The 57177-nt window shown below is 57.8% G+C and carries 55 protein-coding genes and 4 pseudogenes (1 of these 59 running past the window's edge); 17 read left to right on the plus strand and 42 right to left on the minus strand.

What is annotated here, in order from left to right; translation table 11 throughout:
• Nucleotides 1-633: 633 nt before the first annotated feature.
• Together BPRO_RS27365 and BPRO_RS27370 are read right to left on the minus strand one after the other, a co-directional pair.
• Nucleotides 634-939: a hypothetical protein gene (locus tag BPRO_RS27365; RefSeq protein WP_011486307.1), complete on the minus strand. Its 306-nt coding sequence runs from the start codon at nucleotides 937-939 to the stop codon at nucleotides 634-636.
• Between the two features lie 40 nt (nucleotides 940-979).
• Nucleotides 980-1237 (minus strand): hypothetical protein, encoded by a 258-nt coding sequence (locus tag BPRO_RS27370; protein ID WP_041390707.1) that lies wholly within the window; start codon nucleotides 1235-1237, stop codon nucleotides 980-982.
• A 506-nt stretch (nucleotides 1238-1743) separates the two neighbouring features.
• Here BPRO_RS27370 and BPRO_RS30030 point away from each other — a divergent pair.
• A complete protein-coding gene (locus BPRO_RS30030) occupies nucleotides 1744-1914 on the plus strand; it encodes a hypothetical protein (RefSeq protein ID WP_157046077.1) in 171 nt (56 codons plus the stop codon).
• A gap of 30 nt (nucleotides 1915-1944) precedes the next feature.
• Nucleotides 1945-3006 carry a tRNA 2-selenouridine(34) synthase MnmH gene (mnmH, locus tag BPRO_RS27375; RefSeq protein WP_011486309.1) on the plus strand — a complete coding sequence of 354 codons (1062 nt, stop codon included), beginning with the start codon at nucleotides 1945-1947 and terminating at the stop codon, nucleotides 3004-3006.
• Here mnmH and BPRO_RS27380 read toward each other — a convergent pair.
• The 9 genes from BPRO_RS27380 to BPRO_RS27420 all read right to left on the minus strand — a co-directional run bounded on the left by BPRO_RS27380 (nucleotide 2975) and on the right by BPRO_RS27420 (nucleotide 10258).
• Complete coding sequence (locus BPRO_RS27380) at nucleotides 2975-4093, minus strand: fatty acid desaturase (RefSeq protein WP_198141070.1); 1119 nt, start codon at nucleotides 4091-4093, stop codon at nucleotides 2975-2977. The two genes, mnmH and BPRO_RS27380, sit on opposite strands and share 32 nt — an antisense overlap.
• Nucleotides 4094-4161: 68 nt before the next feature.
• Nucleotides 4162-4878, minus strand: a complete 717-nt coding sequence (locus BPRO_RS27385; RefSeq protein WP_041390710.1) for a helix-turn-helix transcriptional regulator — start codon at nucleotides 4876-4878, stop codon at nucleotides 4162-4164.
• 277 nt (nucleotides 4879-5155) lie between these two features.
• Nucleotides 5156-5860 (minus strand): OmpW/AlkL family protein, encoded by a 705-nt coding sequence (locus tag BPRO_RS27390; RefSeq protein WP_011486313.1) that lies wholly within the window; start codon nucleotides 5858-5860, stop codon nucleotides 5156-5158.
• Nucleotides 5860-7296 (minus strand): RNA-guided endonuclease IscB, encoded by a 1437-nt coding sequence (iscB, locus tag BPRO_RS27395; protein ID WP_157046079.1) that lies wholly within the window; start codon nucleotides 7294-7296, stop codon nucleotides 5860-5862. Before iscB ends, BPRO_RS27390 begins: the two co-directional genes overlap by 1 nt.
• Before the next feature lie 417 nt (nucleotides 7297-7713).
• Nucleotides 7714-8007, minus strand: a complete 294-nt coding sequence (locus BPRO_RS27400; protein ID WP_041390712.1) for a hypothetical protein — start codon at nucleotides 8005-8007, stop codon at nucleotides 7714-7716.
• A 407-nt stretch (nucleotides 8008-8414) separates the two neighbouring features.
• Complete coding sequence (locus tag BPRO_RS27405) at nucleotides 8415-9047, minus strand: hypothetical protein (RefSeq protein ID WP_011486316.1); 633 nt, start codon at nucleotides 9045-9047, stop codon at nucleotides 8415-8417.
• A complete protein-coding gene (locus BPRO_RS27410) occupies nucleotides 9048-9572 on the minus strand; it encodes a hypothetical protein (RefSeq protein ID WP_011486317.1) in 525 nt (174 codons plus the stop codon). It abuts the gene before it with no gap.
• A gap of 12 nt (nucleotides 9573-9584) precedes the next feature.
• Nucleotides 9585-9944, minus strand: a complete 360-nt coding sequence (locus BPRO_RS27415) for a helix-turn-helix domain-containing protein (protein WP_011486318.1) — start codon at nucleotides 9942-9944, stop codon at nucleotides 9585-9587.
• 11 nt (nucleotides 9945-9955) lie between these two features.
• Nucleotides 9956-10258 (minus strand): type II toxin-antitoxin system HigB family toxin, encoded by a 303-nt coding sequence (locus BPRO_RS27420; RefSeq protein WP_011486319.1) that lies wholly within the window; start codon nucleotides 10256-10258, stop codon nucleotides 9956-9958.
• A gap of 645 nt (nucleotides 10259-10903) precedes the next feature.
• Here BPRO_RS27420 and BPRO_RS27430 point away from each other — a divergent pair.
• The 3 genes from BPRO_RS27430 (at nucleotide 10904) to BPRO_RS27440 (ending at nucleotide 14444) form a co-directional block, all read left to right on the plus strand.
• Complete coding sequence (locus BPRO_RS27430) at nucleotides 10904-11530, plus strand: helix-turn-helix domain-containing protein (RefSeq protein ID WP_011486321.1); 627 nt, start codon at nucleotides 10904-10906, stop codon at nucleotides 11528-11530.
• Nucleotides 11531-11637: 107 nt separating this feature from the next.
• On the plus strand, nucleotides 11638-12465 hold the full coding sequence (locus tag BPRO_RS27435) for an AcaB family transcriptional regulator (RefSeq protein ID WP_011486322.1): 828 nt from the start codon (nucleotides 11638-11640) through the stop codon (nucleotides 12463-12465).
• A gap of 2 nt (nucleotides 12466-12467) precedes the next feature.
• A complete protein-coding gene (locus BPRO_RS27440) occupies nucleotides 12468-14444 on the plus strand; it encodes a UvrD-helicase domain-containing protein (protein WP_041390719.1) in 1977 nt (658 codons plus the stop codon).
• Between the two features lie 58 nt (nucleotides 14445-14502).
• Here the strand turns inward: BPRO_RS27440 and BPRO_RS27445 are convergent, their stop codons facing one another.
• From BPRO_RS27445 to BPRO_RS27530, 19 genes are all read right to left on the minus strand, one after another.
• A complete protein-coding gene (locus BPRO_RS27445; protein ID WP_011486324.1) occupies nucleotides 14503-15057 on the minus strand; it encodes a bactofilin family protein in 555 nt (184 codons plus the stop codon).
• A gap of 21 nt (nucleotides 15058-15078) precedes the next feature.
• Nucleotides 15079-16329 carry a hypothetical protein gene (locus BPRO_RS27450; RefSeq protein ID WP_011486325.1) on the minus strand — a complete coding sequence of 417 codons (1251 nt, stop codon included), beginning with the start codon at nucleotides 16327-16329 and terminating at the stop codon, nucleotides 15079-15081.
• Nucleotides 16326-17441 carry a DUF7146 domain-containing protein gene (locus BPRO_RS27455; RefSeq protein WP_011486326.1) on the minus strand — a complete coding sequence of 372 codons (1116 nt, stop codon included), beginning with the start codon at nucleotides 17439-17441 and terminating at the stop codon, nucleotides 16326-16328. The genes BPRO_RS27450 and BPRO_RS27455 overlap by 4 nt, the downstream gene beginning before the upstream one ends.
• Before the next feature lie 2 nt (nucleotides 17442-17443).
• On the minus strand, nucleotides 17444-17920 hold the full coding sequence (locus BPRO_RS27460) for a hypothetical protein (RefSeq protein WP_011486327.1): 477 nt from the start codon (nucleotides 17918-17920) through the stop codon (nucleotides 17444-17446).
• 219 nt (nucleotides 17921-18139) lie between these two features.
• Nucleotides 18140-20026, minus strand: coding sequence for a VWA domain-containing protein (locus tag BPRO_RS27465; protein WP_011486328.1), 1887 nt, complete (start codon nucleotides 20024-20026; stop codon nucleotides 18140-18142).
• A 45-nt stretch (nucleotides 20027-20071) separates the two neighbouring features.
• The gene (locus BPRO_RS27470; RefSeq protein WP_011486329.1) at nucleotides 20072-21127 is read right to left on the minus strand and encodes a DUF3150 domain-containing protein; all 1056 of its coding nucleotides are present in this window, start codon (nucleotides 21125-21127) and stop codon (nucleotides 20072-20074) included.
• 368 nt (nucleotides 21128-21495) lie between these two features.
• Nucleotides 21496-24054 carry an adenosylcobalamin-dependent ribonucleoside-diphosphate reductase gene (locus BPRO_RS27475; protein WP_041390814.1) on the minus strand — a complete coding sequence of 853 codons (2559 nt, stop codon included), beginning with the start codon at nucleotides 24052-24054 and terminating at the stop codon, nucleotides 21496-21498.
• A 389-nt stretch (nucleotides 24055-24443) separates the two neighbouring features.
• Entirely contained in the window at nucleotides 24444-24773 is a 330-nt protein-coding gene (locus BPRO_RS27480; RefSeq protein WP_011486331.1) for a KTSC domain-containing protein, read from the minus strand.
• Nucleotide 24774: 1 nt separating this feature from the next.
• Complete coding sequence (locus BPRO_RS27485; protein WP_011486332.1) at nucleotides 24775-25086, minus strand: hypothetical protein; 312 nt, start codon at nucleotides 25084-25086, stop codon at nucleotides 24775-24777.
• Nucleotides 25083-26027, minus strand: coding sequence for a hypothetical protein (locus tag BPRO_RS27490; protein ID WP_011486333.1), 945 nt, complete (start codon nucleotides 26025-26027; stop codon nucleotides 25083-25085). The genes BPRO_RS27485 and BPRO_RS27490 overlap by 4 nt, the downstream gene beginning before the upstream one ends.
• Nucleotides 26024-27064 carry an AAA family ATPase gene (locus BPRO_RS27495; RefSeq protein ID WP_011486334.1) on the minus strand — a complete coding sequence of 347 codons (1041 nt, stop codon included), beginning with the start codon at nucleotides 27062-27064 and terminating at the stop codon, nucleotides 26024-26026. Before BPRO_RS27495 ends, BPRO_RS27490 begins: the two co-directional genes overlap by 4 nt.
• A complete protein-coding gene (locus tag BPRO_RS27500) occupies nucleotides 27054-27728 on the minus strand; it encodes a hypothetical protein (RefSeq protein WP_011486335.1) in 675 nt (224 codons plus the stop codon). The genes BPRO_RS27495 and BPRO_RS27500 overlap by 11 nt, the downstream gene beginning before the upstream one ends.
• A 181-nt stretch (nucleotides 27729-27909) precedes the next feature.
• Entirely contained in the window at nucleotides 27910-28215 is a 306-nt protein-coding gene (locus BPRO_RS30035) for a hypothetical protein (protein WP_041390722.1), read from the minus strand.
• A 115-nt stretch (nucleotides 28216-28330) separates the two neighbouring features.
• Nucleotides 28331-28465 (minus strand): hypothetical protein, encoded by a 135-nt coding sequence (locus BPRO_RS30765; RefSeq protein ID WP_255349060.1) that lies wholly within the window; start codon nucleotides 28463-28465, stop codon nucleotides 28331-28333.
• A 352-nt stretch (nucleotides 28466-28817) separates the two neighbouring features.
• A complete protein-coding gene (locus BPRO_RS27510; RefSeq protein WP_011486338.1) occupies nucleotides 28818-29660 on the minus strand; it encodes a PRTRC system ThiF family protein in 843 nt (280 codons plus the stop codon).
• A complete protein-coding gene (locus BPRO_RS27515; RefSeq protein ID WP_011486339.1) occupies nucleotides 29660-30253 on the minus strand; it encodes a PRTRC system protein A in 594 nt (197 codons plus the stop codon). Before BPRO_RS27515 ends, BPRO_RS27510 begins: the two co-directional genes overlap by 1 nt.
• Nucleotides 30253-31020 carry a PRTRC system protein B gene (locus tag BPRO_RS27520; RefSeq protein WP_011486340.1) on the minus strand — a complete coding sequence of 256 codons (768 nt, stop codon included), beginning with the start codon at nucleotides 31018-31020 and terminating at the stop codon, nucleotides 30253-30255. Before BPRO_RS27520 ends, BPRO_RS27515 begins: the two co-directional genes overlap by 1 nt.
• Before the next feature lie 165 nt (nucleotides 31021-31185).
• The gene (locus tag BPRO_RS27525) at nucleotides 31186-32136 is read right to left on the minus strand and encodes a hypothetical protein (protein WP_011486341.1); all 951 of its coding nucleotides are present in this window, start codon (nucleotides 32134-32136) and stop codon (nucleotides 31186-31188) included.
• 59 nt (nucleotides 32137-32195) lie between these two features.
• The gene (locus BPRO_RS27530) at nucleotides 32196-32636 is read right to left on the minus strand and encodes a PRTRC system protein C (RefSeq protein WP_011486342.1); all 441 of its coding nucleotides are present in this window, start codon (nucleotides 32634-32636) and stop codon (nucleotides 32196-32198) included.
• A 299-nt stretch (nucleotides 32637-32935) separates the two neighbouring features.
• On the opposite strand from BPRO_RS27530, the gene BPRO_RS27535 reads away from it, so the two are divergent.
• The 3 genes from BPRO_RS27535 (at nucleotide 32936) to BPRO_RS27545 (ending at nucleotide 34948) form a co-directional block, all read left to right on the plus strand.
• Nucleotides 32936-33637: a hypothetical protein gene (locus BPRO_RS27535; protein WP_011486343.1), complete on the plus strand. Its 702-nt coding sequence runs from the start codon at nucleotides 32936-32938 to the stop codon at nucleotides 33635-33637.
• Nucleotides 33638-33774: 137 nt separating this feature from the next.
• Nucleotides 33775-34077: a helix-turn-helix domain-containing protein gene (locus tag BPRO_RS30680; protein WP_232291613.1), complete on the plus strand. Its 303-nt coding sequence runs from the start codon at nucleotides 33775-33777 to the stop codon at nucleotides 34075-34077.
• A gap of 34 nt (nucleotides 34078-34111) precedes the next feature.
• Complete coding sequence (locus BPRO_RS27545) at nucleotides 34112-34948, plus strand: IS630 family transposase (RefSeq protein ID WP_232291614.1); 837 nt, start codon at nucleotides 34112-34114, stop codon at nucleotides 34946-34948.
• A 48-nt stretch (nucleotides 34949-34996) separates the two neighbouring features.
• Here BPRO_RS27545 and BPRO_RS27550 read toward each other — a convergent pair whose 3' ends face one another.
• The 6 genes from BPRO_RS27550 to BPRO_RS28290 form a co-directional block, all read right to left on the minus strand.
• Nucleotides 34997-36292 carry a replication initiation protein gene (locus BPRO_RS27550; protein ID WP_011486345.1) on the minus strand — a complete coding sequence of 432 codons (1296 nt, stop codon included), beginning with the start codon at nucleotides 36290-36292 and terminating at the stop codon, nucleotides 34997-34999.
• Nucleotides 36293-37353: 1061 nt separating this feature from the next.
• On the minus strand, nucleotides 37354-38484 hold the full coding sequence (locus tag BPRO_RS29210; RefSeq protein ID WP_011486346.1) for a ParB/RepB/Spo0J family partition protein: 1131 nt from the start codon (nucleotides 38482-38484) through the stop codon (nucleotides 37354-37356).
• 2 nt (nucleotides 38485-38486) lie between these two features.
• Nucleotides 38487-39215, minus strand: coding sequence for a ParA family protein (locus tag BPRO_RS27560; RefSeq protein ID WP_011486347.1), 729 nt, complete (start codon nucleotides 39213-39215; stop codon nucleotides 38487-38489).
• Nucleotides 39216-40446: 1231 nt separating this feature from the next.
• Nucleotides 40447-42651, minus strand: coding sequence for a site-specific integrase (locus tag BPRO_RS27565; RefSeq protein WP_011486348.1), 2205 nt, complete (start codon nucleotides 42649-42651; stop codon nucleotides 40447-40449).
• A complete protein-coding gene (locus tag BPRO_RS27570) occupies nucleotides 42648-42950 on the minus strand; it encodes a hypothetical protein (protein WP_011486349.1) in 303 nt (100 codons plus the stop codon). The genes BPRO_RS27565 and BPRO_RS27570 overlap by 4 nt, the downstream gene beginning before the upstream one ends.
• 6 nt (nucleotides 42951-42956) lie before the next feature.
• Nucleotides 42957-43343 carry a YkgJ family cysteine cluster protein gene (locus BPRO_RS28290; protein ID WP_049764309.1) on the minus strand — a complete coding sequence of 129 codons (387 nt, stop codon included), beginning with the start codon at nucleotides 43341-43343 and terminating at the stop codon, nucleotides 42957-42959.
• Between the two features lie 107 nt (nucleotides 43344-43450).
• Here BPRO_RS28290 and BPRO_RS30040 point away from each other — a divergent pair, with 107 nt between their 5' ends.
• From BPRO_RS30040 to BPRO_RS27590, 3 genes are all read left to right on the plus strand, one after another.
• On the plus strand, nucleotides 43451-43765 hold the full coding sequence (locus BPRO_RS30040; protein WP_198141064.1) for a hypothetical protein: 315 nt from the start codon (nucleotides 43451-43453) through the stop codon (nucleotides 43763-43765).
• A gap of 343 nt (nucleotides 43766-44108) precedes the next feature.
• Nucleotides 44109-44930, plus strand: coding sequence for a hypothetical protein (locus tag BPRO_RS27585; RefSeq protein ID WP_011486350.1), 822 nt, complete (start codon nucleotides 44109-44111; stop codon nucleotides 44928-44930).
• A complete protein-coding gene (locus BPRO_RS27590) occupies nucleotides 44927-45592 on the plus strand; it encodes a hypothetical protein (RefSeq protein WP_011486351.1) in 666 nt (221 codons plus the stop codon). The genes BPRO_RS27585 and BPRO_RS27590 overlap by 4 nt, the downstream gene beginning before the upstream one ends.
• A 111-nt stretch (nucleotides 45593-45703) precedes the next feature.
• Here BPRO_RS27590 and BPRO_RS27595 read toward each other — a convergent pair whose 3' ends face one another.
• The 4 genes and pseudogenes from BPRO_RS27595 to BPRO_RS27615 all read right to left on the minus strand — a co-directional run.
• A complete protein-coding gene (locus tag BPRO_RS27595) occupies nucleotides 45704-45997 on the minus strand; it encodes a hypothetical protein (RefSeq protein WP_011486352.1) in 294 nt (97 codons plus the stop codon).
• 146 nt (nucleotides 45998-46143) lie between these two features.
• Complete coding sequence (locus tag BPRO_RS27600) at nucleotides 46144-46623, minus strand: hypothetical protein (protein ID WP_081430612.1); 480 nt, start codon at nucleotides 46621-46623, stop codon at nucleotides 46144-46146.
• Nucleotides 46624-47380: 757 nt separating this feature from the next.
• A complete protein-coding gene (locus tag BPRO_RS30685) occupies nucleotides 47381-48229 on the minus strand; it encodes a hypothetical protein (RefSeq protein WP_232291615.1) in 849 nt (282 codons plus the stop codon).
• Nucleotides 48230-48494: 265 nt separating this feature from the next.
• Nucleotides 48495-49577, minus strand: a pseudogene (locus BPRO_RS27615) (Tn3 family transposase); the annotation flags it as partial.
• A 209-nt stretch (nucleotides 49578-49786) separates the two neighbouring features.
• Here BPRO_RS27615 and BPRO_RS30690 point away from each other — a divergent pair.
• The 5 genes and pseudogenes from BPRO_RS30690 to BPRO_RS27635 form a co-directional block, all read left to right on the plus strand.
• Nucleotides 49787-50138, plus strand: a pseudogene (locus tag BPRO_RS30690) (recombinase family protein); the annotation flags it as partial.
• Nucleotides 50139-50150: 12 nt separating this feature from the next.
• Nucleotides 50151-51381 (plus strand): annotated as a pseudogene (locus BPRO_RS30695) (DUF4158 domain-containing protein).
• Nucleotides 51365-53173: a Tn3 family transposase gene (locus BPRO_RS30700; RefSeq protein WP_232291616.1), complete on the plus strand. Its 1809-nt coding sequence runs from the start codon at nucleotides 51365-51367 to the stop codon at nucleotides 53171-53173. The pseudogene BPRO_RS30695 and the gene BPRO_RS30700 overlap by 17 nt, the downstream one beginning before the upstream one ends.
• Nucleotides 53174-53407: 234 nt before the next feature.
• Nucleotides 53408-53830 (plus strand): hypothetical protein, encoded by a 423-nt coding sequence (locus BPRO_RS27630; RefSeq protein WP_011486356.1) that lies wholly within the window; start codon nucleotides 53408-53410, stop codon nucleotides 53828-53830.
• 20 nt (nucleotides 53831-53850) lie between these two features.
• Nucleotides 53851-54354, plus strand: coding sequence for an RES family NAD+ phosphorylase (locus tag BPRO_RS27635; protein WP_369794729.1), 504 nt, complete (start codon nucleotides 53851-53853; stop codon nucleotides 54352-54354).
• A gap of 413 nt (nucleotides 54355-54767) precedes the next feature.
• Here BPRO_RS27635 and BPRO_RS27640 read toward each other — a convergent pair whose 3' ends face one another.
• Complete coding sequence (locus BPRO_RS27640) at nucleotides 54768-54989, minus strand: hypothetical protein (RefSeq protein WP_041390733.1); 222 nt, start codon at nucleotides 54987-54989, stop codon at nucleotides 54768-54770.
• 62 nt (nucleotides 54990-55051) lie between these two features.
• Nucleotides 55052-56737 carry a phage integrase family protein gene (locus BPRO_RS27645; protein WP_041390735.1) on the minus strand — a complete coding sequence of 562 codons (1686 nt, stop codon included), beginning with the start codon at nucleotides 56735-56737 and terminating at the stop codon, nucleotides 55052-55054.
• A 139-nt stretch (nucleotides 56738-56876) separates the two neighbouring features.
• Here BPRO_RS27645 and BPRO_RS27650 point away from each other — a divergent pair.
• A pseudogene (locus tag BPRO_RS27650) lies at nucleotides 56877-57177 on the plus strand (Tn3 family transposase); it runs 2724 nt beyond the window's last position.

Raw genomic sequence — 57177 nt, forward strand, 5'->3', positions numbered from 1 at the left:
CCCGAATTGAGCTATTTCCCTGCCGCGGGGGATTATCTAAGCCACTTTTGCGTGCCGCGGAACCATAGGATCGGCTTTTGACGTAGCTTTGCGGTTGGCGGTAGCCAGCAAATCGCAGAAAACACAATCGATGGAGGTGACCGAGATGTGTTTCGTCAGGAGATTTCGCGATCCACATGCGCCGCACCTGTGCAGCCGGCTCTCGCGAGTTTCTATTTCAAGGGCGACAACATACCAGTGGTCAAACGAAATGAGTTGTTTCTCGTCGATTCCGAAGCCGGCCTTGCGCCGGTATAGGCGGTACACGACCACGAGAGCGGACTCAAATGCCACGCCTGCACACCGCAAGTCGCTAAATTGCGTGTACAGCGCGTTAAGGTTCGACCGGTAGGTGAGACTGCGGTACATCAGGACAACCTGCTTGCAGGAAGGTTGCGTTCCTCCTGGTGGCCTGAGGTCGCTTGTCTCGTAGATTCGCCTGGCGGCCATCTCGGCATACTGATGTGGCACGAGCTGAGCAATAGTCGCCGGCCGGGCCCTAAAACTAACCAGCTCTCGAATACTTGTGATCTGTTCTGGTGGCACCACGGCCACCAAGGTCTCGCGCTTGAGTCTACTTCCCGCTTGCATGATTTACCGCCCTGATCCGTACTTCAACCGCGCGGCAGATCTAACGTGAGCCTGACCTTGCTCAGCCGGAAGGATTGATGCGTTGCGCAATGTGTCAGCGTCGATCAATGGTTGCAGGAGAAATGTTCCCAGCCCCGCCACCTTCTCCAGATCCGCTGAAGGGATCGACAGCGTCTGCGTCAGAAATTCGCTGGGGATGTTTAATCTCAGGCACAAGGCATCGCCTTGAGAGCTGTGGCGGGTAACGATGTTCAGAAACTGGCGGTTGAGAGCTGCAATATCGGCGTCGAGAACTTCAATCGATGACATGAATAAATCCTGAAAGGTAGAGAGCCGCGTTGGCCAGTAATCAACGTCCGGTACCGCTACGGCCCAGCACCCAAATGCTGTTGCCAACCGCTCGAGCTTTCTCGAGATTGGTCAGATCGACTTGGGCAGCCTTCTCCTTTGCTTGCCCTTCGGCATCCACGAGTTGTTGTGACAGCTGGAGTGAACGCTCATTGACATTCAAAGGTTGAGTGACATCGTAGGAAGGCGCGCTTTGTGACGAGGAGGAGGTGGCCGCAGCGACACTGCCGTCATAGCCACCCGAATCCGGAATGATCAAGTTGCGATACTTTCCACATTTCATCCACGGAGGGCACCCCTGCGCGGCCGAAATGGCTGGCATTACACCGAAAAAAATCACAACTAGCAGAACGCGCTTGAGACATGAAATCACTAACAATCGAAGCTCCCTTTTTTTATCCTAAGTGAATGTGTTTAGAAACGCAACGTAATTTCTGATTTGTTAGAGTGACAAGACGAGAAATTTGCAAAGCTTACTAATGAAATCAAACGGCACAGTTTGTCACTCTGGAAGTGACAGCGGAGAGAAATGAATTCGAAAGGATTAATTACGGGGAAGTGCCGCGAATATGTGAACATTTACTAGTACCTCTATTTGTCCGGCGGTTGCAACACTTAGTCAATTAGGGGTGTGTCACTTTTCACCACATACAGTCCAATCGGTTTTCGGCACATAGAAGCCGCCGCCGAAGATCGCCCCCTTCATTCCAAGGCCAAGAGGATCTCCCTGATCTCGCTGTCGATCTCGTCAGCCATGCTCAGCCAATGGCCGGTCACACGCTTGATGCTCGCGCCCTGGTGATTGCCTTGCCAATGGGCGAACAGCTCCCGGTAGCCAGCAAGCTCGACGCGCCATTTAGCAATGTTATTTATCCGCTACGCGACGCACAAGGGCTCAAATTATTTGGTGAATCAGCTTTTTTCATGGATACTTGAGGGTTTTTGAAATTTTTCGGTGCAATGTACATGCGCGAATTCACGGCTTACGACTTGATAATTGATGCGCGCTCGCCGCGTGAATTTGCGCAGGACCACATTCCAGGCGCAGTAAACATGCCTGTCGCAAATGATGATGAATATGCCGAGGTCGGCACCTTGCACAGGACTGACAAGATGGGGGCATACCGCTTAGGAGTGCGCTATTCGTTAAGGAATATTGAGCGACACCTTGCTGAAGATTTCCCCAAGTACGGTGATCGCCTCCACATACTGGTGTACTGCTTCCGAGGCGGCAAGCGGAGCAAACTATGGACTGATGCATTGGAGACCATCGGTTATAAAGTAGAGAAGCTTCATGGCGGCTGGAAGGCTTATCGCCGATGGGTAAATGACCAACTCACGGAAGTCCCCACACGTTACCGATACAACGTATTGAGCGGCCCCACCGGTTGTGGGAAAACGCGTCTGTTATACGCGCTACGTTGCGCCGGCGCCCAGGTACTCGACCTGGAAGAGATTGCCTCTCATCGCGGTTCGGTCTTGGGCTATGTGCCCGGGAAATCCCAGCCATCGCAAAAGTATTTCGATTCGATCTTGCTGCGTCAACTTTCGAGCTTCGACCCCGCCCGACCTATTTGGGTGGAAGCGGAAAGCAAAAAAATTGGCAATGTCCAGCTTCCGAATGCGTTGCTGGAAACCATGCGAGCCGGATCCACGATTCAGGTTGAAACCGAAATGCAGCAGCGCGTATCGCTCTGGCGTCAGGACTATCACCACTTTGAAGAAAATCCATTAGGCATGCTGGATCTTTTGAAATTTCTGCGTCCGTTAGTCGGTGGTGAAGAGTTTGCAGCGTGGGAAGCGCTAGCAAAGCAGAGTCAAATGCCTGAGCTTTTCGAGCGGCTAATGTTGAATCATTACGACCCAGCTTATCGCAGGTCTATTCTGCGAAACTATCCTGCGATTGACGCTTCCCCTTCAGTTGCGCTTCACGATTTGTCGACGGCCGGGTTGCTTTCGGTGGCTGAATCAATGCGCAAGTCCTTCGAGTCGACCCTTACCTCAATGCCTTTGAATCTCGCCCATTAAGCAGGGTCTGAAATATCTTAGCGCCGCCAATGCAGTCCGCTTCATGCATAAGCATTTCGCGCTTCTCATAGTTCTCGATCCAATTGACCAGCCTTGATTTCATGACGGTCGAAAACAGACTGGGAAACAATGCCACTACGAACATCACCGGATACGACGCCGGTAGATGCAGCCCGTCTTTTGTGAGGCCAAGTTCATAGTACGGCCGTGCTCTGGATAAATGGTGCTGTCCATGGAAAGTGTGGTTCAGGGTGACGCAGGCCTGCATCCAGCACCCATCCTCCCAAGAAAAGCCATAGTCTGCGAGGGCTGGAGTTTCCCTCTCGGACAAACCCCAATGCTGCAAATAGGTGATGACCTGCACTGTGAACGCGGCGCCAATGATTTGAAAAAGGTAAATCGCCAGCCCGAGCTGGCCGGCATATCCGTAGAATGCCGACGCGATTGCAACTGGAATGATCGCTCTGTAGAGCATTCGGCTCGCAAGCCACCCCTTGCTCATGCCCTTCAAGTGCTTAGCCTCATAGGCCCAAGCCAGACGAAAGGTCCTGAGGAACCGCATCGCTGCGTACACATAGACCGATGTTCCCGGCATTGCGGCATCACCGTCGTAATAGTGTCCGGTGCGGGCATGATGGCTCATATGCTCTTCCGGAAAATGGAAGTACCCAATCGATGCATAGAGAAACTGCCCAAGGACACGATCGAAGCGGCTGCGAACATGAATCAGTTCGTGCGCAATCGCCGCATTGAGCGAACACACAATCCACAGCGCCAACGTAAAACCTACGCATTCAGGGGTGGACATCGGCCTTGTGGCAACAACCCAGATGACCCAAGGCAATGTAAGTGCCCAGGCCACGAAATAAAGACGTGGTATCGCCTGCAAATAGATTCTGAGCAAGCTGGAAGGATTTCCGTTTGAAGGAGACAGGTCGTTTCCGACGAATTTCCTCATGATCGGCAACACCCCAAAAAACAAGGCGACCGACAACCATGGAAAGCCCAGCGACGTACCAACCACGAGCAAAAGCTGTGGCAAAAGAACGAGCATGTACCCGGCGTTTTTAATCGCTATGCTTTTCATTTTCGTCATGCATTCAACGGACCAACCTTGGTGGAATAAGCCTCCTATTTACACCCGGATATGCAGGTCTATCCCAGAAGGCCAACAGACTCCGCCAGCTTCACTGCCTGTTCTAACTTGTCAACATCCAGCTTTTCTTTGATCGTGTTCAGCTTTCGGTAGACCGCTGTCGTCTTGAGATCAAGCAATGCAGCAATCTCAGTAGCAACCATCCCCTTTTTTGAGAGCTGAAGCATATCCACCTCATCATCAATCAAGCTGTATTTGCGCATCGCTTGCTGTCTCATTCGATTGCTCCACCACAACAGCAACTCCATGCCGAGTGCGCCAAACTTGACCCGTTGCCCCCACAAAATCGGTTCACCAATTTCTTCGGGCAAATCCAAGCCGATGTAGAGCAACCCCATGCGCATGCTTGCATTCATGCTGGTATGTGTCGGCACGACCAAGCCGCTACGAAATCCATGTTCTGCGCTGACTCGCATCATCTCTACCTGGCCAGATGTTTGCAGCCTGATCTTCGATCCAATAATGGGGTTGCTATTCGTGCGTGCATAGTCAAAAAACGGATCATTCATGATCCACATACGCTTGTGATAAATGGAACACAGATCAGGTTTACAACCTATGAAGAAACGGAGATCCCCATCTTCGCCATGAAAGTCTGGTGGCAGCAAAGTCGTATAAACAAATGACTGCGCTCCCAAGAGTTCCACAATCTCCCTTGTTAAATTGTTCGTGTCAGCTTCAGTGGCACATTGCGATAGTTCGTCAATGAGATCCATTGCATCTCGAGCCGGGCTGTTCGCCATATCCACCTCAGCTGAATGCTTCCCCACAGCCGGAGCAATGAGACTGGGCAAAGGGAACGGCAGGCGACAGTTCCATCTGAACAATCGGTGTATCTGCAGCGCAAGCGGAGCACTCCTTTATCACAACTGAAAATGTCTTCGAGCAGTTCTCGCAACGAAATACATGCGCTTCATCGGCGTTCAGAAGCTCCAGTTCGTCCTGGTACGGATGCTGACAATGGGGACAGCGAAAAGAGAGATCTTCTGTCATTTAGAACCTATAGCCCAAAAACACCCCAAATACTTCAGGGGTTGTTTTGATGTCCACCTTTCGCTCGATGTTCCCCACATTGGGTGTTGCGGTGACGATGGTGGCCGTGGTCTTGATCCAGTACCGCGAATATGCGATGTCAACCACCCACGTGTTGGAGAGGGGAATCTCCATTCCGAGCTTGGCAACGGCCCCCAAGGAGCTTTTCAATCCGACTGTGCTGCTCGTTCCGCCGAATGCTCCGTTATAGGCCGGGCCGGCCTGTGGCTGAGTGAAAAATGCGTAGTTGGCCCCGGCTCCAACATAAGGCCTCAGCGTCTGCGGTCCGGCAAATGAGTAGGTGACGAGAGCCGAAGGAAACCAAGCCTTAGCGCTGCCGACTTGGCCGAGGGCGGCGGCAGTACCCGCACCTTTGAACTGGATGGTTAGGGGGTAACCGATCTGCCCCACGAAAGACCAGGGGCCAGAAACTTTGCGTTCATAAATTAGCCCAGCCGTTTGAGCATTATTGATCCCTGTCGTCGCGCCTGCAGGTGTCGTGCCTGGCGGGCCGGTTAGTTCTCCGGAACTCGCATTGAAGTTGAGGGCAGCGTACCCAATTTTGACCGTGTTTTTGGTATCGTCAGATTGCGCGATCGCGGTTACACAACAGGTGGCGATGTATAGCCCAAACAACCAAATGCCGCGTGACGCAGTTTCGTTCATCAAATCGCGCGTGAAACCCTGCCATTCATGGCTGGGAGGTAGAGCGCCGGATGCGCAGCATCCGAAGCCTTGGGCCTTACCTGCTCACGTCCTGTGTGATCGGTCCGGTTGAAGAAATAGCCATAGCCGTCGTTGCGCTGGATCACTCGGCAATGCTTGTGACTGATGCCCTGGATAACACCGGAGATACCGTTCCGGCGAGTCTGGATGTTGAAACTGCCACTGGCGCGCACCGCGACCCGGCCGGCGTGATGACCGGCCTTGACGCCCTTGGTCACATCGGCGCGCACCATATCGCCGGTGCCAAACCCATGCACCCGCTTGCTGCGCATCAGGTACCCGCGCGGAAAGCCGAACTTGTCCAGGCGCGTGCGCTGGTAGCTGCCCCGACCCATGGCCTTGAGCGTAAGGGTTGGCTTGCTCCAGTCCTGGATGAATCTCACCTGGCCCACGCAGGCCGCATCGAGCGCATGGGTCTTGGGAACGCCAAGCCGGCAACGGTTGAACTTGGTTTGGCCGCCTGAAGCCAGCTCCACCGGCAGGCCGGTGGCTTTCAGCGCGTTGGCCAGCGTCCATCGTGTGGCGTTCACCGCCGCAGCATCTCTCAGCGGTTTTGTGGCTTGCGCCAGGATGCGATCCAGTCGCTTTTTGTCCCTGGCCAAGAAATCTTCGATGCTGCGCGCAGCTTTCTTCTGGTTGCAGCACTGGCACGCCAGGGTCAGGTTGGAGGCGCGGTTGCTTCCGCCCAAAGCCTTGGGCCGGATGTGCTCGATCTGCAAGGGGGTGTCTTTGGCGTCGCAGTAGGCGCACTGACGGCCCCATTTTTCCAGCAAATACTCGCGCAGCTCGTAGCCGTACAAGGTGCCTTGCTGGTACTCCACGCCTGAAATCTCTGGGTTCTGAAGGGCCTGCATGTCAAAGCGCACCCGCTCGGAGCTGATGGCCCTCACCGGTGCCCAGTGCTGGATGCGCTTGACCCAGGCTATGCTTGTGTCCACCCGGTGCTGCAAGGAGGGCGCGATCCAGCCGGACTTCTTGTTGCCGCGGTTCAGGAACCTGGGTGCGCGATAGCGCAAATTGCTCCTGCGGCGCCTACGCATTTGACGGCGCGCCGTCAAAGCTTCGGAGATATGCCGGCCCCGATGGACCAGCTCCATCAAATTCAACACGGCAACGCCGCAGTGAATTTCCCCGGTGGCAACCTCGATCGATTCCACATCCCTCACCAGCGCCACGCCGGTGGTCTTGCTGCCAGGATCGAGCTTGAGGCGAAGCGGCTGAAAGTCGCAGGCGGCGGCCTGACGGTCAACGAGCCGGATCACCATGGGAGTCAGCCTATGCACGCGCGCCCGGCCGCGCGCCAGCAACAGCCGAGCCCGCTTCTCGGTACACGGCATCAATGCCTTGCCCTGGTTGTCCAACACGAAAACTGCCACGCCAACTCCTGAAATCAAAAATTCACACTGCATACTGTGCAGCCAGGCTGTCTTTCCAGCGGTCAGCCCTTACGGGCCTTGTGACGGTTCAGGTGCGCCTCAGGACGCGCCAGAACGCTCCCCTCGGGAATGTCAGCAAGCGGCTCCAGCCCTTGCGAGCTGCGATCAAGACCTTCGGACCTTTACCTTTGTCCAGCGTGATCAAGACCTTACAGAGCAGCGAACTGAGGAAGCATTCGCTGGTGTGTCTGAACGACCTGTTGCTAACGTAGCGGATTGATTACCGCTTTCCCTGGTCAACCTGGCTTGGCTCCTTTCAGTTCCATGCTCCATCCTTTAGGGTGGGGTGATTGACTTTCTTACTGTGCTTTCTCTTGTTATTCCGGAATGCACGGAGTAGGTGGTCATGGGCAGCCATCACTGACTTGACGGAAGCACATAACCTTCCAGCAATAAGCTGAAGCAGTTCAAGGCATGGGTGAGATCCTTAAAACTGCGAAGGCGTGTTTCAAAAAAATAATAGCCCAGGGCCGTCAACTCCATGGGCTCCTCAATCGATAGCTCCCTTGCCCTGCCGATGGCGTCCATCAGCGCCTGGTACTCGCATAGCTCGGCCACATCTTTGGAATGACCACGATGCGTTTCCAACTCCTGCTTCAGGACTACCGCCCATTGCTTGAGTTGCTGCTTATCCAGGGAAGATCTGATCAAAGTGTGGTCACGCCTTAAAAACGCGTTTTCAGGGCCGAGCGAAGTGAAGTAACACGGCAACTGCAGGCTTATGCCGAAAGCTCACAGCCACATTGTTTCCCCCGGAGCACGCTAGACCATATCTGATTACGCCAAACGATTTTTCAAAGATTGTCCGCAGGCGGTAAATTCAAGTCGCAAAAAGTCAGTTGGATAGCACGGACGTTGTCCGGATGGAACGAAGTCAGGGCGAATTGGCATAACTTTGATAGTGCGCTCGACGAAGCACCACCGGTGCCCCCTACACTGCCAGCCAGCCCGGTCGCCTATCCCCCTCCATCACGTCGACCGGTGCTTCTCGGGTGTGCTGGCAGTGCGCCAGCACACCCATTTTTTTCACGAAGACAAGACCGCCACCGGCTCGCCACTTAGCGCCGTACCGAATAGGTCTTGGGGGTCAGCTCGTCCTGCAAGACGGCAGGATTGGCGGCGACCAGCGTGGGACGAACAAAGATAAGCTTTCTCAGGGAGTTGGCGAGTCCATGCGCCTGCTGGCGGAAATGGCCGCGGCGCCAATGTGGCGAGACGCCATGCGCGGCTGGGCCCTGGCGTAGCTCCTGCGGCAATGCGTCCGGGCCCACGATAATACGGTCGTACAGGCGCTGCAGGCGCTTTTCAAGCTTGCCTTGTTTCTTGCGCTCCACCCGTGCAAGCCGGGCCTTCAATTCGGTGTGGTCATTCAAATTCCTCGCGCGGGCCTCCTTCATGCCAAGATACAGAAAAGTCTTGGCCAGATGGCTGACCAACCTGATCGCATCCGGCAGGACAGCTGGGCCGTCCGGATGATTGGCGGCGATCGCCGCAACCCATTCTTTGAGTGGTGCTGAAGGATCAGCAAGGGGACTGCGCAAAACGGCGATGGTTTTGTTGCGGCTGTTGGGCGTGGCCATTACGACATAGAAGGCGAGTGTTTTGCCGACATCGCTGTTGAGCGGTGACAGCACGCAAAAGCAACCATGAGGCTGGTAGCCGGCTCGCTCCTCTTCGGCGCCTAACTTCAACTAGGCTCGGGCCGCCGGGCCGAAGCAAACATACTGCGTAGGATAAGGCAAAGCCATCAAGCTCATCGGCAGCTGGTCGTCCAGGCCCGAAGCGAGCAACATGGCTTCCAAGGCGTCGGCGACCTCAATGAGGGCTCCATGCCGGTCCCGATAGTCCTTGAGGAGCGCCAGGAAATGGCTGGAGGCGGCGACATCCGTGCCGGCGGAACCAGTCATCTCGCGAAATCCGGCAGCCAGGGCGTTGCCTACCTCAATCGGCCCGCCATGCGCGGCGCGGCGCTGCAGGTGGGCTTCCATATCCGGCACCTGTTCACAGATTTTGTCCAGCATCTGCAACCATCCCCGATTGCGCACATAGACGGGGTAAGAGTCCCCGACAGTGGAAACTATCTTTGCATCTTCAAGCCCACCAAACGACCGAATGAGATTCACCAGGCCCTTGTGGTTTTCCGTTGGCGTGCAGCTGGCGACCTTCTCGGCAAGTCCAGCAGGAGCAACCCGATAAGTCACATTGGGAGTTTGCATAGTTCTCTCCGGTTAGGCGCGGATCAGGCATTCAGCTGAAATACCCATGCCTTCGTTGAGGCGCCGAATCATTCCAATGCTCAAAGGCCGCCGGCGAGCGAGAACTTCATAGACCCGATTGAGTTCTCCGATCATTGGTTTGAGGTCCTTGGGCTCTAGTCCCTGTTGCTCCATCCGGAATTTGATGGCCTCAATAGCATCAGGAAGCTCCAATGGAAAGTGTTGGGCCTCATAGGCCTCGACCAGCGTACCTAGCACTTCCAATTCATCGCCCTCGGCGCTGCCACGAGCTGGGTCAGCATCGACCAGCGTAGAGACTCTTTTAAGTGCTGCCTTGTAATCAGCCTTCGTGTGAATAGGACGGATGTTCATAGATTTCTCCTTCAAAACTGCTCGACCGTGTTGGCATCAATGGCGTCGTACTCTTTGTGCGTTCCGATGAACTTCACGAATACAAAACCGGTCTTGTAGGCCACTGCGGCCACCAGCCGATAGTCGTTGCCCTTGATGTTGAAGACCACTCTGCGATTTTTCAAAATACTCACTGTGGTGTAGCGCGCCTGAATATCGGCCGGCTGCGCCCACGTCGCTGTTTTCACCTCGGCCGCCCAGGCCAACAGAGCTTGCTTTGAATCCGGATGCTTGACAGTGAAGCTGATGAGCGGTGGCAAGGAAACTAGATGCATGATGTATTTTAGTCCCACTTTGGGACTATGACAAGCTTTTCACTAGAGCGCTCAACTTTCTGACTCACAAAATTACCGGACATCCCGGTTTTCGCGCAGCGAAAATGCCCCGGGATTGCGCTCCCAGACGGCGACGCAGGCGATGCAGTTGCAGCGTGCGACGCAGGATCACGAAACCGCGGCCACACAGACTAAACGGGCGCAGGCTGAGCGCGATGAGTTCAAGGTGCAGTTGGCCAACACGGCGGGACGACTCGAAGGCGCACAACAGCAGGTGCGTGAGTTGGTGGCACGGGCCGCTGCATCGGCAAGTGCCCCAGCCCGAACCGGGAGGGTCCGCCGAGGATTGGGTGATGCTGCGGCCAAGCCACCGGAGGAGTAATGTTGCTCGCACTCGCGTGTTTTGCGCTGAGTCCAAGCGTGGGTCTTTATGTATTTTGTGAGCTATTTTTATCCGTCTTTAGATTTTAATCGCCTAACGCACAGAATTTCCCGTTTCTTGTGGGCACCCCAATTAGGCTGTGCGTCGGCTCCCCTAATTTTTTCTCGAAATACAACAAACTCCGCGCACAATGCACGCCTTGAATTTTTTGTTTCGAAAAAGTCTGCCACATCGAGATGTCGTGACATAAACTTACAAGGTGAGTGACAAACAACTATATGTGGCAAACAAACCTACTTGCTCTTCTGAGCCGACACGGCTACGACCCGAAGGCACCTGAGACAATCCAGGAATTGCAGGCAAGAACAGGAGCATCGGCAGATGGCCTCTCCCGGCTCTTGAATGGCAGCGCTGACGCGACCATTCAGGATTTGTGCTTAGTCTCCGAGGAACTCAATGTTCCGCCTGGCGAGCTCTTAAGTGTTGATCCAAAACTGCTCCGGTTCTATTCCATTGACGGATCCATGCCCGTCACGGTGGCGCTCCCCCCGACTCTGCTGTCATACATCACAGCCGCCAGCGATTCTGCCCTGATATACGCCGAGACGAACGACGGTAGCTACTCCGGAATCAGCTCGGATACCGTGGCGATCTGTAGCCGCGGGTGTAAGGAGCTGGTCCAGGGCTCGCTCTATTTGATGGAGACCGAGTCTGAGCGTTTCATCCGGCGGTGCGTGGAGGTAAGGCCAGGCAAAAAGGAAGCCGTGTTCGCCAACGGCCCAGATTCTGACGCCGCGACGCTGGTGGTCAACTGTGAGCCTGTCCAAGTCGTATCAGTATCCTCCCCGTTCATCATGGGGCAACTCCTCTGGACCATTAGCAGCGTCTAACAAGCCCCCGAGGGTCGAATCGGGGGAAATAGGCTAATTCGGGGCCATTTCTCAAATTTTTTCGGGGCCTTCGCCTTCTAAAGTTACCTCAACTTTAGGAGCGCTCAATGGCATCGTCAAGAAAACAGGAAGTCAAACTCGTCCCGGCGCAACGCAACGAGGAATCCCTCAATGAACTGAAGTTCGGCGACGGCTCAGTGATGTCCCTGAAGGACTTGTTCGGCAAAAAATTCGATGGCGCCGTCATCACCCGCGAATTTGAGTTGATCAACAAGCCGGTTCAAAACTTTGTCCGGCGCGATTTCATTTTCCTGTCGCGCTGTTTCTACCTGGGTACTGTGCTCGGTGAGAGCAAGTCGGTCGACACCGGCCGCATGGCCACGCTGGATACCGAGTTGCTGAATATCTTCAACAGCGTGCAGGGGCTGGTACGAAAGCGCCTGACCGAAATCACAGCCCTGCTCAAGCAGAACGGCGCCGACAAGGACGAGGTCCACACTGCCCGGCCAATGCTCTACAGAGTGCCAATCATTCACCCACGCGCCTTCGAGTTTTTGAATCTCCTCCGGGAAGTAGATTCCCTGCACTCCCAGCGCGAGCATGCTTGGCTGCTCGGGCACATCAACCCACAGCAGCGCGCCGAAAATTTCCGCGAAGTGATGAAGGCGGTTCGTCGCATCGGATTCGTGACCCGCATGAACCGGATTGCCATGTGGAAAATGCTTCAGCGCGCCGCCGCGGAAGCTGAAGGAGCCGAAGGCGAAGCACTCCGTCAACTCGCTTCGGAACAGGCACAAACGCTCGTGGCCGAACGCGAAGTGGATCCCGAGCTGGCTGGGAGCGTCAGCAGCGAATCGGCCTTGCCTGACGTTGCCGGCGAAGCCGCCTTGCCAGGCGAAGCCCGCAAGCCCGAGGCAGTCGCTGCGGCTGAGTAGCCTTGAGCTTTTCCGACCAGCAAACGCAGCTGATCTGCGTCCAGGGGCACGCCGTCGCCCTAGCTGGGCCAGGCTCCGGAAAGACCTCAACCATCATTGAAAAAATTGCCCGGCTGCTCCAGCACCCGGGCAATTCAATTGTGGCCTGCTCATTCACACGAGAGGGTGCTGAGGAAATCCGGCGGCGGCTTACAAAGCGGATCGGAGAGGCGGCGATGGCCACGGCTGACATTCGAATCGGCACCTTTCACAGTGTCGTGGCAGAACACCGTAAAGCGTTCGGCCGCAGTCCAACGATGATCTCACCGGCCCACCAGATGAAAACGCTGGCCACCGCGGCCCGCGAACACGGCAAGTCACTATCGGACGTTATGCCGGAGTTTGAAGAAATCAAACACCAGCTTTCTCCGCCCGACGCCAACTCCCTCCCCTCCTGGTTCACCGACTACGAGAATCACCTGAAGACGCTGGGCGCAATCGATCTCCAGGACCTCATCAGAACTACCGTTCAGCAGATGGCGCTTTCCGTAAAGCTGCCGGCTGCCCCGGAGGAACCGCCTGACGAGGACGCGCCAATGCCAGTTCGCCTGGCGTTTGCTGCCGCGGCTTACCGCGACGCGTTCCACAAGCGTCGCGAGGACCTGCGACATCGAATCGAGGCTTGCCGGCGCAAGGAAGATGCTAAGGGTGCTGATGCGCTGCAGGCAGAGCTGAATAGGACGTCCAATGAGGATGGCGCCCTGCCGCTGCTGCCAGCGACTCACCTGGTGATCGATGAATCCCAAGATAACGACGAACTGCAGTTCGCGCTGGCCACACTTCACGCGCTGACTGGGGTCACAACGACACTGATCGGCGATGACGATCAGACCATCTACGAATGGCGTCGCGCGATGGGCTACCCAGGGCTGCTATCGTTTGCAACCACTTTCAATGCTACGGTCATCACTCTGGGCGACAACTACCGGTCGCTACGTTCCATCGTTGAGTCAGCCGACCAGCTGATACGGCACAACAACGGACACCGGATCGAAAAGGTGTTCGTCGCCAAACGGGGGCCCGGCGGCTCCGTTATGGCCGAAAAGACGGCAACCGAATGGGGAATGGTGGAGCTCTCCACGCAGATCGTTCTCGAGCACGTGGAGGAATGCCAGGATCCGAACGGCCGATTCAAGCGACAGGTCCAAACCGGCCAGTTCGGCCTACTAAGTCGAAACAACTTCATTCTGGACGACGTCGAAGCCGAGCTTCTGCGGGAGGGCGTCCGGTACGTGCGCCAAGGGACCTCCATCCTCCAGAAAGAGGCAGCAAAGTACATCTATGAGCTTCTAGGAGCGGTGTACGGTTACGACATCAAGGGGATAAGCTTTCTGCTCCAAATCCACGGCGTGAGTGCCTCGATGACGAACAATGTATGCCGAGAAATTTCCGGTCACGAGAGGGATTTCGTCAACGGCAAGTTGGGCAATTTCGAGAGATTTGGGGCAGGCTCAGACGCAATCGACAAAACCGTCGCATGGCTGGTGGCACAGCGGGCCGAGGTCGACAAACAAAAACCTCGCGAGGTGATCGGCAACGTTTGCGCGGTCGTACGCGAAGTTCTTCATCCGGCCGGGCCGTGGGATCGCAAGAACATTCAAAACCGGAAGTGCATTGCCGCGGTTCAACGTTGCCTGGAGCGAATGCACCAACCCGTCCTGACCAGAGTAGCAATGCTTCAGAACAGGGAGTTCAAAGGGGCAGAGCGAAATGCCGTCAACCTCATGACTTTCCACGGCAGCAAGGGCCTGGAATTCAACAAGGTCATCATACTGGGGGCGGATGAGAATGTTTGCCCGGGCAAGGGAGAGTTTCAATCCGAGCGCCGCTTGTTCTACGTTGCGGTGACACGGGCAAAGGACTCTTTGCTTGCCCTTTATAGCGGAACGCCCTCACGCTACCTGGTCGAGATGGGTCTTTCGAAGTCGCCCTCCCCCTGAACCGCCTCACGGCGTTCGGCCAGCGCCCAACTCGGACTGCTGGCCCCGGGGCCAAACCTCAAGCGTTGGTGCGTTCGGCGAACGGGACAGCCCTGCCACTGAGCGTGCCGCCTTCGTAAGCTCGTTGACGGCCGTATGCCACCGTGCCCTTGATCGAGCCGGTTGCGGCAAGTATGAGCAAGCCCTTCGTCACAACGGCGTCGCCGTCTTTCTCGACCGAGGTCACAGTGCCAGCCACCACGACATATTCGTCGGACTCAATCGCACCGACAACTTCACCGCCCTGCTTGACAATCACGGGCGCGGAGCCAGCGTTGATTCGTCCTTCAACGACTCCGGAGATTACAACGGCGTTGCCGTTCGACACCAGGTCCGACTTGATGCGCACGCCGGCAGGAATCAGGAGGACCTTATCCGCATCGATGTCCTTGATGAACTGGTCGATTTCTGGGTTGGCAGGGGCAATGGCGCGGTCCCTCGCGTCGCTCGGTTCGGAGTTCGCCACCACGAGCAGGGATGGTGCTGGGCGGCTTCCAGCGAGTTCGGTAGCGCCTGCGCCGAAAGCGCTGGGTCCGGCGGCATGAGCAGGGAATGCGGTCGAGGTTGCGGTCATGGTTTCTCTCCTTGGTGAAAATTAGTTGAGGACGAGCTGGTCGCCCTTTGACGTCACAGCTGTCAAAGCGGTCTTGTCGACAGATTTGAGGGTCGATCCGTCGGGCAGCGATTGGCCGACTTTGACGACCATCGGGAGGCGCGTTGTCGGGTTTGTCACAACAATGCTCGAAGGATCCTGTATTGCCAGCATGCGGATTGCGGACTTCGACGATGGCGGCGTGGAGCCGACCTTAGGGGTGAGCAAGACCGGCCCTGCCGACACGCCTCCCTGAGCGGCGGCCGTGCCAGCAGTCGCAGCAGCAGCTGCGGCCGCTGCAGGTCCAGGATTAGGCTTAGCCAAGGCTAACGCTGGCTCGTTGAAGACTGCGATCTTTGCGTCGTCGGCCGAGGTATTGGCTGCGGGCTTTACGGGCGCTGGAGCAACGGCTGGCGCCTTCCGGTCAGGAACGGTCGCGGCCGCTACTGGGCTAGGCATTGGAGGCCTAATCTGTGCAGGTAGGGGAGGCGCGCCTTGTACGGCCGGTTGCGCGACTTTGGCGGTCGCTGTATTGACCGTTGGAGATACGGCAGCCTGCGGTGAGTTCGGGGCGGCTGGCTGGGCCACCTGCAGATTTTGGGCCGGCGGCGAAAGTTGACCGGCTTGCCCTGCTGCACCTGCCGTTAGCGTGGACTCTGGAAGCTTTCCGTCCTGCTCGACAATCGGTGGGGGCAGTTTGCTGAGATCAATCGGATCTGCCGCATAGGTCGCTGGGGCAATGCTGATCGATTGTGGTGCCTTCGCCTGACTCGCCCCTGGAGGAGCAAACGGAAGGCCGGATCGAAAAGCTGAAAAGTTGTTGATACCCACGGTAAAAAGTGCGCCTGCAGCCAGCGCTACCGAGATTTGAAACGACTTGCGTTTCCAGAACCTGCTGGCGGCCAACTTCCCGAGCAGAGACGTCTGCTTGCGGTAAAACTCGATGCTCCATGCGCCTGTACCTGTTTCTTGAATCAGGAATTGGCCAGGCCTGGCTTGGTGATCAAGCGCCATCTTTCCGAGCGGCAGGGAAATCTTTAGTTCGTGCACAGTGGGTTTCTCGATTGGTGCGTAGACATGAACAGCCCTTCGGGCATGGTGAAGGCAATTTTTGAGCGAAAGAGGCCCGCCAAATCCGGGGAAATGTGCCTGAATTCGCACTTTTCTCCCATCCGTGATGGCGGGACGCTCGCCGAAGGCGAAAAAAAGCGCCCCGGTTAGGGGGCGCTCTTTGCATTTACTTCGGTCGTTCATGTCGCAATTTCCTGGAGGAAATTGACCATGTCGGTACCCTGAATCTCAGGTGTGCGAATCACCACCTTGAGAGACCCATCGAGCAGTCGCTCTTGAACGTCTGCACGCTCGACCAAGCGGCGAGCCGCGTCTAAGCCTGGGTTCCCGCCGCGCACCGTCAGGTGGTCGTTATCGGCAAAGATGACCAGCTCCGTGATTGCCGCCGGGACAAAAAAGTTAGCCATGCCCGTATCAGCCACAACGGACCACGTAGGAACGCCGGAATAGACCATGGCGGCCAAAGCCGTCTCGATCCCCTCTCCTATCCCTAGCACCCCGTCAGCGGGCTTGGCTAGCCGTATTTGATAGTGCCTGGCACCGATCGACGGCATGAGTTTCTTGGCCGGCAGGTCAACCAACTGAGTTGGATCGTCGGAGTCCGGCTCGCTGAGTGCGAGCTTCTTTCCGTTTGGAGTCAGAAACGTGCGATGAATGTTGCATGCTCGTCCCGTCTCGTCAACAACTGCGGCAACCATACAGGGATGGAGGCCGTAGTTCTTACCCAGCTCGCCGTTGTTCCCTGGCTGGCCGAAAAACGACAAGCCCGGGTGATACCGCAGCGACGCCGGAAATACTTCGAGCCCAGGAATGCGGCTGTGAAGGTAAAGGGCAACAGGGTCGCCCTCGACGATGGGCCTGGCTTCGGACCAGACCTTTTCGTACTTTGCCCGGAGGCGCGCAATCGCTTCCTCGGGCTTGCCCTCAGGAGCAGGACCTTTCTTCTTCAGCAGTCCGGGCTTCCTCGAAGAGGGGGTGCCGCCGTAGTAGTCATAGATGACCCACTTGGCGGCTTCGACGTAGGACTTGCCAGTGGCTTTCATGAGGAGCGACATGCCATCCCCGTGACCGCAAACTGCGCAATGCCAGTTTCCGTTTCCATCCTTGTTCTCGAAACGGAACTTGCCCTTTAGGCCCTCGTGGAGAGGGCATTGGACCTTCTTGTTTCGCAAACTTTCGGAAGGGATGCCGGCACCGGCGAGGATGTCGGCCCATTTCCCGTCCGCAAGATCGCTCAAGCGTTCGGACAACCGCTCTTCAAACTGCGGTGCCTGTTGATTTGAGCCTGTTGCCATTTCTAGCGACCGAAGCCGGCAGTGGACGATGCGAGGATGACGCGTGTCTCACCGCCGGCCTGCAGCACGTAGACTTGGGAACCTACGCGGATGTTTGGATCTTCCTGGGCGACGCCCATGATGGAACCAGACGACAGCTTGACAACCAGGGTGGATGCCTTCTTCGTCTCCGCGCCGAAAACAGCGCCTGCGCGCTCGCCCATCAGCCCGCAAAGGCCAACGACCGCCGTGCGCGACTGCCAGTCCGACATGTTGCGGGTGGCGGCACCGCAGGCCAGGCCTGCAGCTGCTGCGCCCACGGTGCGCGATGTGCCCGACGCAGGGACAGCCAGATCAGAGGTGACCACGTCGATCACAACTGCAGTTTGCGCCGGCATGGCGCGACGAACGTCATTTGCGTTGTAGTCGGTGCCCGAGAACTGAGCGTGAACGAGCGAGGACAGTGTCAAGGCTGCAATAGCCAGGATAAGTTTCTTCATGATGTTTCCTAGAATGGAGAGCGCGCTCCCAGGGGAATGCACCCTTGGGGACGATTAAACAGCGACGAATCGCTGAACTGGCCTCACTACGGGGGAGGCGGCCCGGCATGGTTTTCACCACGATTTGCGAATCTTACACTGCAACCGTCTTTTTGAAAACACCCCCGTCAAGGTGCGCTCAAAAAGACGCTCTCCCCGGGGGAGAGGTCTGCGAAAAGGCTACGCGGCCATCGGCAAAAGAATCACCGATTGGATCATCGCCATCACCTGCTTTGGCAGGTCTGCGATCGAATCAACCACGCAAGAACTTCTAGACAGATGACTCACCTGGGTTTCAATCCCGACGGCCATATGCTCGATTCCATCGCCCTCGCCCATCTCAATCATGAGCTTCGCGGCGGCCACGTCGTCCGGAGCACCATCGGTGACAAGCAGACAAACACGCCTTTGCGCCGGCGATGAGAGCAACACGGTGTGCGCATGAATCAACGCAACATCCATCGGGGTTGTCCCGTTGGGAGCCATCGCCCGGAAGCGATGGGCGACGTCACGGATTGACTCACCCGGGCGGACCAGGTCTGCCACGTCGTAGCGTTGGAACGGGAAGGCGGACACCGAGTAAGTGACCCCTTGAACTCCGTCCAATGCCAGGCCCAACGCGAGCGCAGCGTCGAGCGCCACGGCACATCGGCCCTTCACGGACATCGAATCACTGATGTCCAGGAGCAAGTGGACGGCTGTGTCCACCTTCTGGGTTTCAGTCCGACGCTGGTAAATGCGGGGATTTCCGAGCGCCATCTTCAGGCCCGCATCGCGGGTAAGTCGTTTGCCATATTCAGCGCTGGTAAACCGCTTTCGCGTTTGGGCTTGCAACAGTTCTTCGATCCCGTACTGGAGCGCCGTAGAGGCTGCCCTAACGCGCTGGATCGCCACAGCGTCGCTCTTCGACCCCTGCACGCCGAAAACCTCTGGAATTTTGAAGGTCGCGTCACGATTCGCGCGGGACTCGACGAGGTTCTGCCGAATCTCCTCACGGATCACGTCGCCGCGGTCCACGCCCTCATCAAGGGCTGGCGTATCCAAGGCCTCCTGAAGCGACGCCACGTAGGACTCGCGCGTGCCGGGGAAACCGGGGGACTGGTCCTGGTTGCTAGGTGAGCCGGCCGGAACGGACGACTTGCCGTCACCGGGTAGCCCGCTGGCAGCGGCAGCGCTTGCAGCCGCATTCGAATCGCCGTCCGCAATGCTTCCGGCGCTCTGACCGGGCTGCCCGGCCTCGTCTTCGGATTGCTCCTCGGGGTCGGCTTCGCCACCTGGTCCTGCAGCCACGTTCTCGTCGGCTTCTGCCGGCGATGTGGCTTCTTTTTCGTCGCCATCACCATCGCCTGGCGGCGGTGACGTGGACGACGACTCAGACCCCGCGCTCTGCGGTGCATCGCCGGAGTCCTCGCTATCCGCCTCGGATTGCACTTCGGCAACTTCCTGGCGTAGCAGGTCAACAATCCGGTCGGCGCCGACGACGACTGCGTGCGTCGATGACGCCCACGCGGCCTGCAGCGCGATCTTCTCGATCTGGTCCGCAAGCGACTGCGAGACGGAGTTTCTCCAAACCTCGCGCTGCTGGACACCGATCCCGGCAACTGCCTTGTAATGCAGCACCGATTCGTAGAGCCAGTCCTGCAGGTAGCGAATCAGCTTTCGCGGGAGCTCAGCATCGGGATCGTTGACGCCCTGTCGCCGAGTTTCAACAAACTTCAGCGTCAACGCATCCAACCAATGACGCGCCCCAGGGAACACACCGTTGATGAGTCTCTCGATGCGGATGTCTTCGAGCACATTGACGAGCATCCTGTGAAGCTCGTCGGTCGGCCTGGTGCCGACAGCCGTGAAGTCGGTCTGCCGGATGTGTCCCGATTCATGGACGATGTAGCCCAGCGAATAGATCGCCAGCTCATCGCCCGTATAGGGAAGCGGAGGGAGAATTACCACGCGCCCATTCGTCGCCGCCGTAGTAGCGCGCGGGTCGGTCCGAAGATCTACCCCCGCGCCGGCCGCCACAATGCTGAGCATGTATGGCAACGACTTGAGCAAAACGGAATCACTCATGGTGATCCTTTCTGAAAAGAGAAGCGGGCCCGAAGGCCAGCATGCTCAGAAGTTGAAAAAGTTCGCCGCTGGAGGCGGCGTGTAGGCGACCGGCTGGAATGCCGGACCTCGTGGCTGCTCGAAGCCGGGAGTGGCCTCAAACAGTCCTGGCGCCTTCGGAAACGGCTGCGAGGGCGCTGGCACTGCCAAGGCCTTTGGCGCGACCGCTTTGTACGGCTGGCCAAAAGCTTCGTCGTAGACCATCGCAACGTCGGATTCGGTCACTTTCGTGCCGATGACCAGCGCTTGATCCGGGGAGCTCAGTATGGAGGTGAGTCCATAAAGATTCCGGAGGTCAGCACCCTCGATGCGCCCCTCAGGCGGCATCACGGACAAGACATGACGGATCATGCTTGCCAGTGCCCCGACTCTGGGATCAACAAAGTTGAACCCGTCGAGCTTGTCGGCCATAGCCAACAGCGGGCGGAAGGCCTTGCGGGTGACACCGTCGCGATTCTTCAGGCTTTCATCGAGAAGCTTGCTCGAGGCCTTGGCGATGTCGTTGAGCAGGTTGCCGAGGAGACCCCCGACTTTGCTTTCGAGGCCCTTGGCCATCAGCCCACCTTCGTCACCCGCTGAAATACGAACACCATCCCAGTCAAACTGGATCTGGGCGTCGACGTAGGCGATGTCGAAGGCATTGCCCTTGATGATCGCTTCCCACCGCGGATTTTGCTTGGCAAATTTGTCAAGTATCTGCGGGTAGCGTGCCATCAGGTCGGCCTTGAGACTCAGGCCTCTGGTCACGAGCACGTTGAGCTCCTTGGCCAGGTCCTGCGCCTTGTGGTCTGGGATAGCAAAGCCACCCAGGAACGGAGCGCCAATGGAGGAGCACGCCCGTTGCATTGCGCCTTTGACAGCGCCGAGCTTTGCCAGCTCTGCCTTGTCGAAGACGCGTTTGACACCCAGCGCCATGACTTGCTTTGTTTTGTCGACATCAATGGTGACATTGAGGGCCGACTGCAGGTCTGCGGAACTGAGCTTTCTGTTGCCGTGAAAGAGGCGACAGTTGAGTGTGAACAAGCAAATCTTGTCCAACGTTTGCTTGGCAATTTGTGCCATTGCAGACTCCTAAAAATAGAAGATGAGCCCGGAGGACTCAAAATCCTCTCGGGTTATGGCTGCTAGCGCAGCTGCTTGACGAGCATGTGCTCGATCAGGAATTCACGCGACGAAGTGCGAATTGCTGATCGATCTCAAATGGGGTGCTCAAAGAAAATGTATGACCGGTTGTGGTCACTGGCTCCATCTCAGGGGAGCTGCCTGTGAAAAGATTATGGCAGAGAATTCCCCGCACGTACAGTGACAAAGTAGGTGGTCAGGTGCAAAAAAAATCCCCCCGTGGCCATTTGGCACACGGGGGGATTTCTAGAACTTACGGCTTGTCACTCGCTGCAGAAGATGAGCGATCTTTTGACCGCCCTCCGCTTTTACCCGCAGGCCCCAATCGACTGGCATGAAGTACAGCGTTCGCACCCATCGGACCGTATAACGGCGTAGGCCCCGCATTCGCCGCACTTTTTACCCGGCTGGACGGCGCTGTACACCATTGCTGGTGCCGCCGCGTCCAGGATACTCGCCGTTTTCGCTTCCTCGACTGTGGGAGCAGTCAATTTAAGCAAGTCACGCAGCGGCACCTGATTACCGTCCGCGTCCAGGAATCCTCGGTGAAAGAGAATCTGCTGTATCGCATAGGCAAGCGCCCCAACCTCCGAGTCATGGAACCTGGGTACCTTGCCCCCGTCGGCCTTCTCGAAGAAGCCATATCGCACGCGCCCGCGATCAGATTTGACCTGGCGCGCATCCTGCAGGGCTTTGCCGAGCTGGCCGCTACGTGCGTTCAGCGAGAGCTGCCGCGCAAAGGAGGAAATCCACTCCTGCGGCACGTCGCTTTGGCTGCTTGGGATAAAGATCTCCATAGGCCTTTCGACCACTACGTCCTTTCCATCGACAACGCCAGGTACCTTCGCAAAGGATACCGAGATATACATCGACTTCGTGCCGGATTCAGTGATGTAGTGGATTCGGCTATTCACCGCATCCAAGTCGCCGTCCGGCCGCCTATCAAAGAGGACCTTCAACGGGTCTATGTCCTTGACTTCGACCGACTTGGCTTCTGTCGCGGCCGTGCCGACGCTCAGAACCGCACCCAGGGTCTTGTTGGGCCTGTATGTCGCCAACCCCTTCAAGTTCGCCTTCCAGGCCTGCATGTACAGGTTCTTGAAGTCGTCGTACGGGTAGTCTTCCGGGACGTTAACTGTCTTGGAGATTGCCGTATCGATCAATGGCTGCACCGCCGCCATCACCGCCAGATGCTCCGCTGCGCTCATCTCCTGCGCAGTCACGATCGACGGGGGGATGCAATCCTTGACCTGATAGGTCTTCCCCGCGACTTCGAAGGCCGGCTGGTACCTGCTTACGGCTTCCAGCAATGGCGCCCGGAGCTCCTGGGCGCACACGGTCTCGAGGAACACGCGGAATGCATGATCCACCACGTTGTAGTTCACGTGGCCGTCACCAACACGCTTTTTGCGCGTATAGGCGAGCGCAAATGGTGGCTCGATGCCATTGGAAGCATTGTCGGCAAAGGCCAGACTCACGGTGCCAGTTGGCGCGATCGACAGCAAGTGGCTGTTCCGAATACCGTGACGCCGAATCCTGTCCTTGAGGGACTTCGGTAGGCGGGACGCGAAGGTACCCTTCTTCAGGTACTTGTCCGCGTCGAACAGGGGGAACGGCCCCTTCTCAATCGCCAGGTCAATCGACGCTTCATACGCGGCATCTCGCATCATGAGCGCGACATGCCGGGAAAACTCGACTCCTTCGATTGAGTTGTAGCGAATCCCCAGCATTGCGAGCATGTCGCCCAGGCCGGTGAACCCCGCGCCAATGCGGCGCTTTGCTTCCGCCTCTTTGCGCTGCTGCTCGAGCGGCCAATGTGTCACTGACAGCACGTTGTCCAAGAATCGAGTTTGTATCTTCACGGCGGCCTTGAAGCCTTCGTCGTCGAAAGCAGCACGTTCAGTGAAAGCACGGCTCACGAACTTCGGAAGAATAATCGGCCCCAGGTCGCAGCAGCCGTATGGCGGAAGCGGCTGTTCCGCGCATGGATTCGTAGCCTCGATCGTCTCCACATAGGAGAGGTTGTTGTCGAGGTTCATGAGATCCAGGAACACGATACCAGGCTCGGCGAAGTCGTAGCACGACTTCATCACGGTGTCCCAGATTTCTGCTGCTGGCACCTCGCGATAGACCCAAAGTCCATCGGATTCGCGCAGATAAGCTCCGGCACGTTGCTGCTCAACGGATGGCTCTGCCTTGTGTACCAGAGGCCACATCTCATTGGCTTCTACTGCTGCCATGAATCCATCGACGATACCGACGGAGACGTTGAAATTGTTCCACCGGCCAACTTCGCGCTTCGCGGTGATGAACTCAAGGATGTCCGGGTGGCTGATCTTCATCACCCCCATCTGCGCACCGCGGCGCGCCCCTGCGCTTTCCACAGTCTTGCACGATGCGTCGAACACGTCGATGTACGAGCAAGGGCCTGAGGCCGAGCTGGCGGTTCCTTTGACGACCGAACCGCGCGGGCGGATCCTGGAAAAGTCGTAGCCGACTCCACCGCCGCGCCGCATCGTTTCTGCCGCTTCGCGAAGGGCCTCATAAATGCCGGGGTAGCCTTCGGTGTCGACGCCCTGGATGGCGTCACCGACTGGCTGCACGAAACAGTTGGCCAGCGTCGCCTTGATGCCCGTGCCTGCGGCTGACATGATCCGGCCAGCGCCAATGGCGCCGCGCATCATGTTGTCAAAGAAAACGCGCTCATACTTCTCGCGCAGCTCGGGTTGCTCGGCTTGGGCAATGCCCTTGGCCACGCGGGCAAAGATCTCGGTCTCAGTGAACTCGTCGCCCTTCGCGTACTTTTCCAGCAGGACGTCAATAGACACTTGCTGGGGCGCCATGGAGGCGATCTGCAGAACTTCCATAGAAGGCTCTGACTTCATAACTATCTCCTTTGAAAAATGGAATGGAACACTGAATTTCGCCGGAGCGAACTCAGTTGTCCCGAGGACGCTCAGGTGAAAACCATTGCGTTTGGCTGAAAACATCAGCTTTGGAGTGCATGACTGCACAACACTCAGCGAGAAGCGCTCGAACGAACGTCTCTTGGTGAGTGGGCTGTGGGGTGTTTTCGGAGGCGAAAGCGCCGGGGCGCTATAGGGACGTCTTGCGACTGGGCTACACACATCCGTGGCAGCTGTAAAAATTTTAATCAATCCAGCAAGGCTTTGCAACCATGCCAGTTTTTGGCGAAATTCCTTTCCTCTGGGCTCAAAAATGAACCCAGAGGAAAGGGGTTACCCCCTCCCCTCCGTTACCGCGGAAAAACCGGGATGCTCCCGTCGCCAGCGACGAGAGCCCAGTTAATAGCCACCACGTTGAGTGTGCGGCTAAGGCGATCAAATTCCTCCTTGAAGAACGATTCGGAAATGGGCTGCACTTCAAATGCGCGCTTCACTTCCCGATTGAGGTAGGTGCCAGCGGAGCCAGCAGCGACCAGAGCTTTCGCTATGCCAATTGGCACATCGAGGTACCTGTAGCAGGCCTTGCTGGTGAATTTCACCAACAAGGACCGTCCAAGGCTGTCGTAAACCACCGAGTGGAGGTTCGACGAGTCAACCGTAGTTGAGAATGAACCGGCCATGCTATGGACGCTTCACCTGGCCAAAACTGACGTCTTGCACCAGGATCTTGACCACTGCCAGCTGTTGCTCGCCCGCGTTGACGAGCTCTTGCACCAAGGTCCCCTTAATGGTGACCCGTTGTGCCTTCGCTCCGCGCTCTGCGATCGACTCGGCAAGGGCCCCTTCGGCCCTGCAGCGCCACATTGACCGGCTGGGTGCATCGCCCGTCAGGACGCTGTGCGAAAGATTGAACTCGCACACGACGCCCTTTTTGCCTTCTAGGAGAACCGGCTTTTCGGTCAGATCTCCCTCCATGACAATGACATTGATCATGGCAGCACCAGGATCGTGAAGCAGTTCTTTTGCGAGCGCCCACCGGTGGGGTTGCTCGTAGGAAGACTGCCGTGGCTTTGGATCGCGACCTTATCGCCGATCTTCGCCCTCGATTCCACAATTCCCCGTTCGAGGTCAGTGCCCCACACGCGGTGAAGCTTGCCTTCGTTCGGTTTATCGATCAGCTCCAGGTCGACGCAGTACTGGTCGAATGATGGACGGGTCCCGATTGTGCGCGGCTCGACGCCGAACTTCACAACGATTCCACATACCTCTTCTTCGACCTTTGCCCTTGGCCGAGGTGACTTCGGAGCGACTGGCGCAGCGGGCTTTACTGCAGGTGCTGCCACGGGAGGCTTCACCGGCTGAGCTGGGGGGGTTGCCTTGACAACGGAGGCCGCCTGTGGAGCGGCTACCGAAGCTACCGGTGGCATCGTAGACACCACCCTCGCGTCAGCAGGTTTCGCTGCCGCGTTTCGCGCACATTCGATACCGAACTGAGTGCCAGCGGTCCGCTTGCGCAGCCAGGACTCGAAATCCCGGACGCTGACCTCCATCATCGTCGCCGGCGTGTCGCCAACCCCCATTTGAATTGGAGCAAACGGCACCCGGCTCAACCCGACGGAAGCGCGGAGAAGCGGATTCAGGAAAGTGACTTCCCGATAGACCGTGCGCGTGTCAAGGTACAGCCAAAGCTTGACCTGGGCAAGTACACGGCCGCGACTGTCGATGACAGCACGCGACGTTATCTCAGACTCCTTGTACCCCGAAAATTCGGTGTACGCCCGGGATGGGCTGGCGGTCCTGAGGATCAACTTGCGCTCTTTCACTTTCGTGATTTGAGCGATAACCGGGCTCGCCACGAAGGCGGCGACTCGGAACAGCATTTCGAGAAAGGCTGGGACGGCCGTGAGGCCGAGGGAAACTGACTTTGTGGTCATGCTTGAGTGTTCTCAGGATTGATGCCTGTCGCCAGTCGGAACGCCTCATGGAGGGCCGACCGGACTTCAGGACGTTGACGGTTCGCGAGAACCGTGTCGAGCGCCATGTACAGCGGCTGCAGTTGGGGAGTGCCCCCGGCATAAGCGCGTGCGTAAAGCACTGTCCACTTCGCCATTCGTGCGGAACACCGCACGGACATCGTGCACGGCAGTGCGCCTGCGCTGTCGCTTTCGCCCATGTAGGCTTTGCGAACCGCGGAGGCGCCCTGCGCAACAGCAATGGCGATATTTTCGATCTCACCGGCGTTCAGGCTTGGTGCCGCCAGTGATTTCTTGATGATGTCAACCTCCACGTCCTGCTCAGGATACTTCGTGTGCACGTCGACAAAGCGATCATCGTTGGCCAGGTCCTGGTTCTGCCGGCCGTTGTAGCCAGCAGTTTTCGGGTTGATCGTCGCAAACACCCTAAAGCCGGGTGCCGGGACAATGGTCTCGCCAGTCTCTGGGATGGTGTATTGGCGGCCTTCGAGGAAGGCGTTCAATCCTGTGGCTTCACCAGGGTCGAGGACGTTGTACTCGTCGACGAGTACCGACATTCCGTGCCTGGCTGCCATCGTCACCGGGCCGTCGCGCCAGTAGACACCGCTAGGACCGGGGAAAAATCCCCCGATCACGTCACGGCTGCTCAGCTGCGGGTTAGCGCCCAACGTTATCAGCGGCAGGTTGAGTGCCGCGTGAAACGTACACACCGCCTCGGTCTTCCCGGTTCCGGTGTGGCCAATCAGCTTCAAGCTCGTGTCGCCAGAGAACCAGAACAGCACCATCGTTTTGATGAGCTCGGGATCCCAGACGTAGTTGCTCGCTACTTTGGGCGTTTTGACCGTGGGGGTGTCCCACGGCCGGTCAAACCCAGTGATGGGGTAACCAAATGGGACAGGAAAGACGTCTGACGCCTTGTAGTCCATGAAGGCCGGTTTAGCGGCCTCTTGTTGCACAGCGAGAGTTGCCTCTGCTGTTGCCACGTTGTCAGCACTCATTGCTGCTCCTTTGATTGACGCAATCGATAGCCTGGGCTATCGCTTCGCGACGGAAAGATTTGTATTCACCTGAACGAATCTTTGCTTCGGTTTCCCGAAGAAGGGTCATCAGGGCGGCTTTCACGCCGGTTCGCAGTTCATCTGGGTCGTAACCCAAAATCTTGCAGCACCAGGTAAAAGGGAATGAGGTCTGTTTGACGCCGGAGATCATGTCCTTCGTTGGCGGTGGCCACGCGTAGAGACTTCGGTCTTCGAGAAACATCCATTCGAGTGTGTCGATTTTTTCATCGACCCCACCCACGTCAGCAAGGCATCCGAGTACCGTTTCGAAGAAACAGGCAACGAACTTGAAAGGGTTGACGATCAGCGCTTCAATGTCGGCCGCTTTGTCGTTCAAGGTCGGCTCGTCTTTTACGACGAACTCGATCTCGACCTGGGCGGTTTTCTGTTGCTCGATCTCCCTGAGCAGCTTTTCACCTTTGGGGGTGAAGATGGGCCGTTTGAGGATTTCGAGATGAAGCGGTTTGAGGTTGGTGTAGTCAAGAACGTAGGCGAGTCTTCGTCGCTGTTGCTCTTCACGTTCGGGTAGCACCTCTTCGTCATCCGCATGGAATGAGAATGCTTGCTGAGTGAGCGAGGCCGGCATGAATTGCGGCTTCGTCACGGGTACTCCTACGAGTAGTAGGTCAGGCTGGTCTTCAAAGTCGGGTGGCGCCAGCTATGCCAATCCCCCGAATTCTTTTATCGAATACTTGTGAATGAAAACTCTGCTTTCATTAAGAAATACTCATCGTCAAAAGAGGCTTGTTCAAGCGCCGAAGCGCTTGAACAATTCCAGACCCTCATCAGATGATGACGGTCTCGCCTTCTGCCACAGCAGCAAGCACCTCGCGGTACTCTTTGCTGACGGCACGATTCTCAGAGAGGTCGCGGACAGCCTCGCTGAAACCTGCGTCGCAGAGTTCTTCTGCAACCTGGGCCGCTTGTCCCAAAGGGAGTTCGTGGATCCAGCGTGGCTCGGCTGCGTACATACCTGCCACAAGTGCCGGCGTTTTGCGGGCAGCTTTCTCGATTGCCGTCGCACGGATTTTGTGCTGGGCAGTTGCTTGAAAGTGGCTCGTGAGAGCCATTTGGTTGAAGTCGATGACCATGATGCTTCCTATCTTTGGGAAAAAAAAGGGGGCACCACTCCCGAAGGGAGGATGACTCCCAGCGGGGTTGAAAAAAATGGCGAGGTAAGCCGTGAGGCCTATTCGACAGTGACGCTTACTTTGCTTGTTCCAGAGCAGCTTCAATGTTCGCGGCGCGGGAGCTGTGGCTTTTAGCCGAAGAAACCGAAACGCTTTTGAAAGCCGAAACCGAAACGAACGCGATCAGGGCCAACACGATGATAGTTTTCATCAAAATACTCCTAGAGCTACCAACAATGTTGGTGAAAAACTCATCGCTTTCGCGACGAGGATTAAAAGCAAATGCGGTTAAGGCATCTGCACAGGCTGTTCACGCACAGCTATCGTCACCGGCTTTCGCTGGAGAGAAAATTCAGCATTGAGTCCTATGGCAAGACGCAAGGCTGATTTCACTCAGGCAGGGGAAACTAGTGGGAAGGGGTATCAATGGCTGAATGCCGTTGAATCAGGGCGGGACTGTTGACGAGTGGCGCCGCACACGACCGCTTTCGCGATGGAATGGAATTTACCACGAAACCAACAAAAAAAGGTGGGTGCATAACGCACCCACCTTTAATTTTTTTCTAAGCTCTAGTCACTCCCTTGGACTTTCGTCGCTCGGGAGCCGGCTTTCTCGTACGTAGCCGAATATGCGCTTTCGCGACACCGTAGCCAAAGCGCGCCCAGGCCTTCTCACAAACGGGCAACGAAGTTACCCGCCCGGTCTCCAGATTCACAAACACACCGTGAAAGGTGATCTTGTGGTGACGCAGGAGATCCCAGAGCATCGCCATCCCGTGGCTCACCAGCGTCCGGTTGATGAAGAGGCTCTGGCGTGCCAAGGCTTCCGCCAATGAGCAGCTCGGCCCTTCATCCGGATCCACAACTTTCGGATCCATCACCTCGGGGAACAGTTCGCCGACGTGCGGCAATGTCCCTCCGTTGGTCTTCCGGTTGGCTCCCACTACCTGGCCCAGGATGGCCTGGCCATCCTTTGCCCTGTTTCCGAAGTCCAGGTAGTAGGCCCCGCTCGGGCCCCGCTCCATTGCCCGCATGATGCTCAACCGGGCCTTTCTGGTGTCGACCGCGCCGATCACGATGTCAAAGTGCAGCGTGTCGGACATGGAAACCTTGCTAGGACAGGACGTCCAGTCGGTGCCCATAGTCATGTTCACTCGCTGCACAAGCACGTCCGCCTTGTACTGGCCAAGATCTGCAGGAAAGAACCACTGGCGCCCGATGTTTGACTCGCTCACGCGGTCGTCGTCGTACACAGTGACGCTCAGACCGCCAGGGTGACCCAGCTTTACCAGCGCATAGTGCATTTGCGCCAGCGCCGTGATTACCTGTGAGCCGGTGCCCCCGGCGCCGACAAGTGCAACAGAGATCGTTTTTTGCAACAGCTGTGGATTGATCGCATGTTCCATCAAATCACCTCCATGAGATTGACCGCGACCCCGAGCATGGATAGCCGGCTCACGAATTGCGGAGTTTCGTCCGATACCCGGCCAAGGACAGCCGAAATGCAGAGTTGATCTGCATCGTCAGCGTTGTCTTGCTCCGAGAAGAATGCCGGCAGTTCTCCGTGCGAATGGATATCCATCACCAGGTGAACGCCATCTTCCAATTGAGGGCGTTCAAATTTGACATGCCCAGCCGATACCGAAATATTGGCAAGGGGCAAGTAGCGAAACTGGCAAGTCTCGGCCTCCCACACAATCCACGCCGCTGTTTCCATGGGCGTGGCCGCGCGGGCCTGCAGAACGAACCTGTCGAGCAAGGCCTTCGGAACCGGTCCGCAGCGCAGCTTGATGCCAAGCCGAGGGCCGGCGCCGTAAGGCGTCTGCCGGGCGAACGGTGCGGAGATGGCCTGGATCGCGTGCAGCCAAGGCCGGGACACCTCCATCAGCACCTGGTGCCTCGTGAGGATAAAACGGTCACCCGTCGTCTCCAAAGGGCTTAGCGCCTCAAATCGAGGGGCAAGCACCGTTGGGAATTGGCTTTGAATGATCGCATCCATCACCGCTCTCCCAACCTGCTCAGCGTTGCACCGATTGTTTTTTTCATCGGCTTGAGCGCTGCCGCAGGGAATTCCTTCGCTTCCGTCTCCATCAGGTCGGCGATGAATGCGTAAGGATCGTCTCCCACAATCGGCACCGTGCCGTTGTAGTGGGTAAAGACGCTGCTGAAGAACAGAGCCTGCCAGGCGGAAATGTCCTTCACAGTTTTACCGGCCGGCTTGACGCCATCGCCCCAGCAAACGCTCCCGTCTTCGCCGACGTTCAGCAACGGAGCGCGGTACAGCGATGTGTCAGAGGTAGGACGTTCGCTCTTCTCCAGCGCAAAAACGTAGAGGCCTTCGAACGCGCCCCCCGCATTGCGGTTGCGCATCATCGCGAAGACTAACGCCGGCGTTGGGACATTTCCCGAGACGCCTTGGAGCCGCGATTTTCCAGCCAGTTCATGCATGCTGACATCGAAGCTCATCAGTTGGGTGCCTTTCGGCATCCACCACGCGAGCAGGGAGTCATTTGCGACCAGCACATTGGCAGGAATCACTTCAAAGTCTTGCTTGAGACCCTGTTGGGCCTGCTGGGCAAGCAGCTTGAGGTTTTTGGATGTCAAGGTGACGCCAGGCGCCAGCTCGAATTCGCCGTCGCTCTTGCGAACAACATGGTGAGTTGCAAAGGTGGTTGCATCCTCTTTCTCACTGGAACCGTAGAACACGATTGCACTGCGCGGAATGTGGTTCTGCACGCTGGCGATGCCATTAATTGAGTTTTGCATAGTGTTGACGCCGGGGTGCGGCGAATGAGTGCCTTGCGGCGATAGGCTGTTGGAAACGACAGCTCGTTTACCTGGGTAGGTGCAGGAATTATTGCATAGGAGCGGGTAACCGTTCAAGCAAAAAAAAATCCACCCGGTTTTTAAGCGGGTGGATTTGTTGCAATTTCAAGTGACAAACGTTTTCATTGCCGTGTGGAGGTCGCCCACAGCGATTTGCATCGCCAACAGGTGCTCAACCGCCCGAACATCATCTTCCACTTGCTGGAGTGCGGACTCGGGTCTCACGGAAACCTGAAGCACGTTCTCGCGGGAGACGCCGGCGTTATGGCGATCCTCGACGGCCTCATCGAGGGCGTGCCTAAGCTGCGCGCTGTCGGTATCCCAAAGGAAGACAAAGCTCGGCTCGACACATCCCCAACGATCCTCATCGTCAGAACACCTGAGGTGACCACGCTTGATGACTTTGCGAAGCTTCAAAATCGCCGTCGCTAAGGCAGCGTCCTTCTGCGACCGGCCCTTCGCCATCTCGCGGAGCTGTTGGATCGAGGCAAGAGGCTTTGGCCCAGGCTTCTTGTAGCCCAGTTTCTTCATGTGGGCATCCCACTTTGAAGGCAAGACGTAAGGAAAGTCTTCGGGCTTCATGGCGGGGATGTCCTCACCCTCGCCCTCCCAGTGATTCATTGCGAATTCCTCAAGGATATCCGCGTCGTTGTCACAGTGGTACCAGTTCATTGAACCGTACATATCCCGAATCACCTCGGGGGCCCAGATCTCCAGGCCCAGGTACGCGACTTGGTCGATCGCTTTTGCCGCATCGTGGGCAAGCACTTTGTTGCGGCATCTCTTCATGAATTCCTTCATGTAGATCGGCTCTGGACAGTCCAGGAACAGCTGCACGGTGAGAAGGTCACCGCCGAACTCCGGGTTGTTTCCTGAGCGGTAGCCAGTGACTTCGGGTTGAATGGCGAGCGCGTCCTTCGGCAGGAAGCTTCTCAGACTCGCCTGCCATCGTTCGACGATTTCGATACAAGATTTTGGTAGGTCTTGTTCCGAGAGCGTGACCAGGTCGAGCAGCTCGGGGTGCACGTTGCACAGCGCCCTTGCGAGCTTGGCCAACCCCGGGTTGAGTGGAAGTTCGACCGTCAGCTCTTGCAGGTGCGGCGTCTTCGGCGGCGCTACAACAGAAGCGGACAGCTCGATGAAGCCAGCGTCATTGCGGAACCGCCCGTCTGCGGATCCAGCATGAGCTTTAAGTTCGCGAGCGACGGAAGGCCGGATGCTTTGCTGCGAGTTTTGCTTGCCTCGGGCGCAGCGGCTTCGAGGCAGCGAAGAAAAGACGCGGCATGGGCAGGGGCCGTCGCGCGAGCCTTTTTCGCGGGAGCCTTTGAACCTGCGCCTTTCGTACCCGTCGTACGGTGGAAGGTGTAGGTCAGCTCGCCATCCTTGCTAACTGGGCCTTGAACTTCGGCGTTCAGCAACTCAGGGTACATGGCCGACCAGAAGTCCTTGACGGCGGCCGGGCTCATAGAGGGATCAGGATCCGTCAGTGGATTTCCATTGGACATGAAAACCCGTTTCAGTACGGTTGTAGAGACCAAAATAAACTCCTTGCGCATAGCGCTCTAACACGCTCCCGCGGACCCGGATTAACAGGACTTCACGAAACGTGGTTTGGATAACTCCACCAGGCTGGTGGAACGAAGGTCAGCGAACTGACTGGGCAAAATAAAGCATTGCTGGCTATGGAACGGGTCCACTGTATCAGACTCTGGCCGGAGCCTCAAGCGCCTTCCCCCGCCGACCATGCCTCTTGGCGGCGCCAGGATGCTGTGATACATTTCGCGCAGGTAACCCCTCGCCAGCTGGCGCGCAGCCAGCCAATTTCCTGCTTACGCGGGTCTTAAACAAGGACTTTATGTCACTCAAATATCTCATTGATAGGAAGGCGCACGTCTATTGCATTGCGAATAGCCGGGAAACGCGGGTGTTGGATTTCGCGACTGTTCGCGAAGAGGCGAACGCAATGGCGGGCATGCTCGGCAATCGCGACCTTGTCATCGGTTCGTCTGAGGACGGCACGATGAATGCGCTGGCGAAATATCGCCGGCTGAAGCTTCTTTGCGGCCGGGAGGGAAGGCGTAGCCTTTGGTTCGACCCTCGCGTAAAGCAGAAGGTCCAACATGCGCTCCTTACCGCCGTGGCGACCAGGCGGCCCATCCGGCTGATCTACGGGGATTCGGCCAGCGGCCTCGCTTGCCTGGAATACGCCGGCGTTCATGGCTGGGTAACCGCCAGCCAGCAGGACGGCGTAATAAGACCAACGCTGAGCGAGACCCAAAGTCTCGAGACGTCGTGCGCGATCCACGAACTGGACATCGTGCGGGTCATAGATACCAGTTCAAGCCTCGACACTTATGTGCATCCGGCATTCCACTTGCCGGACATGGAAATAGTCGAGAAAAGCGAACGTGGCTTTGAGCTGCGCGTGGATGGAAGCCCGATGCTGGTGGCCGAGCACAAGGTCACGCTAACGAAGTGGACGCGGTTCTTTGCGGGATCGAGCCACGACAGGCCGCAGGTGGTGCCGGTTTTTCATCCGGAATACGACGGTGATTGAAAGAAGGGCCTGGTCATTGATGACCAGGCCCTTTTGTTCGCACCGCACGGCCTCAACCTAAGTAGGCGATTTCGTAAATACGATAACGTATTCTGTTGATAAATTAGAGCGCGTATGGCATTGTGGAGGCAAACCCCGTGAAAGGTTTGCAAATGCCAAGAAAGAGCCCATTCCATATTGATCTGTCAATCGAGGAGGAGCGTGAGTTGCTGCGCCGATCCATGAAATATACGTTGCCTTATTTTGAAGTGCAACGGGCCAAGATGATCCTCATGGCGGCTACCGGAATCGACAACGATGAGATCGCCGCACGGCTTGACACGCGCCGAGAGGTGGTAAGCCTTTGGCGCAAGCGCTTCTTCGTGGAGCGATTGGCGGGCTTGGAGGAAAGAGCCCGCCCAGGTCGCCCCCGGGCTTTTCCCCCCAGAGCTCATCGTTGAGATCAAGGCACTGGCTTGTGAGCTGCCCGTCACTTTGGGCCTGCCTCTGTCCAGACTGAGCGTGGCTGATGTGGCGCGACACGCCGAGCGCTCGGGACTGGTGGCGCGCATCAGCGACAGCACGGTATGGCGCTGGCTGCATGAGGATGCGATCCGCCCATGGCAGCATCGCTGCTGGATCTTTCCACGCGATCCCCACTTCCAGGCCAAGGCCGCTCGCATCCTGGACCTGTATGCGCGCTGCTGGCAGGGACAGGCGCTGCGCGAGGACGAGTTCGTCATCTCCACCGACGAGAAGACCAGCATCCAGGCCCGTGTGCGGATCCACCCAAGTCTGCCGACCCGCCCTGGCCAGACGATGCGCGTGGAACACGAGTACGCCCGTGGCGGTGCCTGGGCCTACCTGGCAGCCCTGGATGTGCACCGCGCCAAGGTGTTCGGCCGCTGCGAATCAAGCAGCGGCATCGCGCCGTTCGAACGGCTGGTCGATCAGGTCATGAACCAGCCGCCGTACAACGAAGCGCGGCGTGTGTTCTGGATCATGGACAACGGATCGTCACATCGCGGCGAGGCTTCGGTACAGCGCCTGACGCAGGCGCATCCACGATTGGTTCCGGTCCACGGCCCCGTGCACGCAAGCTGGCTCAACCAGATCGAGATCTACTTCTCCATCGTGCAGCGCAAGGCGCTCACGCCCAATGACTTCCCCTGTCTGCAGGCCATCGCCGAGCGGCTGGAAAGCTTCGAGCGCTACTACGAGAGCATCGCCCGTCCGTTTGAGTGGAAGTTCACCCGAGCCGACCTGAACGCCCTGATGGCACGCATGCGATTACGCTATGCCGAAACCCACCCTCTGAAGCTCGCGGCTTGAACAATACGTGCGTGAACTTCCGAAGTGGACTACTAAGGCCCTCGCCTCTCAAGGTTTGCTAAGCAAGGTTTGCGCGAACTCAAGCAAGGTATCTGGCGATGGATCACCCCAGATATCTCGCATCAACCATTGATAGAACGCAGACTGTGAGGCCTTTGTAGACTTCGACTTCAACCGCAGGCTTGCCAGTTCCTGTTGCTCGTTGTAACGATTCACCAACGTAGCCTGGTCATCAGCATCAAGCTCTTTGAAATACTTTTCCGCCTCCTCGATCTGCTGGGCGCGGTAGAGCGCGGCGATGTCAGGCTTGGTGTTTGGTGCTGGCGCTGCAGCCTTCGGCTCAACGTCAGTCACTTCCGTGTTGCTTCCCCACTTCTTCTGCAACGCCATTCGAAAATACGCCGCGGCGTTCTCAAGTTTGTCGACCTTTGTATTGTTTTTTCGCTCATTCGTGTAGTTGATTGCGCCGCGAACATCCGCCGCGGAATACTCCTTTACGAGCTTCCTAGCTTCAGAGCTCAGCACGCCAAGCTTGATCATTTGCCCAACGAGGGCAAGTTCGCTCTCGTCGAGTGGGCTGACCACAGTGGTTGTTCGACCTGGAGTAACCTTGAAGAAGACCCCTTCCACCGTCTTGCCGACTTTTGTTTCGCGGAGCTCCACGCTGATTGCTCCCTCGGCGTTAACTTCTGCGATCGAGGGGTTAAGGACTTTTGCCTTGAATACTTTGTATTGCTCGTATGTTTTGCGGCCTGCAGATTTGCCCAAAATCATGTCGCGGAATATTGGCCAAGGCACTATTGCGGTATTACCCAACTTCTGGAATCGAACACAGTGTTCGTAGATCCCTATTGAGCCTACTCGGCGATACTTCTTTACCACCGCCTCATCTACGAGTGCGTAGATCTCCGGATTCACTACATGTGGTTTGACTTCCGCGCTGATTCGGAAGCGAATGGTGGAACTGGTTATTTCAACGTCCGGGAACGGCACCGAAGACTTCCACTTTGAGCGCTTCGCTTCCGGAGTGATTACGTCCCAAGCGAAGATCACTCGCTGTAGCGCGGTTGCTGAGTCTTTAAGAAATTTTCGGTTCTTCGAATTGAAATCTATCGCAACCATCATCTCGTCGATTCGGACCGTCCAGAATCCATCTGCGTCCGGTTCGGATGAGTTGGCTTTTTTCAGCCAGTGGTTGAACATCTTTTTCTGCGTTGCGGTCAGTTCCACCTGAGGCATTGCATGAACGATCTGAACGGGTTTTCTAAAGGGGTCGGGTATTTCTTTGCCTGGTGGGACAAAGAGGGCGATTTGCTTCTGCGGAGAAGTTGACACCTTGGTCATGCAGGGTACCGGTTCGGAGGACGTTGCTCGGATGGTACCTATGGAACCTTTTTGGCGCAATCCTTTTCTTCTCCCCTTCTTCGGACTCAAAAGGTCTGGACGCCAGCTGTTGTGTATTCTTTAAGAGAACACTTTAAAACCTTTAATACATTTAGGAGGGCTGAAACGTAGTATCCATGCGGGTTTCAAGGGGGTATGGTACCCAGCGCTGGGTGAACGGGGACCCGATGATGGGGCGGAAGGTAGAGGGTTATGGGTAGCTGGTAACCGGAATTGGGGTTGAAGGTATGTGGATATGGGCTTGAAGGTAGCCATAGATGGGATTCGAGTTAGGTACCGGTTAATGGGTGATTCTGAAGGTACCTGAGAGTGGGATAGGAAAACGGTATACGTTTGTGGGGAAGATATGAAGGCGCGCGGCATGTGATGGCTCATCTTGGAGTGAATATCTGCAGCATGAAGCGGCATCTCGCCCACAAAGGTATACTTTTTTGGGCGGCAATTGAGGTACCCGTTTATGGGGATTGATGAAGGTACCAAAAAATGGGTAATGCGATGCTGGCGGGCACAAGGCCTGGATAAGGTTGATCGGCGTGTTTCCCCCAGTAGTCAACACTTTTCAGGTACCTGGTTCTGGGTATTTAGGTAGGTATCCGTTTATGGGGCGCGCCACGTGCTTGCAGCTGTGGTAGCAGCAGTGAGTTGCTCGGGCGAACCGCTCTTTTTCCCGTGCGCCGGCTGTAAGGTATCCACGAGTGGGGCATCGTGAAGGTATCCGTTTCTGGGGAAAGCTGAGGTACCCGTCTATGGGGCGCGATGCCGCGAAACGATGCGCCCGACCAGGTCAATGGGGCGAATTTGGCGGATAGGTACCCAAACATGGGGAAAAAACGGGGTGGTTTGCGCCTGTAGGGGAGAGCAAACCCCATGACCGGGTACCTAATAGCAGAAAAGCGCTTATTTCCCGGCTGGCAATTCCAGCTAAATCCGCAAATTTGCGCGTGAAATAGGGATCGCATGGAGAGTGACTACTCACAGCCTTTGGCCTCCCCTCTTCTTCACTACGACGCAGGCCCCAGTTCATACTGCCCTGAGCAGGCCTTTTCGATCAAGCTCTTGAGCTCCTCGCACTTCGTCGCTGTTAGGCCCTTCATGCTCAGATCGAGCTCGCCACGAGATGGGAAGATTTTGATGACCCCTTTGGCTCCGGCATAGCTGATACTGGTCGACTCAGCACGCTGCCTGGTCTTCGGCCCAACGAGCTTGGAATTTATGAGGGCCTGGACCTGCGACTTGCTCAAGTCCTTGGCCTGGATCTGATCAATGATCTCGGTGGCGAGAATCTCATATTCCATCTCCCGCTCAGCATAGTCCGGCCGCACGAAGATTGCACTGATCTCGTAGGCAATGGTAAAGGCACTGGTTTGGTTATGGTCGGCCATCTTGCGCATTAATCTCTCGGGGATTTTGCCGATGCGAAAGAGCATGTTCACCTGAGACTTTGTCATCGGTGAGCCGTCCCGTTGAGTTAAATCTTTGCCAGCTTCCTCTTGAGTGGAGTACACCCCTTCGTTGAGTAGACAGGTGATTCGATAGGCTGTATCGAGGGCGGTATGATCGCTTCGCTCGTCATTCAGCCTTGCCGATTCTTTGTAGAGTTCTCTTCGGTCAGCTAGCGGAGCGCTGATACGAATTAGCAGCTCTGGGATGCCACCGCTTCGGGCAGCGCGCAAACGCGTACCACCATTTATGAGAACCACCCGTCCGTCACGAACAAAGCCATTTGCTGGATCGTCCTGCTGATTCTCTTGCAGAGATTCTGCAATGCGGTCCACGTCAGCTGATCGATAGAAGTGGCGTGCACCATCCGGGTTAGGGTCAACGAGGCCCAGGGGCACTGAATAGACCATGCCTATCTGGCAGGTTGCGGGATTGAAGATCGTCCCGGGAGGGGCGGACAGGCTTTTCGCGACCCCTGAGTCTTCGGCCGTCGATGAAGGCACTGGTCGTAGTGCCGCACGCGCAAGACCGTGAGGGATCTCGCTCGTGACATTGCGGGCCTGCGCAAATCTGTTTGTCGCCACTTCTTCAGAGTGAGTTGCCATTTGAGTGGTGGCTTCGGCCAAATTCAAAACCAGCTTTGGGACTGCCGGCCTTTTTGAGTTGTTCACTTGTGGATTGGATTTGGTCATGTTCAGCCTTTCGTCACGACTGCCTCATTGGGCATATCAAGAAGCTTCAGAATGGAGTCAGCCATGCCTTCTATCTCTCGCACGGAGTCCTCGCTGCCCTTGAGGGAATGGGCTGTTGCCCCGACAAGCATGGACCGCGTGAAAGCCTTGCGATCGCCCAAAGACACGATGTTGGATTTCTTGCTGTCCCCCAGCTGTGCTAAAGGAGGAAACGTCGAGTCGCGCCTGAGAGATTCGACGGCTGTCCTGTCGTCAATCATGTGCATCCTGGTTGAGACAGGGACCACCCTCACCGGGATATTTCGGCCGCTGATTTCGATTGCCCTTTTGGCGAGTAGCTTGGCTGCCGGGAGCGCATCGAGGTCGGGAGGATTCAGCTTTGTCGGGATGAGAACCAAATCACTGACCAGGATGGCTTGCCAAGTCGCCGGCTGTTCTACGGAAGGCGCGCAGTCCAGGACGATGATTTCATATTTGCTGGATAGCTTTTCCAGCTCTGTGTTGATGTTTTCACCGTAGCGATAGCCAGACCAGAGCGTTGCCTTGAAATTCACCCCACCCTGCTGAGCCAGCCACTTGGCGCTTGACTCTTGCGGATCCAAGTCGCCGACCAGAACATCGAACCCGCGAATTCCTAATGTTCCTGAGAGCTGGCATGTCGTTGTCGTTTTACCGCTGCCGCCTTTTTCATTGAAGACTGTGATAATTTTTGCTTGCTGTTTATTTGCCACTATGGAACCCTTCTTATTTCGAACTAATTGATTAATTCGGTTTATGAGATGCTACCCCGCGTCCGCTGCATTTTAGGCGTGGGTATCAAGCATGTCGAGCAATCACCTGCCACTAATTGCGTTTCGACAACACATATTGCCTGAGAGACTCTGAAGTTCAACTGGGCTGAAGCGTTTTAATTCATTAATTTCGAAATTGGTGTCGGCTCAACCAGTTGAACATAACCAAATCGTTTGAGCACCCCAAGTTCAACCGGTTGAACTTTTACAGGCTCTTTTGCGTCATGTCCCGAATTCCTATAAGCACACGAAGTCCAGTACAAACTAGTGGCATCGGCTGGCTGCGAAATCACCCTCAGCACAAAAAATGTTCAACCGGTTGAACTTTGGCGTTTAGGTGGCCGTTCGCATGATTGGTGTTGATTTCGGTGTGGTACCCATAAACCTGCCATGAAGATCGGCGCCAATTTGTCGGTGCTTGTGCGGCGTGATGCCATTGAAGGGGGGTTCAACAGGTTGAACTTCTATGCGATGTCTTTTGCATCAATCGCGGAGAGATTCCTCAGGGCGCACCATTTCCGCCAGGAGCGAGTGGCGTCTAAATGGTGAAAGATGGCTGCCCTCTCTATCGGCCAAGTTCAACCGGTTGAACTTTGATTTCTCGGTTTTTGTGGTGAGTGCGCATGATGATCGTTCGGGGCGGTGCCCGTGAAACCGCAATGAAGATATGACACGTTGTTGGCATTTGTGCAGCGTGATGCCGCCGATTGAAAGGTTCAACCGGTTGAACTTTTGCGCAATACCGTTTGTACCATGAGCTGATTGGTTGCCAGTGGCGCACTATGTCCGGTCCATACAGTCCGGCAAAACCAAGAGCATTCGACAGGCCGCATGGGAAAAGTTCAACTGGTTGAACTCTGCCCTTTCGGTATGTGGCGTGCACAGTTCAGGCGTGTCATTCGGAATAATGGCCGTGCACCCGTAGTTGAGATCGGCGGCGCGTCACAGATGTCTGGTCGGCATGATTCCCTTGCGAGGAAGTTCAACCAGTTGAACTTTTGAGACCAAAGTAGTTTTTGGACGAAAGGACCCCCGAGCACGCCTGGTGGGTGGGCTCGGGGAAACGGCTTAAAACTCAAACAGGGTGATCTGATCCTCTGCTTCCTCGTGTGTGTTGACCAACATTGTGTGAGTGCATGGGAAGTGGCCCCAAATCCGCTGGTTCCTATTCCTAGCCGAGCGGGTTGACCTTGCGCGCAGCCTTGACTTTGGCGGAGAGATCTTGTCGCACGTATTCGGCGGTAGTGTTGATCGATGCGTGGCCGAGCAGCTGCTGTGCAAGCTTGAGTCCTTCGTCGCCGTCGTTCTCGCGCAAGACCTCGTGGGCAAAGGTGTGGCGCAGCCAATGCGTGCTGAACTTGAGGATGCGGGCCTTGAGTTTTTCGTCCCGCTCCTTCCTGGCCATTTGCCTAAAAAACGTCTTCAAGGTCCGGTACAACGCGTTCGCACTCAGCGCCGAGTTATCGTTCTTCAGCTGGGTCTGATCCGTGACGGCGCGGCCACCATCCCGCACCGGCGCCTCCAGCACGGCGACGAGGGGAGGGCAGAGGTCGAATGCAGCGATGCGCGCCTCGTCGCCTTTCATCAGGGTACGCCAGTCCGCATGGTGCTCCAGAATCATGCTGAGCAGCTTCTCACTAATAGGCACATCACGCAGCTTCTGGCCCTTTCCTAATACCGTAATTACCCAATCATCGGCGGGGCGCCCGTCAACAACGGGGTGGCCCAGGCTGCTCAGGTTGGCGGATGCAATCTCGGCCAGGCGCATGCCGGTGGTCAGGGCGACGTGCAGGATCAGGCGGGTTCGGCGGGCGAGGGCGGCCTTACGCAGGGTGCCAGACCTCAGGCCGGGGAGGGCGGCCAGCGCTTCACGCACGAGATAGAGGTCATCGGTGTGCAGGCTGCGCGTCACGTCCATGGCGTGGCGCTTCATCCCGCCGGCATCGTACTGGATGCTCGCAAACGGATTCCCTGTCACATAGGCGTTTTCGTGGAGGACGCGGTACATCTGGTACAGCACGCCGAGCGCGTAGTTCTGGCTGGACGTTTCGATCTGACCGCGCCATGGGCGCCAGCGCGGATCGTGGCGCGTGACCCGCGCCGTGCCGATGTAGCGGTCAGGAACCGCCTGCAGGAATGCCTGGTACTGCTGAGCAAGGCCCAAGGTGATTGAGGACAGGGCGCACTTGGCTTCCAGCACGGCCCAGATGTAGAAGCGCTCGACCTCGCGCCGGTAGGCGTCATAGGTCCGCTGCTTGCCCGCAGCCAGGTAGCTGTTGAGCCAGGCGCCGACGGCTTCGATGTCGGTCCTCGCGCCCAGGTGATTCGGTGTCTGCGTCCGGAACATGCCGTCCTGGCCATCCAGGGCAGGGGGGATCAGCATCAGCTCCAGCGGTGCAATCCCGGAACGCAGCACCAGAGTGGCCGAGTGCACGGATGCGGTGTCCGAGCCCGGGGTGTAGGAGAGCAGGGCGGCGGCGGGCGGGCGCTGCAGAGGCAGGATGGCCTTCGCCAGCGGCGGGGCGACTTCCCAGTGCTGGCCGCGGCGCTGCAGATGGCCCAGCGTGTCCGCATGGTCATCGAGCCATCCCTCGACGCGCGCCGCGCGGCCCGGGCCCAGGCCTTTGATAGTGCGGTGCCAGTGCCGACCGGCCACCGAGATCGCCTGCACGACGCCCGCCATGGTCGTCACCTTGCGGCGCGCGAAGGCCTTCACCAGCGAGGGGGCCAGCCACAGATTCGTCTCCTGCTCGGGCAGGGGCAGGTTGGCCAGTTGCGTCTGCAACGCATTGATGGCTTTGACCTTGGCGCCGACACTCAGGGATTGGTCCGCTACTCCCTGGTGGGCGGCGGTGCCGGCGTCCACGCCTTGCTCAGCGAGGTAGTCCTTGTACAGCTCGACCATCTCGTTTTCCGAATACATGTCCTCGGGCTGCGACTCGGCCCACTGCGTGTAGTCCATGTGGGCCTGGGCGACCGCGGCCGGTGCGGCTGCGGGCTCGGGGGTGGGGCGCTCCAGGGCCAGCGCGGCCGCCCGGGCCTCGGGCTTGTCGGAGGACCGCGCGGCCGCGAAGATCGCCTGCTGAAGCTTCTCAGCATGGCTGTTGATCTCCGCGCCGTGCGGAATGACCGGGTTGCCGTCGGCGTCGAAGTGGCGGTTCGCGTAAAACTGCCTGAAGGCCACGGCCGGCTTCATGCCGCTCATGACTCCGCGCACAAATGAAAAATCCTCCAGCGTGAGCTGCTTCAGGTTTGCCAACGTGGGCATGCGCCAGCCGACGGGCCGGCCGCGTTTTTTGGCGGCAGGGGCAGGGTGGCCAAGGGTAACCGGGCCGTCCAGCAGCAAGGTTTCCAGTGGAGTTGTCCATTCCGTCATGCATGGCGCCTCGCGGCTGGGCGGCGCATCCCGTCCACCACCGTGTAGGGCCACGTCGAGCCGTAGTCCACCGAGCCGCGCGCATAGCGTTCGGCGCTCTGGATTTCCTCCATGGTCAGCTTGCGCAGCCCCTGGCAGTCAGCGGCCAGATGCGCGGCCACAAAGACGGCCTGGAGCTCAGCCTTGATCCATTCGTCGACCTGGCGCCCCTTGCGTTTGTTCGCCTCGAGCTGGAAGGCGTCATGGATGGCCCTGGCTGGCTCCTGTCTGCGACGGAACGGGTAATGGGTGTCTGGCATTTCAGTTCATCCTTGTTTTTCGGGGGTGGCAGAGTTGCTTGCGGCTGGCCCTGAGCCTGCGGGCGCGGGAAACCACTGGCGCAGGTCGGCCGCGTCCATCGCCTCGCCGGCGATCAGCACGGACACCGCCAGCAGCGCCCGCGTGTCGACATAGGGCACTGGCACCTCGTGGCCGGAGGGCAGCAGCTGGCAGAGCAGCGCGTCCTCGTCCATGTTGAGGTGGCTGCGGCAGACGGCCGGGCGGTGCGCATAGACGCTGCAGCGCCCGCCGGCCAGGAAAGGGCAGGGCGTGCTGTAGCCGGCGACGGCGACGGGCACATGCGCGGCCAGCGGCACCGGGGCGCGGCCAATCGCGCGGCCCAACGCGCGCGCTTCCACCGCACTGATCTTCACGGGGATGTGGCAGCAGTGGCTGCAGCCGACGCGGCAGGCCGCATTCGGCGCGAAGGCGCTGGCCAGCGCGTCGGCGGCGCGCCGGTGCCAGGGCCACCCGCTGGGCCGTGGTGGGCGCTTTCACGGCGACGTCGAGCAGGTCCAGCACGCGGCGGCTGGCCGCCGGCGGCACCTTGGCGCACTGGCGCGCGGCCGTCTGTCCGGCACTCGCCAAGCGGGCGTTGACCGCGTCCGGGAAATGCTCGGACGGCGCCATGGGTACGCCGTTTTCAAGGCGATCGAGCGCGCCCGCCAAAGTCAACGGCGGCGGCGCGCCGGTCGGTGTTGGCAGCGCACTGGCGCAGGGATTCAATGGCTGGCTCATTTCGCTCAAGGGGTTGTCCGGTGGAGCTTGCGCGCCGGTCGGAAGTTGTGTTGCCTGAGGCCAGGCCATGCAGATCGGCGGCGAATGCGCCCAGCCAGCAGCGCGCGACACGGCCGTTCGTTTGCGGGATTTGACGGTGAGCTGCAAAAATTCAAAGTTAAGTGACGCAAAAAATCGGTTTTGGATCAAGGACTTAGCCACACACAAGGCCCGATCCGGGTCAAACTTTCCAAAACCATGGGTTCATTATGGTTTAATTTAGCATCATGTCAATGATAGTTAGCCTGATGCAGCAATTAATTACCTTTAGTTTCTTGTAAATGTTGATTCTCGCTATTGACTATAGCGACGCCCCTCCCATATGCTGTGTTCATCAGGAACTGCGTAAAAGGAGCAGCAACATGCCCAGAGATTTCCAGCACGCCGAGGCGCCGGCCAAGCCGAGCACCAGCGCAGGCGCTTGGACTCGGACCGGCCCTCAGCCGACAGCCGCCGCCGCCAGGGCAAGCGTCGAGGAACGCATATTTTTGGTGCTGGCCAGCGGGCGCAACCTCGCCGCCGCCGGCGTCGACATGAACAGGGTCCGCGCGGTCGATTTCGGCAAGATCGTCGGTGCCGGCGCCGCCGGCGGAGCCGCTGTGGACATCTTGAGCAATATTCGCCTGGCCCACATCGAGCTGATGGGGTTTCCCACCGCCGAGGCGATGCGCGAGGAAGGTGCCTGGGTCGGCGCCGCCCTGAGCGCGCTGCGCGGCCTGGCGCCGGAGCAGATCAACAAAGTCGTCGAGCAACTGAAGGCGAAGGCCCCGAGCGCCGACGCAGCGGCTGACGAGCTCTACCAGGTGCTGACCGCGCAGGAAATGGCCGACCGGATGAAGCTCACCCTCCCCGTGATCTACCAGCGCGAAACGGCTGGAGAACTGTTTGCTGTCCTGGAGCCGTACCGCAAGAGTGGCCGGCTTTTCCCGGCCTTCCAGCTCAACCAGAAGCTGAACCATCGGCTGCTGGTGAGGGTGATCAAAGCCTACAGGGACGCCGATGTCAACACCACGCTGCTCTGGAGCTTCCTGAGGACACCGCAGAGGATATTTGGCGGCCTAACCCCCATCGAAATGCTGGTGGGTGGGATGCCGCCGGCTTATGAGGGTCTGAAGCCCGACGAGCGGGCCGCGGCCATCCTCGATGTGGTGGCCGAAGAGCTGTCGCGCGTGCGCCTCCAATGAACATCCCCGTTTTCAAGGGCGAACTGGAAGTCGCCGGAAAGCTCCTGCCCTTCCATGGACTCGGCAAGGACACCGAGCTCGAGCGTCTCTGGCGCTATCCAGACGGGGACTGGAACGCCGCGCCGCAGGAAAATCGCAACGGACGGGTCGACCCGCCCGAGGGCCTGCGCGACCGGTTCAGCGTTCTGTACCTGGCCGACGCCGTGATCACGGCCGCGTTCGAAACCCGCGTGGTGGCCTTCAGCAAGAATTCGGACGGCAACGAGGAATTTGACGTCGTTCCAGATAGATCGAACGCAAATGGCGAAATGCCGCCTCCGCTGATGGTGGCAACCCACAGAACGCTTGCGCCCGTGGCGTTCGTGGACCTCGAAGGCGATCACATCCCCGACATCTTTGGCATCGTGCTCAAGGGCCCGCTGGTGAGCTTTGAGAAATGGCGGGAGTTGTCGCTGGCCGTGTATGAATTTCTGGAGAAAAACCCCAACCCGGCGATGCCGATTGTTGGGGTGACCTACGAGACGCAGCAGAACGGCAGCAATGGCAGGAACTACGCGATATTTGAGTGCTACAGGGATGTCGCCCTGGTGAGAGGCGCGTCTGCAGCGCTCGACTACGACCGATTGCGAAAAGCTGTGGGCGCGCCATCTCCAGCGAGGTAGTAGGTAGAGTTGGAACGTGGCGCGTCCGCGCCGTTGGACTACAACAGGCTGCGTGAGCATAAAGGTGCAAAGCGGAGGGTGAGATAGCCTTCCAGTTACTACCCCGGCTACTTAGCTCGATCCAGACTCTCCGAGAGCCTCGGCAAGCATGGAGCGAACGGTCTGGAAGGAATCTTTTACGAATAGCTGCCTTACAGAACGAACCACGCCGCCCGCTTCATCGTCGCTATTGACGGAATCGTTGGGCTCTGTGGTCGTAATCGAGGTGGTGGCGCCATCAGCGTATCCAGCGCCTGAAACGTCCACGACAGAAGTGATCTGGTCCGCTCGCAGTAGTGCAGATCTGGGATTGACAAGGGCATCCAGCGAATCGATCAGAACCGTTACTTCAATAAACTTCCACATTTCTGAACTCCTCTGTCGTCCGACGAAATGAAAGTGTCAACACACTAACGCAACTCCAGCACTCATGCGCCCTACAGCCTGTTGCGCAAATCCGCCGAAAACCGCCGGACACCCTCTAGGCTCCAAATTTAAACGACTTGAGAGACTCAGCCAGCGCCACAGTTTTGTTTGAGCTGCGCATCATTGACAGCCTCCGTGTAGAGAAGGCGAACAAGGCGCCAATAGCACGCAGACGATGGCCTGAGGTGATGAAAATTGAGCGCCTGTGAAACAACTATGGCGCAACGTCCCATTTGGCGGGGATCGTAGGTAGAAGTCTTGTCTTCAGCCACGGGAGGGTGGAGAAGATACGTGATATCCAATCCGGCCTTATGCATGGATTCCAGCTGACCCCAATTCGGTGCCCTGAACCCATTTTCCAGCATCCAAAGGGCGAAGCTCCCCAAGCTGTGTTTCGCGAGAAATTCTGCACGAGATAACCAGCTCAGATCCCTCAACTCCCGTAAACGCTGCGGGAAACCGACTGAGAAATGAATTGCACTTTTCATTTCTGCAATTATTGGCGCGCTGCACGTGTCTTGTCCAGCATCCAGCGGCGGCAGAATAGCGAGCAGCAACTTTTGCATGATGCCTCCCTTGGACGCACAGACACGCTGTGCAAGCAGAACAGCGTCAGTTGGTATTTGAGATCTCAGCCAGGGCGGCCGCTGCTTCCCTTTTTCCCATTCTCCGCAGGCTTGCGATTCCTGGCAGTTGTGAGGCACGTGGATACGCCTGGCCATTTTTCCATTTTCGCACTGACTGATCCGACACGCCCAATAGAGATCCGACTTCCCTATCAGAAAGACCTAATCGCTGTTGCTGTGCAGCCAGGCCAGTCGCGCTAAAACGAAGCGCAGACGTAGGTTTTTCAGCAAGCTCACGCGGAGGCATTGCTTTGGCTTGGTGTTTACTCAGCCTGGCAACAAGCCGTTCTAACTCGACCATTCTCCTTTTAAGAGCGGCGATGTCGGTTCGGTGCTGCGAAGAGGCCTTTTTAAGGGACTGAGTTTCCCCCCGGGACTCTTTGCGAGCGACTCTCGCTATTTCACTCTTGAATGCAGCGGCTAGGTTCATTGTTCTGTCCAGCGATAAAGAGGACCACATGCTACAGCAATGGTCAAGCTCAAAAGATTCGGCTACCCCCCACTGCGAATAGGAACAGGGACAATGCTGCCATTTGTCCAACTCACCATCGGTCGGTATCGGTAAATGGGGTTGTAAGCCCAAACCCCAGAAAATTCCGGCTGGCGGAAGTCCAAGGTACGAAGCCCGGGATCGCCGCTATGGCGCGACGAACGCGGCACCAGGAGGTGTGAAAGCGCCTCGCGTGCCCTTCGAGTCTCAGCTCATGGGGCGATCTGCAGCGGCGCCCCAGAATTCAAGTGTCTCTTCTTCGAGTGCGCGAAGCGCTTCTGCCAAGGCTTGCTGATCGGTCTCGAACCGAGCGTCCCACACGTGTGACGCATTTTCTGCGTCGACGACCTCGAGAATCCATCCGCCATCCGAGTCCCCGTAGATTTCGACGCGGACAGATACGCCATTGCGCGTTACGTTCTTGCTCAGCGGGGATTCGATGATCTCCGGCTCCTGGCTGTCATCGAAGTCAGGCACGTCTGATTCCGCAGGGTTTTTTCGTGCAGATGACATGGCTCTCCTCGACGACACAGTGCCCATGGATTCTAGCTGCTGGCTGCGGGATCGCTTGCATGACTGCACCGCCTTGTTGATCAATTCGTCAGCCACGATGGTTAGCTGCTGAAGATTGCGCAGCAGCGCTTTGAGTTCGTCTACCGGGGCCGGCTTTTCTTCGTCGGCAAGAAGCTCGGCGGTGCCGCCAAACACCGAGTACAACTCGGCCAAGGCCTGCAGCGCGTCGTGCGCCTTCTGGGGTAGCATCATTTCGTCCTCGGACCCAAATAGCCCATCAGCAAATCCCTCGAGCTCCTGAGCGCGCAATAAGGCCAGATTGTGCAGCGCCTGCCGCGTCGGCAGCACTTCGAACCGAGTCAAACGAAACGGATCGCGCGAGTTCTGGTGGTCGGCAAGCCGATTCCATAGGCCCTGTACGAGAGTCCCAGTCACCTCCTCGACATCTTCTTGAGAGGCGAACACGGGCATCTCACCGCCCCATATCTGCGCGAGCGCGCCCAGGGGAGACGCGTGCAGGCGCGGGCTGGCGATATCACCCATAAAGAGTGTGCGAACGACATGAAATGGCGTCGGACACTTGTAACGCACAAGCAGCGACTGCACTTCCTTGTCAGTCGCAGCGCCGGGGCCGGTAGGATTCGAAGGACTCATTGGTGAGGGATTCGGCGCCATCTCTGTCGCACGCCTTGGTTGATCTGGATCGGCAGGATTTTAGCGGCAACTGCGCCAGCTTTTCCCGATGCTCCGGCGACGTGCTGGTCATGATCAGCGCTGGGTGTAACACGCTGTACCACCGAGAATTCCGTCAGGTTAGCTGGAGTGCGGCGATGATCGCATCGAGATCGATCGCCTGGCCGCCGCAGAAGGTGTAGTGGCCGTTCAGGTGAATGTGTCGCCAGGCCACCGGCGACGTCGCCTTGATCAGCGCGAGGGCCTTCTCGTTGCCGCTGGCCGCGTACTTCACGAGCAGCCCTGACAGAATCGCCGAGTTGTAGTAGATGATCGCGTTGGCGATCAGCCGCGCGCACTGGTTGCTGATCTCGAGTTCGAGATCGGTGCGGCCGGTGAGTTCCTTCTTGCCACCGACCTGAGCGATGGCTGCGCGCAGTTGGTGATAGGACTCGATGCGGTTTTGGGAGCGGTGGACGTTGCGCTGCAATTGTGGGTCGCGCAGATAGCGCAGGGTGTAGGTACTACGGATGAGCCGATCGAATTCGAAGATCGCCCGGCGCGTCGGATTTGCCTGCGTGTAGTTGCATAGCTTGCGGATCAAGGTGCCCTGGGTCATCTCCTTCAGGCCGAGCGTCGCAACGATGCGGTCGATGTTGGCCTTCTCGTCGATGATCGCTTGCAGGTCGATCTGTCCGGCCGGACGCAGCAGGAATTACTCGTATTGCGCCGGGTCGTCGGCGCAGAAAATCTCGTCGAGTTCGGCCTCGAGATCTGTGAAGCGGGGTTCGAAGCGCCGCCCGAACCAGTGCAGGATGGCGAAGTTGGCCTTGTTGACGCTGTGCATGTCGCCGGTGATCGCGGTCGGCACGATGTCGCTCGTATTGCGGTACCAGATATCGAAAACGTGGTGCGCCTCGTACTCATGCGCGCCGATCAACCAGCCCTGCAGCGGCACATGGTTGCACAGCAGCGTGTAGGCGACGACGCCCTTGCCGCAGCCGAAATACTTGCTTGAGTAGCGAGCCTTGACGGTCGGCCTCTCGACGCTGAACTTCTGGCCATCGACGCTGCCGTACAGCGTCTCCAGTTCGAACGAGTAACACTCGAAGATGGGCAGCTCGGCGATGGCGTTGCTGATGCGGTCGTTGGCCTCCTGCAGCGTAGCCAGGCGCAGGTACTGCTGGTACGTCGTCTCCAGCACATGGTACCTGAAGTCTTGGAATGTCATGTGTCCCGACACCGAATCTGACATTGAACTGCGTCTGGCGGCTCATAGGAATTTTCAAGCTGAAGGCCCAGGCGCTGGTCCCCTGCCGGCATCCGGCGGATCAAATCCAGCTTGCCATGAAGAGTGAGGCCACGTCGTTGCTCCGATCGAGCCGTACGCCAGACACCAATCAGCGGGACACGGCGCTGGAATTCGACGTCACCACGCTGAAGGACAGGCAGGTCACCTTCCGCTCGCTCACCGAAGGCATGGACACCACTACGGCATCGGGCGAGCTACTGTTCCATGTGTTCGGCGCATTGGCGCAGTACGAACTGGCCTTGATCCAGGAGTGGGTCATTGCCGGTCTCGCCGTCGCCAAGCGGCGTAGCCGAATCGGTGGCCGGCCGGCGGCCATCGTAGGCGAGAAACGGGACGCCATCATTGCCGCACTGAACTGCGGCATGTCCAAGGCTGCCGAGCGTCGCACACTTTACCGTCAAACGCACCATGCTGAGTGAGACTTTGGCTCGTATCGGATGGTCCGGTGCACATGGCATCGACACCTGAAGATGAATGACCATGCGCGGTGACAGCAACGAACGACTGACGATTCTCTCAGAGGCGGAGAAGACAGCGCTCTATGGCGTTCCAAATTTTGACGATTTCCAGCGAGTCGAATTTTTTGCCATGACCGATGCTGAGCGCTCCTTCGCTTTGCAGCGTAGGGGCACCTTGATACAGGTGTATTGCCTGCTGCAAGTTGGCTACTTCAAAGCCAAGCAGGCATTTTTTCAGTTCACTTTGGACGAGGTGCCCGCAGAAGATGTTGCGTTTCTGCTGCAACGGTATTTCCCTGGGCAAACGATTGAGTACCAAGGAATATTACGCGCAGCGCAGAGGCATTGTCGCTTTGTTCGGCTATCGCTTGTGGACGGACAATGATCTACCGACATTGCGCAACAAAGCAGCACTGCTGGCCAAGACAGACGTGACCCCCACTTTCTTGCTGGCAGAATTGATGGTGTTTTTGATTGGCCAGCGCATCGTGCGACCAGGCTACTCGACGCTGCAAACCGTCATCCGAGACGCGCTCACCGCCGAGCGTGAGCGCCTGGAGCAATTGGTAGAAGCGGCCTTGACCGACGTGGCACGCGAAACGCTGCAACAATTGCTGGCGCATGAGAGCACATTGTCCGATTTGGCCGCCCTCAAACAAGACGCCAAAAGCTTTCGCTACCGCCAGATGGGTCTGGAGCGTCAAAAGCGCCTCACGCTGGCTCCCTTGTATGTCATTGCCAAGGCCCTACTGCCAAGCCTTGACATCTCGCAACTCAACATCGCCTACTACGCCAGCTTGGCCAACTTTTACACCATCTACGATTTACGGCGATTCAAACCCGGCCAGACCAACCTGTATTTGCTGTGTTACGCATGGCAGCGCTACCGCCAGCTAACCGACAATGTGGTGGAAGCCTTCGGCTACCACACACGCCATCTCGAAGACGACACCAAGGCAGTTGCTACCACGCAGGCCGCAAAAATTCACAACGAACGTCAGCAAGCTACGCCCAGGGTGGGAGAATTGCTCTTGCTGTATGTGGACGACACGCTGACCGACGTAACCCCTTTCGGCAACGTGCGCCATCGGGCATTTCGCATCATGCCCGAAGCAACACTACGCTCGACGGGCAAGCTCCTGACGGAAAAGCCTGTCAGCCAGATGGATTTCGCTGGCAAGCCGTGGACAAGCAAAGTGGGCTTTGCACGAAAAATTGCGCCCGCTGGCCATGGCCTTGGAATTCGCCAGTAGCAGTGCCAGTGGCAAAGTCTGGCTGGCCACGCTGCAATGGATGAAGGAGGTCTTTGCCCGCCAGCAATCACTTGCCAAACAGCCACTGTCAGAAATTCCACCACGCACGCTACCCAAACGCCTGCGCCACTTTTTGCTGAGCTTCGACCAGGATGGCAAGCCCGTTGGCCTGCGTGGCGACCGGTATGAATTCTGGGTTTACCGGCAACTGCGTAAACGCCTCGATATTGGCGACATTTACCTTGACGACAGCGTGCAGCACCGGCGCTTTGCGGATGACCTGGTGTCCATGGAGCGCAAGGCGGAAGCCCTGAAGGCGTTGAACATCCCCTGGCTGCATCAGCCGGTTGACGTGGCGCTCGATGCCCTGTTCACCGAACTCGATCCGCAGTGGCGAGCGTTCGATGAGGAACTGCGCGGCGGCAAGCTCAAGCACCTGGAGTTCGACCCCGATAAAAAAACGCTGATCTGGCACCGTCCCAAGGCCGACAAGGACAAGCTGCTGCAACTGGGCTTCTACGGCAAGCTCCAGGCCCGCGACGTTGCCGATGTTTTTCGGTTTGTGAATGAACGGTGCCACTTCCTGTCAGCGATGACGCCTTTGCAGCCACGCTACGCAAAGAAAATCGCCGACGAAGACAGCTTGATGGCGGTGGTTATTGCCCAGGCCATGAACCACGGCAACTTCAAAATGGCCGAGACCTGCGATATCCCGTATTACGTCCTGGAAGCCACGCATCAGCAGCACCTGCGTCCGGCAACACTGATCGCCGCGAACGATTTGATCAGTAATTTCATTGCCAAGCTGCCGATTTTTCCGTACTACTCCATTGACATGGATGTGCTCTACGGTAGCGTTGACGGGCAAAAGTTTGCCGCCGCCAGCCCGACACTCAAGGCGCGCCATTCGCGCAAGTACTTCGGCAAGGATAGGGGTGTTGTCGCTTTCACATTTCTGGCAAACCATGTGGCTTTGCAAACCGAGCTGTTGGGCGCAAACCAGCACGAGAGCTACTGGGTTTTTGACATCTGCTACAACAACACGTCTGACATTGTACCGACCACGATCACCGGCGATATGCACAGCATCAACATGGCCAACTTTGCGATCCTGCACTGGTTCGGCATGAACCTGGCGCCACGTTTCACCAATTTGCATGCGCAGTTAAAGCACCTCTATTGTGGCCCTGGCCAGGAAGGGTACGCCGATTTCTTGATCAAGCCTGTGGGTCAAATTGACCGCAACCTGATTACCTCCGAGAAGGCCAACATGGACCAGATTGCCGCCACGCTGGGACTCAAGGAGATGAGCCAAAGCGTGCTGATGCGCAAGATCTGCACCCTGTCCGGGCATCACCGTACGCGCAAGGCCATCTTTGAATATGACAAACTGATCCGCAGCATCTACACCCTTCGCTACCTGCGTGACCCAAAATTGCAGCGGGATGTCCACCGCTCGGAAAACCGCATAGAGTCCTACCACCAGTTACGCTCCACCATTGCCCAGGTGAACGGCAAGAAGGAGTTGACAGGGCGCACAGACCTGGATGTGGCTGTCAGCAACCACTGTGGTCGCTTGATTGTAAATGTCGTGATTGCCTACAACTCCATGTTGCTGTCTGGGCTGTTGACCAAGTATCTTGCCACTGGCAACGACAAGGCACTGGACTTGCTCAGGCGAATCTCGCCAGCGGCTTGGCAGCACCTGCATTTCCTTGGGCATTACGCATTCCGCGGCAAGCACAATCCGATTGACTTGGAGAGCATTTTGGCGGGGATCGACTGGGAGTAGCCGCCGATTTTGATGATCTGGACAAATTCCGCCGGTTTGGGCTTAGAACCCCGGCATGCGGCTTCGGACTCTTGTGAGCACCTCAGACCGATTTACAAGGGTTTACCCTATGCTCAAAGCGCTACGATTTGCACCGAAACCGAGATCACCCCGGTTTGGGCTTAGAACCCCTTAAAATTTCCTTCCCTTGAAGGTGCATAATAAGTGCATAATTGATGCATTGAAAGAAACAACATGGAAACAGCTCAATTTCTAACCCCCGCGCCAGCGGCACGTCGCGCACCAGAGGCCGCCGCCTTCTCAATTGCTGATGCACTCAAGGAGCCTGGCCAGGATCCGCTGATTTCTCCCACGCGCTACATAGACATGCTCAAGCTCGACATTGGGACATTCGCCCAACACGCGCACGTCCACAGGAACACGGTAACCCGTGCGCCGGGCGCCGCGAGCGTGCAAAGCTACCTCCGCCAAAACATACGCGTCCTTGCTGCCGCTCTGAATGCATCTGGCAATGACCTCGGGAAGGCCCTGCAGTGGTTTCGTAATGAACCGCTGCCACCATTCGCCTACAAGACTGCTGAGCAGCTGGTCGCTGACGGCCGCGCGGATGACGTGATCCGCCTGATTGACTCGTACGCCGGCGGCGCGGCCGGATGATCGCCGCGGTAAGTATCGGATTGACCGACCAGGTCTGCTACCGAATGCATGTGCCGCGCTGGGCGTGGGCCCCCACCAGTGGCCTGGGCGCCGCACGCCAAGGTGGCCGCCTCAACCGTGCTGGCGTCGAGGCGCTTTACTTGGCATTGGACACGGAGACGGCGATCGCGGAGTTCCAGCAAGCGGCGGCGCTGCTTCCGCCGGCGACGTTGGTAACTTACCAGTTGACCCTGGACAAAGTCGTCGACTTCAGGGCGGGCTTCACTCCGGACTGGAATCCGCTGTGGCAGGACTTGTCTTGCGACTGGCGCGCCATGGTTTTCGATGACAACGTGGAGCCTCCAACCTGGGTGATTTCGGACATGTGCATCGCCAAGGGCTACAAGGGCATTCTTTTCCCCTCCAGCGCGCTTGCCGGTGGCAACAACCTCGTGATTTTCAACTCCAGCATCGTTGCGACGGACAAGCTCGAGATATTCGATCCAAAGGGCGACTTGCCCAAAAACCAAGCGTCTTGGCCATAACTTGGCGACCGGCTGGCGCCGCCACGGGGCACAGCCATCTGGACAGACGGCGCTGATCGCGATGGGCGTGGACCGAGACGACCGCAAAGTGGCTCGAACAGTCCGCGGGGGGTAGCTCTTACCCACCTATCTCTGCCGGCAAGCCGCTTGCCACTATCCACCTGACTGACCAGGCGCAAGCTTGAAATCAACAACCAGCAGCTGTATCATTCCGATCGGGTACTTCTGGTGTGCCTGCCGCTCACGTTGGCAAAACCGATTAACCAGCTTTTCTTTGGGTCTACCCCAATCCCTCGTCGCAAGCAAATTACTTCATGCGCTGACGAAATAGTGAGCATTTCGAATGCTGGCGCGAAGGAGTGATTTATGGTTTCAGCGATTCAAGAGGCAGCACGTTCATCCGGGTGCACCGGTTATTTTGCATGGGAGATCACGCCGGAAGTCTTTGGCGCCTGGCTCATGTCGGCGGCATGGCTTGAAGTTTCGGGAACATCTTGCAAACTGATTGCATGATTTCCAAAACTGACATTCAGGCCTACTTGGGGTTCCACGCCGGAACCGCCGAAAATTCCGTCGTCCCGATCAGGGGTCGGTCGAGATTCGCGAAGGTTTCTTCGGAAAATGGCGTAGGCCATTGATTTTCAAAGACTTTCCGGCATTAGTTTCCTCTACATTTCTTGCGTATTCGAGCCTCGCCTCACCGGACCGCGAACGCCGCATCCATCTGCCTGGCCCGCTTGACCTCATCGCTGTGCAGGTAAATCGAGGTGGTCGCGATGGAGGAGTGCCGCAAGTTGTCGCGTACGGCGGTGAGTTCTGCGCCACCTTGTAGCGCGTGAGAGGCGTGGGTGTGCCGCATCCAGTGCGGGGTTGCCCGGCGCAGCTTTGCGGCCAAGGTCGGGTTGTCCTCGACAAGGATGTCGGCGACAGTGGCGAAGAAGCGCTTCATGACAACCCACAGACGGGCTCGGTTGATGCCGGCTTCGCCGCCGATATTGCCTATCAGCGGGATGTCTGGACTCCATTTTTGCGGCGTAGTTGGCAGGCCCCGCTGCACGAGGTAACGATCCAGGGCGGACCGTGCCAGCGGCGGCAGCGTCACCCGGCCAGCTCGGTGGCCCTTGCCGACAACGTGCAGCCAGCGCTCTTCGTGGTCGACCTCGATGGCGCCGAGGGTTGCGTGGACCAGTTCGCTGGCTCGCAGCCCGGTGGCGTACGCAAAGTCCAGCACGAAGCGCAGCCGCTGCGCGGCGGCCGGCTGCCAGCCGTACGACCACTCCAGCCCGTCGGCCACCGTGCGCAGCAACGCCCACTCGGCGTCCGAGAACGACCGGGAAGTGTCCATCCCAGCGGGCTGCACGCCGCGCACCTTGATGCCCGAGAACGGGTTCGCGAGAACGTATCGTTGTTCGATCAGCCAGCGGAACATGGCGCTGAGCACTGACAGCCCGTGCGCGGCCGAGCGCGCCGACAGTCCGCCGGCGAAGGGTCGCCACTCGGGTGAGGAGCGCGGTCGCGGCGGCCCCACCCAGCGCGAGCGAGGGGTGGGGCGGCGCAGGAACGCCCGATAGGCGACGGCGTCCTCCGTGGCCAGCGACGACAGCGCGCAGCCGCGCTCGACGATGGCCCACAGGACCAGGCGCTCGGCCTCCTTGCGGTACTTGCGCTGTGTGGCAGGTGACTCGTGCAGCGACAGCCAGGCTTGCACGGCCTGGTAGTCGTTGTCGGCGCGCATCGCGCAGGCCGAACGCGGTGCGCGCAAGGTGCCGCGCGAGCCGTCGACGTCCTCGGGCACGACGAGGTTCTCCCACGGTGACAGGTCTTTCGGTGGCGCGGCGGCCACGAGCGCTCGTGCTCGTTGCGTGAGATCCGGATGGGCGGCAAAGAACGCCTCGATCTGGCGGGCCCCCGTGGCACCGAGGCCGGGCACGGTGACCCACCAACGTCGCCGACGCGGCACGCGCACGGTCAGGTCGGCGAGCGTTTTGATCCCAGCCGCACGCAGCGCCGCAGCCGAGCGGGGCCGAAGCCAGCGTTCGAGGTCGTCTCCGATCAGTGGCTGGGGCACAGGCAGCGATGCGATCGTGTCCAGCGCGCGGGCGATGGTGATCGCGCGTTTGGAGCCGCGTGCGTGCGCACGCTCGAAGAGCGCGGCGAGATCAGCGCGATGGCGGCCACGCGCAAAGTCCGCCACCTGGCGGCGCAGGCGGCCCAGCAGGCCTCGGGAGGACTCATCCGTGACGCGCCGCTCGCCCAGGTAGCGCGCGACAGCCGTGCGGGAGTCTATGCCCTCATACCAGGCGCGCAGCGCCGCCAGCGCGGCGGCATTGGGCAATGCGTCGCTGTCGCTCGAACCGGCTGTTACAGACACCGAGGTTTTCACAAACCGAAGTTTAGCTTCTTGGAGTGACTAGGGCGAGAACAAACGTTCTGTTTGTAGAATTCACATAGACCCTCTTAAATCACTCATAAATCCATCATCCGGGCACTGACCTGCCAGGCCGCAGGACCCTTGCTCGACAATGACGAAAGCAACCAACAAGCAGCTGTCCGTACTCTCGCCCGCCGAACAAGAGGCCCTGTACGGATGGCCGGACTTCGACGACGCCCAGCGCCTGGAATACCTCGCTCTGTCCGCACCCCAACTGGCCTTGGCCAGTGGCCGCACCGGTCTGCACAACCAAGTGTGGTGCATCCTGCAAATCGGCTACTTCCAGGCCAAGCAGACATTTTTCAGCTTCACCTGGGACGACGTCGCCGACGACCTGGCCTTCGTGCTCAGTCGCTACTTCCCGGGCCAAGCCTTCCAACCCCGTGGCGTCA

Origin of the sequence: Polaromonas sp. JS666, assembly GCF_000013865.1 — a bacterium.
Classification (GTDB): Bacteria; Pseudomonadota; Gammaproteobacteria; order Burkholderiales; family Burkholderiaceae_C; genus Polaromonas.

Coding starts and splice junctions, on each gene's coding strand:
- BPRO_RS27530 (WP_011486342.1), bottom strand. CDS start 32,636: ATGCGCAAGGAGTTTATTTTGGTCTCTACAACCGTACTGAAACGGGTT.
- BPRO_RS27465 (WP_011486328.1), bottom strand. CDS start 20,026: ATGAGTGATTCCGTTTTGCTCAAGTCGTTGCCATACATGCTCAGCATT.
- BPRO_RS27570 (WP_011486349.1), bottom strand. CDS start 42,950: ATGCCAGACACCCATTACCCGTTCCGTCGCAGACAGGAGCCAGCCAGG.
- BPRO_RS27450 (WP_011486325.1), bottom strand. CDS start 16,329: ATGAACGACCGAAGTAAATGCAAAGAGCGCCCCCTAACCGGGGCGCTT.
- BPRO_RS27630 (WP_011486356.1), top strand. CDS start 53,408: ATGGAAACAGCTCAATTTCTAACCCCCGCGCCAGCGGCACGTCGCGCA.
- BPRO_RS27470 (WP_011486329.1), bottom strand. CDS start 21,127: ATGGCACAAATTGCCAAGCAAACGTTGGACAAGATTTGCTTGTTCACA.
- BPRO_RS29210 (WP_011486346.1), bottom strand. CDS start 38,484: ATGACCAAATCCAATCCACAAGTGAACAACTCAAAAAGGCCGGCAGTC.
- BPRO_RS27420 (WP_011486319.1), bottom strand. CDS start 10,258: ATGCATCTAGTTTCCTTGCCACCGCTCATCAGCTTCACTGTCAAGCAT.
- BPRO_RS27515 (WP_011486339.1), bottom strand. CDS start 30,253: ATGGATGCGATCATTCAAAGCCAATTCCCAACGGTGCTTGCCCCTCGA.
- BPRO_RS27495 (WP_011486334.1), bottom strand. CDS start 27,064: ATGAGTGCTGACAACGTGGCAACAGCAGAGGCAACTCTCGCTGTGCAA.
- BPRO_RS27490 (WP_011486333.1), bottom strand. CDS start 26,027: ATGACCACAAAGTCAGTTTCCCTCGGCCTCACGGCCGTCCCAGCCTTT.
- BPRO_RS27600 (WP_081430612.1), bottom strand. CDS start 46,623: ATGCAAAAGTTGCTGCTCGCTATTCTGCCGCCGCTGGATGCTGGACAA.
- BPRO_RS27475 (WP_041390814.1), bottom strand. CDS start 24,054: ATGGAAGTTCTGCAGATCGCCTCCATGGCGCCCCAGCAAGTGTCTATT.
- BPRO_RS27435 (WP_011486322.1), top strand. CDS start 11,638: ATGGCATCGTCAAGAAAACAGGAAGTCAAACTCGTCCCGGCGCAACGC.
- BPRO_RS27385 (WP_041390710.1), bottom strand. CDS start 4,878: ATGGATCTCATTGACGAACTATCGCAATGTGCCACTGAAGCTGACACG.
- mnmH (WP_011486309.1), top strand. CDS start 1,945: ATGCGCGAATTCACGGCTTACGACTTGATAATTGATGCGCGCTCGCCG.
- BPRO_RS27520 (WP_011486340.1), bottom strand. CDS start 31,020: ATGCAAAACTCAATTAATGGCATCGCCAGCGTGCAGAACCACATTCCG.
- BPRO_RS30685 (WP_232291615.1), bottom strand. CDS start 48,229: ATGGGTGATATCGCCAGCCCGCGCCTGCACGCGTCTCCCCTGGGCGCG.
- BPRO_RS27510 (WP_011486338.1), bottom strand. CDS start 29,660: ATGGAACATGCGATCAATCCACAGCTGTTGCAAAAAACGATCTCTGTT.
- BPRO_RS27365 (WP_011486307.1), bottom strand. CDS start 939: ATGTCATCGATTGAAGTTCTCGACGCCGATATTGCAGCTCTCAACCGC.
- BPRO_RS27585 (WP_011486350.1), top strand. CDS start 44,109: ATGCCCAGAGATTTCCAGCACGCCGAGGCGCCGGCCAAGCCGAGCACC.
- BPRO_RS27410 (WP_011486317.1), bottom strand. CDS start 9,572: ATGCAAACTCCCAATGTGACTTATCGGGTTGCTCCTGCTGGACTTGCC.
- BPRO_RS30765 (WP_255349060.1), bottom strand. CDS start 28,465: ATGAAAACTATCATCGTGTTGGCCCTGATCGCGTTCGTTTCGGTTTCG.
- BPRO_RS30035 (WP_041390722.1), bottom strand. CDS start 28,215: ATGGTCATCGACTTCAACCAAATGGCTCTCACGAGCCACTTTCAAGCA.
- BPRO_RS30030 (WP_157046077.1), top strand. CDS start 1,744: ATGGCCGGTCACACGCTTGATGCTCGCGCCCTGGTGATTGCCTTGCCA.
- BPRO_RS27480 (WP_011486331.1), bottom strand. CDS start 24,773: ATGGCCGGTTCATTCTCAACTACGGTTGACTCGTCGAACCTCCACTCG.
- BPRO_RS27415 (WP_011486318.1), bottom strand. CDS start 9,944: ATGAACATCCGTCCTATTCACACGAAGGCTGATTACAAGGCAGCACTT.
- BPRO_RS27590 (WP_011486351.1), top strand. CDS start 44,927: ATGAACATCCCCGTTTTCAAGGGCGAACTGGAAGTCGCCGGAAAGCTC.
- BPRO_RS27455 (WP_011486326.1), bottom strand. CDS start 17,441: ATGGCAACAGGCTCAAATCAACAGGCACCGCAGTTTGAAGAGCGGTTG.
- BPRO_RS27640 (WP_041390733.1), bottom strand. CDS start 54,989: ATGGCCTACGCCATTTTCCGAAGAAACCTTCGCGAATCTCGACCGACC.
- BPRO_RS27565 (WP_011486348.1), bottom strand. CDS start 42,651: ATGACGGAATGGACAACTCCACTGGAAACCTTGCTGCTGGACGGCCCG.
- BPRO_RS27445 (WP_011486324.1), bottom strand. CDS start 15,057: ATGACCGCAACCTCGACCGCATTCCCTGCTCATGCCGCCGGACCCAGC.
- BPRO_RS27390 (WP_011486313.1), bottom strand. CDS start 5,860: ATGAACGAAACTGCGTCACGCGGCATTTGGTTGTTTGGGCTATACATC.
- BPRO_RS27595 (WP_011486352.1), bottom strand. CDS start 45,997: ATGTGGAAGTTTATTGAAGTAACGGTTCTGATCGATTCGCTGGATGCC.
- BPRO_RS27380 (WP_198141070.1), bottom strand. CDS start 4,093: ATGAAAAGCATAGCGATTAAAAACGCCGGGTACATGCTCGTTCTTTTG.
- BPRO_RS27460 (WP_011486327.1), bottom strand. CDS start 17,920: ATGAAGAAACTTATCCTGGCTATTGCAGCCTTGACACTGTCCTCGCTC.
- BPRO_RS27550 (WP_011486345.1), bottom strand. CDS start 36,292: ATGACCAAGGTGTCAACTTCTCCGCAGAAGCAAATCGCCCTCTTTGTC.
- BPRO_RS27535 (WP_011486343.1), top strand. CDS start 32,936: ATGTCACTCAAATATCTCATTGATAGGAAGGCGCACGTCTATTGCATT.
- BPRO_RS27485 (WP_011486332.1), bottom strand. CDS start 25,086: ATGATCAATGTCATTGTCATGGAGGGAGATCTGACCGAAAAGCCGGTT.